Source organism: Aurantiacibacter odishensis (genome assembly GCF_003605195.1).
In the GTDB taxonomy this organism is placed as follows: Bacteria; Pseudomonadota; Alphaproteobacteria; order Sphingomonadales; family Sphingomonadaceae; genus Alteraurantiacibacter; species Alteraurantiacibacter odishensis.
The window spans coordinates 1-55,509 of sequence record NZ_QYOS01000024.1; the positions used below are offsets into that span (position 1 = coordinate 1).

General features: G+C 64.9%; 55 protein-coding genes and 2 tRNA genes (1 of these 57 only partly in view). 33 read left to right on the forward strand and 24 right to left on the reverse strand.

Annotated elements, in window-relative coordinates; all coding sequences use genetic code 11:
* The 3 genes from D4Q51_RS09280 to D4Q51_RS09290 all read right to left on the reverse strand — a co-directional run.
* Window positions 1-815 (reverse strand): alcohol dehydrogenase catalytic domain-containing protein (locus D4Q51_RS09280; protein ID WP_120076090.1); only part of this gene is annotated, 815 nt, incomplete at its 3' end.
* Window positions 815-2,200 (reverse strand): MFS transporter, encoded by a 1,386-nt coding sequence (locus D4Q51_RS09285; RefSeq protein ID WP_205689480.1) that lies wholly within the window; start codon window positions 2,198-2,200, stop codon window positions 815-817. The genes D4Q51_RS09280 and D4Q51_RS09285, both read right to left, overlap by 1 nt.
* Before the next feature lie 31 nt (window positions 2,201-2,231).
* Window positions 2,232-2,681 carry a Saro_0803 family transcriptional regulator gene (locus D4Q51_RS09290; RefSeq protein ID WP_240624658.1) on the reverse strand — a complete coding sequence of 150 codons (450 nt, stop codon included), beginning with the start codon at window positions 2,679-2,681 and terminating at the stop codon, window positions 2,232-2,234.
* Between the two features lie 85 nt (window positions 2,682-2,766).
* Here D4Q51_RS09290 and D4Q51_RS09295 point away from each other — a divergent pair, with 85 nt between their 5' ends.
* On the forward strand, window positions 2,767-4,248 hold the full coding sequence (locus D4Q51_RS09295) for a lignostilbene-alpha,beta-dioxygenase (protein ID WP_120077500.1): 1,482 nt from the start codon (window positions 2,767-2,769) through the stop codon (window positions 4,246-4,248).
* Window positions 4,249-4,644: 396 nt separating this feature from the next.
* A complete protein-coding gene (locus tag D4Q51_RS09300; protein ID WP_420807540.1) occupies window positions 4,645-5,532 on the forward strand; it encodes a serine hydrolase domain-containing protein in 888 nt (295 codons plus the stop codon).
* A gap of 25 nt (window positions 5,533-5,557) precedes the next feature.
* On the opposite strand, the gene D4Q51_RS09305 is transcribed toward D4Q51_RS09300, so the two are convergent.
* Complete coding sequence (locus tag D4Q51_RS09305; protein ID WP_162925276.1) at window positions 5,558-6,214, reverse strand: immunity protein Imm33 domain-containing protein; 657 nt, start codon at window positions 6,212-6,214, stop codon at window positions 5,558-5,560.
* Between the two features lie 75 nt (window positions 6,215-6,289).
* Here D4Q51_RS09305 and D4Q51_RS09310 point away from each other — a divergent pair, with 75 nt between their 5' ends.
* A complete protein-coding gene (locus D4Q51_RS09310) occupies window positions 6,290-6,751 on the forward strand; it encodes a DUF3237 domain-containing protein (protein WP_120077503.1) in 462 nt (153 codons plus the stop codon).
* A gap of 143 nt (window positions 6,752-6,894) precedes the next feature.
* Here the strand turns inward: D4Q51_RS09310 and D4Q51_RS09315 are convergent, their stop codons facing one another.
* The 5 genes from D4Q51_RS09315 to D4Q51_RS09335 all read right to left on the reverse strand — a co-directional run bounded on the left by D4Q51_RS09315 (window position 6,895) and on the right by D4Q51_RS09335 (window position 15,248).
* Window positions 6,895-9,204, reverse strand: coding sequence for a YadA-like family protein (locus D4Q51_RS09315; RefSeq protein WP_120077504.1), 2,310 nt, complete (start codon window positions 9,202-9,204; stop codon window positions 6,895-6,897).
* Between the two features lie 281 nt (window positions 9,205-9,485).
* Window positions 9,486-11,024 (reverse strand): benzoylformate decarboxylase, encoded by a 1,539-nt coding sequence (gene mdlC / locus D4Q51_RS09320; RefSeq protein WP_120077505.1) that lies wholly within the window; start codon window positions 11,022-11,024, stop codon window positions 9,486-9,488.
* A gap of 7 nt (window positions 11,025-11,031) precedes the next feature.
* Window positions 11,032-12,717, reverse strand: coding sequence for an MFS transporter (locus D4Q51_RS09325; protein WP_240624659.1), 1,686 nt, complete (start codon window positions 12,715-12,717; stop codon window positions 11,032-11,034).
* Window positions 12,714-13,769 carry an amidohydrolase family protein gene (locus D4Q51_RS09330; protein ID WP_120077506.1) on the reverse strand — a complete coding sequence of 352 codons (1,056 nt, stop codon included), beginning with the start codon at window positions 13,767-13,769 and terminating at the stop codon, window positions 12,714-12,716. Before D4Q51_RS09330 ends, D4Q51_RS09325 begins: the two co-directional genes overlap by 4 nt.
* Window positions 13,770-13,817: 48 nt before the next feature.
* A complete protein-coding gene (locus tag D4Q51_RS09335; RefSeq protein ID WP_120077507.1) occupies window positions 13,818-15,248 on the reverse strand; it encodes an NAD-dependent succinate-semialdehyde dehydrogenase in 1,431 nt (476 codons plus the stop codon).
* 354 nt (window positions 15,249-15,602) lie between these two features.
* Between D4Q51_RS09335 and D4Q51_RS09340 the strand changes: the two genes are divergently transcribed.
* The 4 genes from D4Q51_RS09340 (at window position 15,603) to D4Q51_RS09355 (ending at window position 19,724) form a co-directional block, all read left to right on the forward strand.
* Window positions 15,603-15,950: a hypothetical protein gene (locus D4Q51_RS09340; RefSeq protein ID WP_240624660.1), complete on the forward strand. Its 348-nt coding sequence runs from the start codon at window positions 15,603-15,605 to the stop codon at window positions 15,948-15,950.
* 65 nt (window positions 15,951-16,015) lie between these two features.
* Complete coding sequence (locus D4Q51_RS09345) at window positions 16,016-16,687, forward strand: glutathione S-transferase family protein (RefSeq protein WP_120077508.1); 672 nt, start codon at window positions 16,016-16,018, stop codon at window positions 16,685-16,687.
* A gap of 263 nt (window positions 16,688-16,950) precedes the next feature.
* Window positions 16,951-17,364, forward strand: coding sequence for a peptide-methionine (R)-S-oxide reductase MsrB (gene msrB / locus D4Q51_RS09350; protein WP_120077509.1), 414 nt, complete (start codon window positions 16,951-16,953; stop codon window positions 17,362-17,364).
* A gap of 104 nt (window positions 17,365-17,468) precedes the next feature.
* Entirely contained in the window at window positions 17,469-19,724 is a 2,256-nt protein-coding gene (locus tag D4Q51_RS09355; protein ID WP_120077510.1) for a transglycosylase domain-containing protein, read from the forward strand.
* Window positions 19,725-19,834: 110 nt separating this feature from the next.
* On the opposite strand, the gene D4Q51_RS09360 is transcribed toward D4Q51_RS09355, so the two are convergent.
* The 3 genes from D4Q51_RS09360 to hflK form a co-directional block, all read right to left on the reverse strand.
* Window positions 19,835-21,373, reverse strand: a complete 1,539-nt coding sequence (locus D4Q51_RS09360; protein ID WP_420807535.1) for a Do family serine endopeptidase — start codon at window positions 21,371-21,373, stop codon at window positions 19,835-19,837.
* Window positions 21,374-21,530: 157 nt separating this feature from the next.
* Window positions 21,531-22,370, reverse strand: a complete 840-nt coding sequence (hflC, locus tag D4Q51_RS09365) for a protease modulator HflC (RefSeq protein ID WP_120077512.1) — start codon at window positions 22,368-22,370, stop codon at window positions 21,531-21,533.
* A 1-nt stretch (window position 22,371) separates the two neighbouring features.
* Complete coding sequence (hflK, locus tag D4Q51_RS09370) at window positions 22,372-23,532, reverse strand: protease modulator HflK (RefSeq protein WP_120077513.1); 1,161 nt, start codon at window positions 23,530-23,532, stop codon at window positions 22,372-22,374.
* A 136-nt stretch (window positions 23,533-23,668) separates the two neighbouring features.
* Between hflK and D4Q51_RS09375 the strand changes: the two genes are divergently transcribed.
* From D4Q51_RS09375 to D4Q51_RS09390, 4 genes are read left to right on the forward strand one after another with little or no spacing between them, the layout of a single operon-like run.
* Window positions 23,669-24,637: an Mrp/NBP35 family ATP-binding protein gene (locus D4Q51_RS09375; RefSeq protein WP_120077945.1), complete on the forward strand. Its 969-nt coding sequence runs from the start codon at window positions 23,669-23,671 to the stop codon at window positions 24,635-24,637.
* Window positions 24,638-24,643: 6 nt separating this feature from the next.
* A complete protein-coding gene (locus tag D4Q51_RS09380) occupies window positions 24,644-26,917 on the forward strand; it encodes a xanthine dehydrogenase family protein molybdopterin-binding subunit (RefSeq protein ID WP_120077514.1) in 2,274 nt (757 codons plus the stop codon).
* Window positions 26,914-27,936, forward strand: a complete 1,023-nt coding sequence (gene hemH / locus D4Q51_RS09385; RefSeq protein ID WP_120077515.1) for a ferrochelatase — start codon at window positions 26,914-26,916, stop codon at window positions 27,934-27,936. Before D4Q51_RS09380 ends, hemH begins: the two co-directional genes overlap by 4 nt.
* Entirely contained in the window at window positions 27,927-28,544 is a 618-nt protein-coding gene (locus tag D4Q51_RS09390) for a hypothetical protein (protein WP_240624661.1), read from the forward strand. The genes hemH and D4Q51_RS09390 overlap by 10 nt, the downstream gene beginning before the upstream one ends.
* Here the strand turns inward: D4Q51_RS09390 and D4Q51_RS09395 are convergent.
* The gene (locus D4Q51_RS09395; RefSeq protein ID WP_120077516.1) at window positions 28,541-28,696 is read right to left on the reverse strand and encodes a DUF1674 domain-containing protein; all 156 of its coding nucleotides are present in this window, start codon (window positions 28,694-28,696) and stop codon (window positions 28,541-28,543) included. The two genes, D4Q51_RS09390 and D4Q51_RS09395, sit on opposite strands and share 4 nt — an antisense overlap.
* 57 nt (window positions 28,697-28,753) lie before the next feature.
* Here D4Q51_RS09395 and D4Q51_RS09400 point away from each other — a divergent pair, with 57 nt between their 5' ends.
* The 4 genes from D4Q51_RS09400 (at window position 28,754) to D4Q51_RS09410 (ending at window position 30,898) form a co-directional block, all read left to right on the forward strand.
* The gene (locus tag D4Q51_RS09400; RefSeq protein WP_120077517.1) at window positions 28,754-29,983 is read left to right on the forward strand and encodes an RsmB/NOP family class I SAM-dependent RNA methyltransferase; all 1,230 of its coding nucleotides are present in this window, start codon (window positions 28,754-28,756) and stop codon (window positions 29,981-29,983) included.
* Between the two features lie 197 nt (window positions 29,984-30,180).
* Window positions 30,181-30,447 (forward strand): translation initiation factor IF-1, encoded by a 267-nt coding sequence (gene infA / locus D4Q51_RS09405; RefSeq protein WP_120077518.1) that lies wholly within the window; start codon window positions 30,181-30,183, stop codon window positions 30,445-30,447.
* Window positions 30,448-30,495: 48 nt separating this feature from the next.
* Complete coding sequence (locus D4Q51_RS15720; RefSeq protein WP_162925277.1) at window positions 30,496-30,648, forward strand: hypothetical protein; 153 nt, start codon at window positions 30,496-30,498, stop codon at window positions 30,646-30,648.
* Between the two features lie 58 nt (window positions 30,649-30,706).
* Window positions 30,707-30,898 (forward strand): hypothetical protein, encoded by a 192-nt coding sequence (locus D4Q51_RS09410; protein WP_120077519.1) that lies wholly within the window; start codon window positions 30,707-30,709, stop codon window positions 30,896-30,898.
* A 205-nt stretch (window positions 30,899-31,103) separates the two neighbouring features.
* On the opposite strand, the gene msrA is transcribed toward D4Q51_RS09410, so the two are convergent.
* Window positions 31,104-31,634, reverse strand: a complete 531-nt coding sequence (gene msrA / locus D4Q51_RS09415) for a peptide-methionine (S)-S-oxide reductase MsrA (RefSeq protein ID WP_420807536.1) — start codon at window positions 31,632-31,634, stop codon at window positions 31,104-31,106.
* 100 nt (window positions 31,635-31,734) lie between these two features.
* Here msrA and D4Q51_RS09420 point away from each other — a divergent pair, with 100 nt between their 5' ends.
* From D4Q51_RS09420 to D4Q51_RS09450, 7 genes are all read left to right on the forward strand, one after another.
* On the forward strand, window positions 31,735-32,544 hold the full coding sequence (locus D4Q51_RS09420) for a class I SAM-dependent methyltransferase (protein ID WP_120077520.1): 810 nt from the start codon (window positions 31,735-31,737) through the stop codon (window positions 32,542-32,544).
* Entirely contained in the window at window positions 32,544-33,398 is an 855-nt protein-coding gene (locus D4Q51_RS09425) for a class I SAM-dependent methyltransferase (RefSeq protein WP_240624662.1), read from the forward strand. The genes D4Q51_RS09420 and D4Q51_RS09425 overlap by 1 nt, the downstream gene beginning before the upstream one ends.
* Window positions 33,398-33,877: a YybH family protein gene (locus D4Q51_RS09430; RefSeq protein WP_120077521.1), complete on the forward strand. Its 480-nt coding sequence runs from the start codon at window positions 33,398-33,400 to the stop codon at window positions 33,875-33,877. The genes D4Q51_RS09425 and D4Q51_RS09430 overlap by 1 nt, the downstream gene beginning before the upstream one ends.
* 61 nt (window positions 33,878-33,938) lie before the next feature.
* Complete coding sequence (locus tag D4Q51_RS09435; RefSeq protein WP_120077522.1) at window positions 33,939-34,721, forward strand: SIMPL domain-containing protein; 783 nt, start codon at window positions 33,939-33,941, stop codon at window positions 34,719-34,721.
* An 11-nt stretch (window positions 34,722-34,732) separates the two neighbouring features.
* Window positions 34,733-35,596 carry an N-carbamoylputrescine amidase gene (gene aguB, locus D4Q51_RS09440; RefSeq protein ID WP_120077523.1) on the forward strand — a complete coding sequence of 288 codons (864 nt, stop codon included), beginning with the start codon at window positions 34,733-34,735 and terminating at the stop codon, window positions 35,594-35,596.
* Window positions 35,593-36,090, forward strand: a complete 498-nt coding sequence (gene folK, locus D4Q51_RS09445) for a 2-amino-4-hydroxy-6-hydroxymethyldihydropteridine diphosphokinase (RefSeq protein ID WP_120077524.1) — start codon at window positions 35,593-35,595, stop codon at window positions 36,088-36,090. The genes aguB and folK overlap by 4 nt, the downstream gene beginning before the upstream one ends.
* Window positions 36,091-36,123: 33 nt before the next feature.
* A tRNA-Lys gene (locus D4Q51_RS09450) sits at window positions 36,124-36,199 on the forward strand.
* A gap of 3 nt (window positions 36,200-36,202) precedes the next feature.
* Here D4Q51_RS09450 and D4Q51_RS09455 read toward each other — a convergent pair.
* Window positions 36,203-37,189, reverse strand: a complete 987-nt coding sequence (locus D4Q51_RS09455) for a DUF2891 domain-containing protein (protein ID WP_120077525.1) — start codon at window positions 37,187-37,189, stop codon at window positions 36,203-36,205.
* Window positions 37,186-40,689 carry a hydantoinase B/oxoprolinase family protein gene (locus D4Q51_RS09460; protein WP_120077526.1) on the reverse strand — a complete coding sequence of 1,168 codons (3,504 nt, stop codon included), beginning with the start codon at window positions 40,687-40,689 and terminating at the stop codon, window positions 37,186-37,188. The genes D4Q51_RS09455 and D4Q51_RS09460 overlap by 4 nt, the downstream gene beginning before the upstream one ends.
* A gap of 102 nt (window positions 40,690-40,791) precedes the next feature.
* Between D4Q51_RS09460 and D4Q51_RS09465 the strand changes: the two genes are divergently transcribed.
* Window positions 40,792-42,210, forward strand: coding sequence for a sulfatase family protein (locus tag D4Q51_RS09465; RefSeq protein WP_120077527.1), 1,419 nt, complete (start codon window positions 40,792-40,794; stop codon window positions 42,208-42,210).
* A 91-nt stretch (window positions 42,211-42,301) separates the two neighbouring features.
* Here D4Q51_RS09465 and D4Q51_RS09470 read toward each other — a convergent pair whose 3' ends face one another.
* Window positions 42,302-42,526, reverse strand: a complete 225-nt coding sequence (locus D4Q51_RS09470; RefSeq protein WP_120077528.1) for a DUF2171 domain-containing protein — start codon at window positions 42,524-42,526, stop codon at window positions 42,302-42,304.
* A 183-nt stretch (window positions 42,527-42,709) separates the two neighbouring features.
* Between D4Q51_RS09470 and D4Q51_RS09475 the strand changes: the two genes are divergently transcribed.
* From D4Q51_RS09475 to D4Q51_RS09485, 3 genes are read left to right on the forward strand one after another with little or no spacing between them, the layout of a single operon-like run.
* The gene (locus tag D4Q51_RS09475; RefSeq protein WP_120077529.1) at window positions 42,710-43,444 is read left to right on the forward strand and encodes an energy transducer TonB; all 735 of its coding nucleotides are present in this window, start codon (window positions 42,710-42,712) and stop codon (window positions 43,442-43,444) included.
* A 46-nt stretch (window positions 43,445-43,490) separates the two neighbouring features.
* Window positions 43,491-44,519 carry a mannose-1-phosphate guanylyltransferase gene (locus tag D4Q51_RS09480; RefSeq protein ID WP_120077530.1) on the forward strand — a complete coding sequence of 343 codons (1,029 nt, stop codon included), beginning with the start codon at window positions 43,491-43,493 and terminating at the stop codon, window positions 44,517-44,519.
* On the forward strand, window positions 44,516-44,986 hold the full coding sequence (locus D4Q51_RS09485; protein ID WP_240624663.1) for a DUF2721 domain-containing protein: 471 nt from the start codon (window positions 44,516-44,518) through the stop codon (window positions 44,984-44,986). The genes D4Q51_RS09480 and D4Q51_RS09485 overlap by 4 nt, the downstream gene beginning before the upstream one ends.
* Here the strand turns inward: D4Q51_RS09485 and D4Q51_RS09490 are convergent.
* From D4Q51_RS09490 to D4Q51_RS09500, 3 genes are read right to left on the reverse strand one after another with little or no spacing between them, the layout of a single operon-like run.
* Complete coding sequence (locus D4Q51_RS09490) at window positions 44,983-45,291, reverse strand: polyhydroxyalkanoic acid system family protein (protein WP_120077531.1); 309 nt, start codon at window positions 45,289-45,291, stop codon at window positions 44,983-44,985. The genes D4Q51_RS09485 and D4Q51_RS09490 overlap by 4 nt on opposite strands.
* Entirely contained in the window at window positions 45,291-46,058 is a 768-nt protein-coding gene (locus D4Q51_RS09495) for an O-antigen ligase family protein (RefSeq protein WP_120077532.1), read from the reverse strand. Before D4Q51_RS09495 ends, D4Q51_RS09490 begins: the two co-directional genes overlap by 1 nt.
* 12 nt (window positions 46,059-46,070) lie before the next feature.
* Window positions 46,071-47,279: a toxic anion resistance protein gene (locus D4Q51_RS09500; protein WP_120077533.1), complete on the reverse strand. Its 1,209-nt coding sequence runs from the start codon at window positions 47,277-47,279 to the stop codon at window positions 46,071-46,073.
* A 111-nt stretch (window positions 47,280-47,390) separates the two neighbouring features.
* On the opposite strand from D4Q51_RS09500, the gene D4Q51_RS09505 reads away from it, so the two are divergent.
* Together D4Q51_RS09505 and D4Q51_RS09510 are read left to right on the forward strand one after the other, a co-directional pair.
* Window positions 47,391-48,983, forward strand: a complete 1,593-nt coding sequence (locus tag D4Q51_RS09505) for a TIGR00341 family protein (RefSeq protein WP_120077534.1) — start codon at window positions 47,391-47,393, stop codon at window positions 48,981-48,983.
* Window positions 48,980-49,375 carry an MAPEG family protein gene (locus D4Q51_RS09510; protein ID WP_120077535.1) on the forward strand — a complete coding sequence of 132 codons (396 nt, stop codon included), beginning with the start codon at window positions 48,980-48,982 and terminating at the stop codon, window positions 49,373-49,375. The genes D4Q51_RS09505 and D4Q51_RS09510 overlap by 4 nt, the downstream gene beginning before the upstream one ends.
* Before the next feature lie 24 nt (window positions 49,376-49,399).
* On the opposite strand, the gene D4Q51_RS09515 is transcribed toward D4Q51_RS09510, so the two are convergent.
* Window positions 49,400-51,145 carry a fatty acyl-AMP ligase gene (locus D4Q51_RS09515; RefSeq protein WP_120077536.1) on the reverse strand — a complete coding sequence of 582 codons (1,746 nt, stop codon included), beginning with the start codon at window positions 51,143-51,145 and terminating at the stop codon, window positions 49,400-49,402.
* Between the two features lie 130 nt (window positions 51,146-51,275).
* Between D4Q51_RS09515 and D4Q51_RS09520 the strand changes: the two genes are divergently transcribed.
* The 4 genes from D4Q51_RS09520 to D4Q51_RS09535 are packed head-to-tail and all read left to right on the forward strand — an operon-like array spanning window position 51,276 to window position 53,319.
* On the forward strand, window positions 51,276-51,866 hold the full coding sequence (locus D4Q51_RS09520; protein WP_120077537.1) for a regulatory protein RecX: 591 nt from the start codon (window positions 51,276-51,278) through the stop codon (window positions 51,864-51,866).
* Window positions 51,863-52,360 (forward strand): DUF192 domain-containing protein, encoded by a 498-nt coding sequence (locus tag D4Q51_RS09525; RefSeq protein WP_120077538.1) that lies wholly within the window; start codon window positions 51,863-51,865, stop codon window positions 52,358-52,360. Before D4Q51_RS09520 ends, D4Q51_RS09525 begins: the two co-directional genes overlap by 4 nt.
* Before the next feature lie 57 nt (window positions 52,361-52,417).
* A complete protein-coding gene (locus D4Q51_RS09530) occupies window positions 52,418-52,816 on the forward strand; it encodes an NADH:ubiquinone oxidoreductase subunit NDUFA12 (protein ID WP_120077539.1) in 399 nt (132 codons plus the stop codon).
* Complete coding sequence (locus D4Q51_RS09535; protein WP_240624664.1) at window positions 52,798-53,319, forward strand: DUF2155 domain-containing protein; 522 nt, start codon at window positions 52,798-52,800, stop codon at window positions 53,317-53,319. The genes D4Q51_RS09530 and D4Q51_RS09535 overlap by 19 nt, the downstream gene beginning before the upstream one ends.
* On the opposite strand, the gene aat is transcribed toward D4Q51_RS09535, so the two are convergent.
* On the reverse strand, window positions 53,250-53,966 hold the full coding sequence (gene aat / locus D4Q51_RS09540; protein WP_205689481.1) for a leucyl/phenylalanyl-tRNA--protein transferase: 717 nt from the start codon (window positions 53,964-53,966) through the stop codon (window positions 53,250-53,252). The two genes, D4Q51_RS09535 and aat, sit on opposite strands and share 70 nt — an antisense overlap.
* Window positions 53,967-54,047: 81 nt before the next feature.
* On the opposite strand from aat, the gene D4Q51_RS09545 reads away from it, so the two are divergent.
* A tRNA-Trp gene (locus tag D4Q51_RS09545) sits at window positions 54,048-54,123 on the forward strand.
* A 25-nt stretch (window positions 54,124-54,148) separates the two neighbouring features.
* On the opposite strand, the gene D4Q51_RS09550 is transcribed toward D4Q51_RS09545, so the two are convergent.
* Both D4Q51_RS09550 and D4Q51_RS09555 read right to left on the reverse strand, forming a co-directional pair.
* A complete protein-coding gene (locus tag D4Q51_RS09550; RefSeq protein WP_120077540.1) occupies window positions 54,149-54,784 on the reverse strand; it encodes an SDR family oxidoreductase in 636 nt (211 codons plus the stop codon).
* A gap of 106 nt (window positions 54,785-54,890) precedes the next feature.
* A protein-coding gene (locus D4Q51_RS09555; protein WP_120077541.1) for an efflux transporter outer membrane subunit crosses the window boundary here: on the reverse strand, window positions 54,891-55,509 show its 3' portion. It continues 758 nt past the right edge of the window; 619 of the gene's 1,377 nt are visible here — the last part of the coding sequence; its start codon lies beyond the right edge, outside the window; the stop codon is at window positions 54,891-54,893.

A 55,509-nucleotide genomic window follows, 5' to 3' on the forward strand; every position in this document is an offset into this window, starting at 1 on the left:
CGCATCACTTCGGTGTTGCCGGTGGCATCGAAGGTGTAGTCCGCGCCGCCGTCGGTCATCTCGACGATCTTGGCGACGATGTCCTCGCGGCTCATGCCCTTCGTATTGAGGAAGTCGGTCATGCCGAACTTGCGGCCCCATTCCTCGCGGTCGGGGTTGATGTCGACGCCGATGATCTGGTTCGCCCCGGCAAGGCGCGCGCCCTGGATCACGTTGAGGCCGATCCCGCCGAGGCCGAAGACCACCACGTTATCGCCCACCTGCACCTTGGCGGTGTTGGTGACAGCGCCAACGCCCGTGGTCACGCCGCAGCCGATGTAGCAGCTGGTCTGGAACGGTGCGTCCTCGCGGATCTTCGCAACCGCGATTTCCGGCAGCACGGTGAAGTTCGAAAAGGTGGAGCAGCCCATGTAGTGGTAGATCGGCTTGCCTTGGTAGGAGAAGCGCGTGGTGCCATCGGGCATCAGGCCCTTGCCCTGGGTTGCGCGGATCGCGGTGCACAGGTTGGTCTTGCCCGAAAGGCATGACTTACACTGGCGGCATTCCGGCGTGTAGAGCGGGATCACGTGATCGTCCGGCTTCACGCTGGTAACGCCGGGGCCGACCTCGCGCACGATACCTGCGCCTTCATGGCCCAGCACCGAGGGGAAGATGCCCTCGCTGTCATGCCCGTCCAGCGTGTAGGCATCGGTGTGGCAGATGCCGGTCGCCATGATCTCGACCAGCACTTCGCCCTCTTTCGGGCCTTCGAGGTCAAGCTCGACGATCTCGAGAGGCTTCTTGGCTTCGAAAGCTACGGCGGCACGGGTTTTCATTATGCAGTATCCTTTGTCGGAATCTTGTCGGTTGTCACCGGCGTTGCGGCGACGAGGTCGTCGCCTTCGCGCTCGGGCAACATGAGGAACAGGATCAGCGAGAGGATCGAACCCATCGCCATGATGATCGAGACTACCAGCAGTTCATCGTCGCCCAGCCAGGCAAACAACGCGCCTGCCAGCAGCGGACTGCCCGCTGCACCCAAACGCCCGACCCCCAGCACGAAGCCGGTGCCGGTGGCGCGGGCGTAGGCGGGGAAGCCGCGCGCGAAGGCGGCGTAGTACCCGCTGATCGCTGCGTTGGTGAAGAAGCCGGTCAGGATCGTTGCCCACTGCCAGCCGTCCAGCGTCTCGCGGCCCATGCCGAACGAGACGACCATGACGCTGCCGATCAGCAACATCAGCGCAGTCGGCCATTTCATGCCGAAGCGCGCCATCACGAAACCGAACAGCGCGGAGCCGAGGAAACCGCCTACGTTCGCCCACGTCAGCACGGTCGCCGCATCGCTGGGGTCGTAGCCCGGCGGATAGTCGGCCACGATCTGCACGGCGAACTTCAGGATGTAGTAGAAGGTGACGGTGTGGAACATGTAGCCGAAGGCCAGCAGCAGCGTGACCGGGCGAAGCTGTGGGTTCGACAGGATATCGGTGACCTTGGGCTTTTCCTTGTCGGCGGCCGATGCGGGCAGCGAACCGATCGCCGGCTTGCCGAACGCGCCCAGTGTCTTGTTCACGCCATCCAGGTTGTCCTTGCTGGCATGGTAGGCGGCGGTTTCGGGCACGACCAGCAGCACCACGGGGATAAGGGCCGCCGTGACGATGGCACCGAAATCGAAGACCCCGCGCCAGCCGTAGGTGTCCAGCAGCCATTCCGAAGCCGCAATGCCGCCCAGGATCGCACCCAGCGGATAACCGGCAACGTAGACGGCGATACAGGCCTTGCGCCACTTGTTGTTGGTGCTCTCCGCCGTCACCGCATTGGTGGCGGCCAGCATGCCGCCGATGCCGATGCCGGTGATGAAGCGGTAGACGAACATGTCGCCAACGCCATTGGCATGGCCTGCCATCCACATGCCCCCCGCCATCGCGACAAGGCAGGCGATCATGGTGTTCTTGCGCCCGAACTTGTCGGCCGCGCCGCCCAGCAGGACGGAGCCGAATCCCATGCCCACCAGCTCTGCCGAAAGCACGATGCCGAGCTCGCTGCGGGGAATGCCCCAGTCAGCGGTAATGCCCGGCGCGGCAAATGCGCTGGAAAGCACATCGAACCCGTCGAGCGCGTTGAGCAGCACCATCAGCACCACGACCGCCCATTGGCGCCAGTGCATTTCGGTGTCGTTAATTACGGTAATGGGGTTTGCAGCCCCGCCTGACGGTCCGGCCATAATTGACTTTGTCCTCTCCCTGGGAAAGCCCCTATTCGTGGATTCTGCTGAGCATTTCCACCAATTTCTCGACTTCGTCCGACGTGAAGCGGCTTTTCAGCCATGCTTCATGCTCTTCGATGCATCGTTTCGCCTGCTCCAGCGCCTCCTCGCCGTCGTCCGTGAGGTGGAGCGACTGCTTGCGTCCGTCGCTGCTGCTTTTCTCCCGCCGCAGGTATCCGCGCTCCTGCAGGCGGTTGACGATGGTCATGGTGGTGGCCCGGTCCATGCGCAGGCGACTGCCCAGCTCGATCTGGGACACAGCCGGATTCGAACCGATCAGCCACAGCACGCTGACCTGTTTCTGGGTCAGCCCCAGTGCGGCAAACGTCTCGGTAAAATGGCGATAGACTGCGCCGTGCGCCAGCCGGATGTGAAAGCCCACGATGCCGTCCAGCTCGCCGAATTCGGGCGCGTCGGTATCGGAATTGTCTTCGGTCAATGCGGATTGGGCCAAGGTCCTGCTCTCGTCTTGCTTGCGGTTTTGTTAGTAAAGCATACAATCTTCCGCAAGGAGAGGACTGAAAATGGCGCAATTCCCCGATACCCCGAACTACACTGGCTTCAATACCCCCAGCCGGATCGAGGCCGATATCGCGAACCTGCAGCATACGGGCGAAATCCCGCCCGAACTCGACGGCGCGTTCTTCCGCGTGCAGCCAGACCCGCAATTCCCCCCGCGACTGGGGGACGACATCTCCTTCAACGGCGATGGCATGATCACTCGCTTTCACTTCCACGACGGACAGTGCGATTTCCGCCAGCGCTGGGCGCAGACCGACAAGTGGAAGCTGGAGAACGAGGCGGGCAAGGCGCTGTTCGGCGCCTACCGCAACCCGCTTACCGACGATGAAAGCGTGAAGGGCAAAATTCGCGGCACGGCCAACACCAATGCCTGGCTCTACGGCGGCAAGCTGTGGGCGCTGAAGGAAGATTCGCCCGCGCTGGTGATGGACCCTGCGACGATGGAAACGGTCGGTTACGAAAAGTTCGGCGGCAAGATGACCGGCGAGACTTTTACCGCGCACCCCAAGCTCGACCCCGACAGCGGCAACATGGTCGCCATCGGCTACGCCGCCAGCGGCATGCACACCGACGACGTGACCTATTACGAGATCAGCCCGGAGGGTGAACTCGTGCGCGAGGAATGGTTCAAGGTGCCCTATTACTGCATGATGCACGACTTCGCGATCACGCCGGATTATCTGGTGCTGCATATCGTGCCCAGCATCGGCAGCTGGGAGCAGCTCGAGGAAGGCAAGCCCGCCTTCATGTTCGACACGACCAAGCCGGTCTACCTCGGCATCATCCCGCGCCGCGAAGGGCTGAAGAACGACGACATCCGCTGGTTCAAGCGCGACAACTGCTTCGCCAGCCACACCATGAACGCCTGGCAGGACGGGACGAAGATCCATTTCGTGACGCCGGAATCGAAGAACAACTTCTTCCCCTTCTTCCCCGACATCCACGGCGCGCCGTTCAACCCGCAGGAATCGGTGACGCACCTCACCGAATGGGTGGTGGACCTGTCCAGCAACGGCGACGAATTCGCCGAAATCAACAGGCTGAGCGATACCTTCAGCGAATTCCCGCGGATCGATGATCGCTTCACCGGGCGCAAGAACCGCTACACCTGGGGCCTGGAAATCGACATGGCTCGCCCGCTGAACCTGCCGGGCGGCAGCGCCAGCGGCGCGCCGATGAACTGCCTGTTCTTGAAGGACATGGAAACCGGAAAGGAACAGCATTGGTGGGCAGGGGAGACCAGCACCTTGCAGGAACCCTGCTTCATCCCGCGCAGCAAGGACGCGCCCGAAGGCGACGGCTGGATCGTCATGGTCTGCAACCGCCTGGCCGAACACCGCAGCGACCTGCTGGTGTTCGACGCGCTCGATATCGAGAAAGGCCCCGTCGCCACGATCAACGTGCCGATCCGCCTGCGCTTCGGCCTGCACGGCAATTTTGCCCGCAGCCAGGATATCGGACTGAAAGTGCCCGAAGCGGCCTGACCCGGGGGGAGGAAAGTGATGATAGATTGCAAGGTGTTGTCCTGCCTGGCGGGACTGACTTTGGTGGCGACCTCGGCGCCCGCCTTCGCGCAGGACGAGGACTGGCGGGCGTGGGACGTAGCGGAGGGGTGCCGGGGCCTCGCGCCGCTCGATGATATCGAGACCGGGCCCTCGCTGGCCTTTCGCGACCCTTCACCGGCCACCATCGCCATGCGCCGCGAACTGCTCAATCCCGCAGTCAATTCCTTCACCTTTCGAGAGGTGGACGAGGTCTTCGCCCACCGCTTGGTGAACGCCGCCGCAGAGTCGACCGACTTGCCGGAGGCAGAGGGTTTCGTGATGCCCGGCGACTACGCTGCCTTCGCCCATGCGACCCACACCGACGCCATGCTAGTGATGCGCGACGGGGCGATCGTTTTCGAGGACTACCGCAACCGCTTCTCTCCGGATGAACGCCATAGCGGATTCTCCATGTCGAAGACGATCGTCGCCCTGCTGGTAGGGCAGGCCCTTGGGCGCGGCGAGATAGCCTCGCTGGATGATCCGGCGACACGTTACTGGCCTGCGCTGGAAGGCGGCGGATATGACGGCGTGACGATCCGCAATCTGCTGGAGATGCGCAGCGGCGTCGATATCGAGGAGCGCTACGACTTCGGCGAAAACCCCAGCCTCGCCGCCTGCATCCACGATACTGCCATCGTCCTGAACCGCGCCCGCTTCGCAGATTTCGGCATCGCGGTCGGGCGGCGGGAGGAGCCGGGCAGCGGCTTCAACTACGCAACGCTCGACACCGCCGTGCTTGGCCGCATTCTGGAAGAGGCGACAGGCACGCCGCTGGAGCAACTGACTGCCGAGCGTTTGTGGGAGCCGCTTGGCGCGGCGCACGAGGCTTTCTGGCTGGCCGACGGGCCGCAGGGCACCGGACGCGCTCTCGCCGGAATGGGCTTCAACGCCACGCTGCGCGATTTCGCCCGTCTCGGGCAACTGATGCTGGACGATGGCCTCTCGAACGGAGAGCGCCTCCTTCCCGAAGGCTGGGTCGCTCAGATGACGGCGATGCGCCCGCTCGATCCCGACAGCCCGCTTCCCGGCTACGGCTTCCAGACCTGGCAGCTGGGAAAGGAGCCGGGCGCGTACTCGGCCGTCGGTCTTGCGGGGCAATACATTTATGTCCACCCGCAAAGCCGCACGGTTATCGTGAAGCTGAGCCACTATCCGCCCGGTGCCGAACTGGACGACGTGGTGGGGCATTACTTCGCGCAGGTGGCGAATACTTCGATGTAAGTAAGCCGCGTGGATGACGGCGGAGCTAATCCAGGACGATGTAATTCTGCGTATCCGCGTCCCACTGGAAGGCCGTGCCGATGGGCGAATCCAGCAGGTGGAGCCAGCGGTCGTCGGCATTGAGCACCGAACCAAGGGCAATGTAATGTGGCTTGGCGCCGTCCCGTTCGTCCTGCGCGATGCCTTCGTCCGTTCCGCGGATTCGCCATCCGCTGTCGGGATAGCGATCGCCCTCCTGCGTCATGTCCGGATCTTCCCGGTAAAGATAGTCGGCATGGCTGCGCCCGCGCAGCACGCAATCGTCGACGAAGCACCGGTCCCAGTACTCTCGCGGCTCGGGCACCGTGGGTCTGGGGTTGTCCTTGTGGAACGCCGTGCCGATAGCATGGGTGAGCGGCACGCGGACACGGTCGCCTTCGCGGATCAGGCTCATGCCGGCGGGCTGGCTGTCGAGCGTGCCGGTGACCATTCCATCGTCGACACTCCCGATCAGCACCCACATGCGTTCCGCGGAATATTCAGGCTCGCCTTCCGTCTGGCGGAAGATGATCTGGACGCCATCCAGCGGTTTCAGCGCCGCCAGCTCGTCGGAATGGGGAAGGAAAAAGGTATAGGGGTTCGCCGCCGCAACCGGGCGCGGGTCGTCTATTGCAATGCCCCTTGGCAAAATCGTAGCGGTCATCGCCATGTATTAGCGCACACTGGTTGACGTTTTGCACCGCTGGACGGAACAGGGGCGAAGGAAGAGGAGACGCCGATGATCGAACCCGGACTGGAATTTGTCTACGAGGCCAGTGGAGAGCTGGAGGAGCCGCGCCAGATCGGCGAAACTTACGACGGTACACGTCGCATCATTCCGATACTGTCGGGCGGATATGTGAAGGGCCCGAAGATATCGGGTAAGCTGATGGGCAATTCCGCCGACTGGCAGCTCACCCGCTCCGACGGGGTGACGGTGGCGGATGCGCTCTATGCCATCGAGACCGACGACGGCGCACTGATCCAGATTCGCAATCGCGGGCTGCGCCACGGGCCGGTGGAGGTGATGCGTCGCCTCGTTGCGGGAGAAGATGTCGATCCCAGCGAATACTATTTCCGCACCGTGCCAGAATTCATCGCGCCCGAGGGGAAATACGACTGGCTCAACCGCTCCATCTTCGTGTGCAGCGGGGCCCGTTATGCAAACTCGATCAAGCTCTGGGTGTGGCGGGTGACCTGACTTCGCTTGGAAGTGGCAGGAAGGTTAGCCTGCGTGGGAGCAATTCCCGCGCCGTTCTCTTCCTCCCCCATGGAAAAGGGGCGGCCCTCGCGAGCCGCCCCCCTTTTTGCGTTTCGAGAACTCCGGCGCGTGGCCGGATTTCCTTACCAGGTAACCTGGAAACCGGCGCGCGCGCCGACTTCGCCTTCGTCGAAGCCGATGCCGAGTCCGCCGGTGAAGGCTGCATTGTCGTTGATGCGGGCAGCAAAGCTGGCCGAACCGGCAACGCGGTTGTTGTAGTAGCCGAAGCCGCCGGCGACGCCGAAGCTATCGGTCGGCATGAGAACCGGCGATTCCATCGACAGCGCCATGGCAACGCCTTCGTTCGCTTCCCGAACGCCCTTGGCGTTCTGGGACGTGAGGTCGAACAGCGTAGCCGTCTGGCCCTGCAGATCGGCGATGGCTGCCGCGTTGGAGGCGATATTGGCCGTGTTGGCGGCAATCAAGTCCGAGTTCACGGACAGGTTCTGGATCGCAACAGTATTTGCAGCGATGCTCTGGCGGATGGTCGTATCGACACCCACGACGCCGTTGGCATCGACCGTCATCACTTCCCCCGCGTCGGCCTGTGCAGCCGTGCTGGCAGCGATGTCACCGATACGCACCGCGCTGCCCGTGCCGCCGAGGGCGACCTGGTTTGCGGCCGTGGCGGTTGCGCCAACGCCGAGAGCGGTGGAACCGGCGAATGCTGCCGTTGCGCCGTTGCCGATGGCAACTGCATCGACGCCGGAAGCGACCGCGAGGTTACCGATCGACACGGCACCGTCCGCTGAAGCCAGCGCGGCTTCACCAACCGATACCGAACGGACGCCGGAAGCGGTAGCGAGGTGGCCGAGAGCGGTCGCGCGTTCGGCACTTGCGGACGAACGCCAGCCGAATGCCGTGGCACCCGGTCCCTGAGCCAGTGCTTCGCCGCCGATCGCGGTGGTCGAATTGCCCAGTGCCTGCGCACCGGTACCGGCATCGTCACCGCCGATGGCGATGGCGTCCACGCCGTCTGCAACGCTGTTGTTACCGATGGCGATGCTGGCGTCTCCGGCAGCTTCGGCAGCATAGCCGGTTGCTACCGAAGCGAAGCCATTGGCGTTGGCTGCGAAACCGGTTGCGACTGCACCCTGCTGGAAGGCGAAGCTGTCGTTGCCGATAGCGATCGATTCGACACCGTCGGCCGTGGCATCGCGGCCGATGGCCAGCGAATCTTCCTCGCGGGCCTGGGCGCGGAAGCCCAGAGCCGTTGCACCGAAGCCTTCAGCAGACGAACGGTTGCCGAGGGCAGTGGTGCGATCGCCCAGCGCGCTGGCCTGCTGGCCATATGCAGAGGAATAATCGCCGACTGCTTCTGCTTCGGCACCGGTTGCGGTTGCGCCGATACCACTTGCGGCTGCCAGCGAACCGATGGCGGTGGACTGCACGCCGAAGGCAGCGCTGTCGTTGCCGATGGAGACGGATTGGACATCGTTGGCCGTGGCATCGCGGCCCACGGCCAGTGCATCTTCGTCACGGGCCTGGGCGCGGAAGCCAACAGCCGTTGCGCCAAAGCCTTCGGCGGACGAACGGTTGCCAAGGGCAGTGGTGCGTTCGCCCAGCGCGCTGGCCTGCTGACCATAGGCGGACGAGTAATCGCCGACTGCTTCTGCTTCGGCACCGGTGGCGGTTGCGCCGATGCCGCTGGCGGAGGCCTGCGAACCGATGGCTGTGGACTGCACGCCGAAAGCTTCGCTGGTGCTGCCGATCGCGGTCGATTCAAGATCGTTGGCGGTGGCATCGCGGCCGATAGCGGTTGTTTCTTCGGTGCGGGCCTGGGCGCGGAAGCCCACGGCGGTCGCGCCGAAATCGACGGCTGAGGAACGGTTGCCGATCGCGGTGGCGCGCTCGCCGTCCGCGCTGGCCTGCTCGCCGTAAGCCGTCGAGTAGTCGCCGGTTGCGGACGACAGTGAGCCCGTGGTGGTGGCACCGATGCCGTTGGCGATCGATTCATTGCCGATGGCGGTCGAGAAATCGGTCTGCGCGTCGGCATTCTCGCCGATGGCCAGCGAACGAACGCCCTGTGCGGTGGCCAGGTGGCCCAGCGCGGTTGCGCGTTCTGCCGTAGCTTCAGCCTGCCAGCCGTAGGCGGTGGCACCCGGACCGGTGGCTTCACTTTCGCCGCCCACTGCGGTGGTGGAAGGACCGTTGGCTTCTGCATCCTCCCCGCAGGCCAGCGCATCTTCGCCGGTGGCCGTCGCATTGGCGAGGGTAATACCTGCGATATCGTTATTCAGGATGCACTCGTAGCCATCGTCGCCAGGAATTTCCTGTGCGCTGGCAAGAGTGGCGGAAGCGCCGACAGTTGCGATGGTTGCAATTGCGAGGCTTGACGCACCAAGCGCCATGGTTGTCAACTTGCCGAATGGTTTCGAATGGGAATTCTGCATTTATACCTCCTGTATGGTCGAACCGGGCCGCATAAGGCGATGCGACGGCAGGAGGGACGGTCCCTGGCTATCCATGTAATTAATCCCCCCTAATAGTGCGTCGCAGCCCCCCCGACTGCGGCGGTTACCCGATTCTGGGTGAGCAACAAGCTAAGACATTTCCTACGAAATGCAGCACCTAAATGCACAAACACGCCGAAAAGTTTCGGGTGAGAGGGTCTTAGGCAAGTAAAATTTCGCGGTTAACGGCGGGGCAACTTCCTAAACGTCGCGCTAACGCGTCAGGCAATCCGCAGATCGAGCAGCGTCGGTTCCTTTGCCCCGAAGCTCCATTCCAGCGCCGCGTCGAGATCTGCAACCGTTTCGACCCGGCGACCGGCGACGCCGTGCCCCTCGGCAATCTTCACGAAATCGAGGCCGGTAAGGTCGCAGCCGGGCACGTGGTTCATCCCGAACTCGCCGGAAAAGCCTGTAAGCGCGGCGTAGGCCGAGTTGTTCATGATGACGAAGCTGATCGGCAGCCTCTCCTGGAACGCGGTGAACATGCCCTGGATCGTATACATGGCCGCACCATCGCCCAGCACGGCGATCACCTTGTCATCCTGCGCCATCGCCACGCCGAGCGCGCCGGGCAGTGAATAGCCGAGGCCACCGCTGGCGCACGAATAGAAGCCGCCCTCTCGCGTGATCGGCAGGGTAACGTGTTCGGGGCCACGCGCGGTGGGCGACTCTTCCACGATGATTGCATCTGCCGGACGCAATGCGGCAATGCGTTTCAGCACGTAGGCCGCGGTCATTTCCGCAGGCGGGTCGATCAGCTGGTGGGTGGGGCCGGTGTAGTCCCGCTTGTTGGTTCGCTCCGTCAGCAGGGCCAGCCCGTCGTCCACGTCGCCCAGAACGCCGCCGCCGCCGGGCAGGTTGGCAAGGTGTTGCGGATCGTCGGACAGTGCCATCAGCTTCGCATGGGGCGGCCAGTGCGGCCCGCTGCCCTCGACGTGATAGGTGAAGACCGGGGCGCCTGCCACGAGGACGGCATCGAAGGGATCGAGCGCGTCGCGGATCTGGTCTCGCCAGGCGTTGAGGAAGCCGGCGAACTGCGGGTGATCCTCGGGAAAGGTCTCGCGCGCGGCGTAGGGCGCGGCAAAGACGGCGCACCCGGCCTTCTCCGCCAGCGCGATGGCGCTTTTCCAGCCACCCGCATTGGCGACGCCGGTGCCCAGCACCAGTGCGGGGCGTTCCGCTGCGTCCAGCATCGCGGAGAGCCGATCGATGCCGGTGGCGGATGGCACTGTGACGGCATCGACATCCGGCAGGCCGGGCATTTCGCATTCCCGCTCCCAGTCGTCCACGGGGATGGACACGAAGACCGGACCCATCGGCGGGGTGAGCGCGGTGATGAAGGCGCGGATCAGGGCCAGCGGCACGTCCTCGGCGCGGGCGGGTTCGATCGCGAACTTGACGTAGGGACGCGGGAATTCGCTCGGCCGCTCGGCATAGAGGAACGGGTCGAAAGGGAGGATGGAGCGCGCCTGCTGACCCGCCGTCACCACGATGGGCGCATTGTTCTTCCACGCGGTGAACAGGTTACCCAGCGAATGCCCGGTGCCCGCCGCGCTGTGAAGGTTGACGAGAGCGGGCTTGCGCGATGCGCGGGCGTAGCCATCGGCCATGCCCATCACCACCGCTTCGTTGAGGCCCATGACGTAAGGGAACGGCATCCCCTTCAGCATGGGCAATTCGGTAGACCCCGGGTTGCCGAACAGGCGATCCACGCCGAAATGCTCGAACACCGCGAACGAAGCTTCACGCACCGTTGTCATCTTGTTGTCAAACCTCCTCGCCGCCGCGCCGTGCGCGGTCGAGCATGCCTGCTTCGTCTTTCTTGTACCGCGACAGCACGATCAGCAGCAGCACCACGATGAACGGACAGACGAGGTTGAGCGTGATAAGCGCCTGCGCCAGGTCGCCGCCGTTCTGATCCGAAATGATTCCCACGAAATAGGGGCCGAGGCCCTGGCCCAGCAATGTCATGATGACGAGGTAGGTGGAGAAGATGATCCCGCGCATCCGCGGCAGGGCGAGGCCCAGCAGCAAGGTGTAGGTGGGCGGCAGCCACAGCGTGAGGATCAGCGAGTAGATCGTGTAGCGCACGTAAAACTCGGTCAGCGTTTCGGCGCTGTACGTCCAGATGCCGAAGAATGGCGAGATGCCCAGCGACAGGATGACCAGGATGATCATTCCCTTGGCTCCCATTCTTGCATGCAGCCAGTCCGCCAGCGGGCCTGCAACCAGCGCGCCGATTGTTGCGAGCAGGGCAGAAAGCAGACCGAACTGGAGGCCGACGTCGGCCATCGACAGGCCGAACTGGCGGATGAGGATCTGCGGGCTGGCAAACATTACACCGTAGTTGATGGCGGTCTGCAGGCCGCCCAGCACCATGATCATCAGCAGCGAGGGATTGAGCACCACGTTGAATGTCGGCTTGTCGGTAAGACGGAAATTCTGGAACAGGTTGAGCACCACGAATGCGCCGAAGCCGAATACGCCCCACTGGAGCACGTGCGGGCTGAGCGAGACGGCACCGAAATCCAGAGCCGGGCGCGGCGAATAGGTGGAGGTGAGGTTCACCATGAGCGCGCAGAAGCCGAGAATTACGGCCAGCCCAATCAGGTTTATTGCCCACTGCCGCGCCCCCGCATCGCGGCGCCACAGGTTCATCCAGTTGGTGCCCGGCGTGACGGCACCCAGCACCCCTGCACTGGCGCGGAAGGGAGCGGGATCCTTCTTCGTGGCGATGCCGTCCATCGCCCCGCGTTCGGGCTCGCGAAGCTTGTAGATCAGCCATGCCAGCGGGAAGCCGGGCAGGGCGGCGACGATGAAAGCGAACTGCCAGCCGCGAAAGCCCAGCGGCGCGCCGCCATCGGCATAGCGCAGATCCCACCACTCGGCGGCAATCCCGCCCAGCGCCATGGAAAGGCCGAGTCCCAAGGCAAGGCCCACCCCGAGACCGCCCATGGCAAGGCCGCGCCGGCTCTTGGGCAGCGAATCGAACAGGATGGAATTGGCCGCAGGCTGCGTCGCTGCCTCGCCCACGCCCACGCCGAGGCGGGAAATGGCGAGCAGGGTGAACCCCTGGGCAAAGGCGGCGAGCCCTGCGAAGAAACTCCACCCGGCAAGGCAGATTGCCAGCAGCTTCGTGCGTGTCCAGCCGTCCACCAGACGCCCCAGCGGGAGCGAGAACAGGGCATAGAACAGCGCAAAGACAGTGCCGTAGAGCAGCCCCATCTCGGCATCGCCGATGCCCAGGTCGTTGCGGATATCGTTTGCCAGGATGGAGAGGATCTGCCGGTCGAGCAGGCTCATCATCTGGGCGGACGACATCAGGATGATCGCATGCCAGCCATAGCGGCTGATGCGGTTGTCGGCCTTGGCTTCTCCTGGCGCGGCAGGCGAAAGCGGAACGCCGGGGGCCGAACCTGCCGCAGGCGGCGTCGTCGAAGGGCTATCGCTCACAGGCCGAACAGCTTCTCTGCATTGGTCTGGAAGAACTTGACCTTCTGTTCCTGCGAAATGTCCATCGCGTCCAGCAGCCGCACTTCATCGGGCACGTACTGGTAGGGATAGTCCATCGCGTAGAGCACGCGGTCCTCGCCCATCACTTCCATCATCAACTTGATGCTGGCCGGGCTGGGCAGGCCGGAGTTCGTGCCCCAGACGTTGTTCCGCAGGTAGTGGTGCAGGCTGTGCTGCAGCGGCTTCAGCCTGTCGTACCGCTGCGAGCGGACGCCGGCGTTGAACATGTAATTGAAGCGGTCGATCCAGAACGGCAGGCCCTCGCAGCCGTGGCCCAGCACCAGCTTCAGAGAAGGATAGCGGTCGAACACGCCCGTCGTCAGGATGCGCAGCGCGTGGTAGCTGGTTTCCATCGCGAAGCCGAAGATCGCGCCTTCCAGCCCTGCGTCCACCATGCCGCCGATCATCTCGTCGGGCGGGCCCTGCGGGTGGATGTAGAGCGGGATGTCCATGTCGGCGCAGGCGCGCAGGATGGGGTCGAACTGCTCTTCGTCGAGGTAATGGCCATGTGTGTGACTGTTCACCTGCACGCCGACGAAGCCCAGCTCTTCCTTGCCGCGCTTCAGTTCCTGTGCGGACCATTCGGCGTCCTGCGGGCAGATCGCGGTCATGCCGATGAAACGGTCCGGATGCTTCTCGCAGGCGGCGGCGAGGCGATCGTTGGCGCGCGATGCGATACCCCTGCCTTCCTCGGCGTCGTGCAGGGATTGCGTGCCGGGGCTGGTAAGCGCCAGCACGGCCTTGTCGATCCCGGCCTCGTCCATCGCGGCGAGGCGCAGGTCGCCAAGATCAAGCAGCCGCTCACGGATGAAGGTGGTCCGCTCGCTTGGGCTGGTGCCGTAGAAACCCCACAGCGAAACCGTGCCCTTGTCGGCGCGGCCTTCCTTCACCAGCCGCAGGATTGCTTCCATCTGCTCCTCGGTGGCGAATGCCTCCTCGGTCGCAATCCGCAGGTAGCCGTGCTGGCCGCCGGTTTTCAGTTCACTCGTCATGCGCCATCCTCTCCCATCAAGCGCGTTTCAGCATTCGGCCCCGCGCGATCAACCTTCGTGGACCGCTTTCACGACCATGCAGGCCTTCACGCCCTCGGGACCGTCCTCGCTGCCGTGGCCGGACCACTGGACACCCTGGAACGGCGCGTCAGGCCCAGCGATCATGTGCGTGTTGATCCCCATCATGCCGACTTCCACTTCGTCGGCCAGGCGGCGCTGGCGCTTCACGTCGTTTGTCCAGGCATAGCCCGCCAGGCCATAGGGCAGGCGGTTCGCCTCTGCGATCATGTCGTCCTCGGACTTGTAGGGATTGATGAGGGCGAGCGGGCCGAACGGCTCCTCGTTCATCACTTCGGCATCCAGCGGGATTTCGCTCAGCACGGTCGGCTGGAAGAAATAGCCCTGGTTGCCGATGCGTTCGCCGCCGGTGTTGACGCGCGCGCCCTTGTCTTTCGCGTTGGCGACGAATTTTTCCATCGCATCGGGGCGGCGCGGATTGGCCATCGGGCCCATCTGCGTGCCGTCCTTCAGGCCATCGCCGACGACGGTGGCGGCCAGACGCTCCGCCATGCCGTCACGGAACTTTTCGAACACGTTTTCCTGCACGATGAAGCGCGTGGGGGACACGCACACCTGCCCGGCGTTGCGGGTCTTGCCCGGAGCGGCGGTGGCGAGCACCGTGTCCACGTCGGCATCGTCGAACACCAGCACCGGGCCGTGACCGCCAAGCTCCATGGTGGTGCGGATCATGTTATCCGCCGCCAGCTTGGCGAGATGCTTGCCGACGACCGTAGAGCCGGTGAAGCTGAGCTTCTTGATGATGGGGCTGGCGAGCAGGTGGCTGCTTACCTCGTCGGGCACGCCGAACACGGCCTGCGCCACTTCCTTGGGCAGGCCCGCATCGTAAAGACATTGCAGGATGCCCAGCGCCGAGGCCGGGGTTTCTTCCGCACTTTTCAGGATGATCGAACAACCCGCCGCCACGGCTGCGCCCAGCTTGCGGCTGGGATTGCCGAGGGGGAAGTTCCACGGCGCGAAAGCGGCAATGGGGCCGACCGGCTCCCACCGCACGACGCTGCGCTGCCCCACCGGGCGCACCAGTTCGCGGCCGTAGAGGCGCTGGCATTCACCGGCGGCGAAATCGAACCATCCGGCAGAGGCCATGCATTCGATCTTCGTCTCGCCCACCGGCTTGCCCTCTTCCATCGTGGCAATGCGCGCAAGGTCGTCGGCGCGCTGGCGGATCAAGGCCGCCGCACCGTGCAGCACTTTCGCTCGCTCCGCGGCCGGCGTGTAGCGCCAGATCCTGTAGCCGCGCTGCGCGGTTTCCAGCGCACGGTCGAGATCGGCCTTGTCGGCCAGCGGCAGTTCGGCCAGCGTTTCGCCGGTAACGGGGTTCACGACATCGAATGTGCGCCGCCCCCCGCCGGAAACCTTCTCGCCGTCGATAACCATGTGGAGGGCTGGGTACTGTGTCATGGAACTCCTCTCGAGACATCGCCGCGACCCGCTTCCACGGAGGCTGTCGCAAGTCAGTCCTTTTATTATCCGGTCAATTCCGGCTGCTTATTATCCGGTCAATTCCGGCTGCCTAGATGCAAAGGCAGCCCTTCGACAAGTGCATAGCAGGCGACAAGGACCGTTGCTCCTCCTGCCTTTCCGCGCTCGTGCCAGTCGGAGTGGCCTCGCGGCTCTCGGACATTCTCGACTCTCCCAAATCGTAAGTTGTGCTTACAATTGTGGGAGCGGGCGGATAGAGTCAACGAGATTGGGGACGCGGCGGCAAATTGGCTGAAGGCGCAGGTTAAGCTTGGACGCGCTAGGAGAGTAACCATGATCCGAACTGTCATCGCCGTCGCGCTTGCAATCACCCCGTCGCTTGCCCTTGCGCAGACGCCGCAGCTCAGCCTCGATCACCGGATGCTGGTGCGCTGCTCCGCCGCCTTCGCCATCGTCGCCAACGGCCAGGCCAACGGCAATGCGGACGCCTTGCGCTATCCCGACCTCTCGCAGCGCGGGCGCGAATTCTTCGTCCGGGCATCGGCGCAGGTGATGGACGAGGCCGGCCTCAGCCGCGAGGAAATCTCCGCAGCGCTTTCCGCCGAGGCGCAGGACCTGTGGGACGAAGGCACGATCGACGAGGTCATGCCCGTGTGCCTCACCCTTTTGCCCGCAGAATAATCGTCGACCATTCGCTCTGGGCGCTGGACCCGAAACGCCTGTTGCGGCATTAGCAACAGGCAAGCATGTGGCAACTCTACTACTTCCCGCTCTGTCCATTCAGCCGCAAGGTGCAGCTGGTGCTTTCCGAAAAGAAGGTGCCCTATACTTTGCAGAAGGCCTATCCGTGGGAAGATGACGATGCCTTTCACGCGCTGAACCCGGCGGGCAAGACCCCGGTGCTGCACCATGCCGAACGGCGACTGGTGCTGATCGACAGCCAGGCGATCTGCGAATATTTCGAGGAAACCGAGAGCAAGAGCCCGCTGATTCCCGGTTCCGCCGCCGCTCGCGCCGAAGTGCGCCGTCTGACGGCGCTGTTCGACGATGGCCTTTATGGCGACGTGACCGAACCGCTGATCTACGAGAAGATGAAGAAGCGCCTGATCCTGCGCCAGTCGCCCGATAGCGGCACCCTGCGCGCGGCCATGCGGCTGACGCACGAGCATCTCGACTACATCGACTGGCTGATCGACAACCGCCGCTGGCTGGCTGGCGCGCAGCTCAGCCTCGCCGATTTTGCCGCCGCGGCGCAGCTTTCGGTGATAGACTATCTCGGCGGGATCGACTGGAGCGGGCACGACCAGTCCCATGCCTGGTACAGGGTGATGAAGAGCCGCCCCAGCTTCGCCCCGCTGCTGAGCCAGAAGATGGAAGGCCTCCCCGCACCGCGGCACTACGCCGACGTGAATGCCTAGTTTGTTGCTCCCTCAAGCGCCGGGCGCAGCGCGTCCGCGCTGCTTGGCTTTCCTCGCATAAGCTCGGGCGGCCGTTCGGCCTTGCGGTTCATCTTCGGCGAACCGATATCCAGTTCAAACGTTTATCTGCTCGCGGCTCGGCCCGCGTCCAGCGGGTCGCAAGGGCGAATGCCCGCCCGCAGCGGGCGCGTAGCGAAGCGGAGCGCATCAAGCGAGGACGCTCCCACGGAGGTGGGAGCGAAAAACAGACAAGGAGTCACGAAATGACGTCGGACAAGATCTCACTCACTGAAGCCGAATGGCGCGAGAAGCTGACGCCGGAACAGTACCGCGTCCTGCGCGAGGCGGGAACCGAGCGGGCCTTCACCGGCAAGTACGAGAAGAACAAGGCCGAGGGCGAATACAAGTGCGCCGGGTGCGGTCAGCCTTTGTTCGAAAGCGATGCCAAGTACGACAGCGGCTCCGGCTGGCCCAGCTTCACTGCACCTGCCGACCAGTCGGCGGTGGAAATGAACCAGGATATCTCCCACGGGATGGTCCGCACCGAAGTGGTGTGCAGCAAATGCGCCGGACACCTGGGCCACGTTTTCCCGGACGGGCCGGGGCCGGAAGGCCTGCGCTACTGCATCAATTCCGCCGCGCTGCAATTCGAACCGGAGGAAAAACCGGGCGAATGATCACGCCGGGCGTTCACCCTGCATTACGTTTGCCCTATGCAAGGCGTAGCCGAAGCTGAATGATGGCGCTTGCCAAGCGCGCGATTGCAGGAATTTGACGACTGATGTCGAAGCGTCGGGGCAGCAGCTCCAACACCAGAGGAACCCGTTCGCGCCGCGCCGCATCGAAGGCGCGTGAGCGCGAAGCTGCCGAACGCGGTTTCAAGGCGACCCTCTGGCGCTGGACGAAACGTGCCGCGATCGGCGGCGTGCTGGTTGCTGTTCTCGCCGCCATCGGCCTTGCCACGGCGGTGTTCTTCGCGTCACGCAGCCTGCCCTCCTATGCTTCCCTGCGCGAAAGCCAGAACGGGCAGACCATTCTCGTGCGCGCCCGCGACGGTTCTCAGATCGTGGAGCTCGGGCCGAGCTATGGCCAGTGGTTGGATGCGAACGAGATTCCCGACGTGATGAAGCAGGCGATGATCTCGGTAGAGGATCACCGCTTCTATTCGCACTTCGGCGTCGACCCGATGGGCCTCGCCCGCGCGGTCTATAACGCCACGATCGAGGACCGGCAGGTTTCCGCCACCTCCACTATTACACAGCAGCTTGCGCGTAACGTCTTCCTCAATTCCAACCGCACGCTGGACAGGAAGCTGCGCGAGGCCGTGCTGGCGATGGCGCTGGAGTGGCGTTTCTCGAAGGAACAGATCCTCGAGCTGTACCTGAACAAGGTCTATTTCGGCGGCGGCGCCTACGGTATCGATTCCGCCAGCCGCAAGTTCTTCAGCCACTCCGCCCGGGACCTGAGCCTGGAAGAGGCCGCGATCATCGCCGGGCTGGTGAAGGCGCCCAGCCGCTATTCCCCGACTGCCGATGTGGAAGCCGCCGTGAGCCGTGCCAACGTGGTGGTAGGGCAGATGGTGCGTTACGGCGACCTGGACCCGGCCGTGGCGCGACAGGTGAACGTGGACGCGGTGAAGCTGTCCACCACTGAGGGGCAGAACTCGATCCGCTATTTCACCGACTGGGCCCTGCCGCAACTCGACCTGCTGCTGCCCAACGGCACGTTCGAGCCGATCGAGGTATGGACCACGCTGGACGTCGGCATGCAGCGCGCGGCCACCACGGCCATTCAGTCCAACGTGCCGGGGCAGGCACAGGGCGCGCTCGTCAGTCTGGACCGCGATGGGGCGATCCTCGCGCTGGTGGGTGGCACGGACTACGTTACGTCCAATTACAACCGCGCAACCGACGCGATGCGTCAGCCGGGTTCCGCCTGGAAGCTGTTCGTCTATCTCGCCGCGCTGGAGGCGGGCTACACCCCTGACGACCGGGTGCAGGACGTGCCGGTAACGATCAACGACTGGAGCCCGCGCAATTCCGGCGGCACCTATGCCGGCGAGATCGACGTACGCAGTGCCTTTGCCTACTCGAAGAACACCGTCGCCGCGCAACTGGGCAACGAAGTGGGCTTTTCCAACGTGGCCAGCATGGCGCGGCGGTTTGGCATCACCACGCCGATCAGCACCTATCCCTCAATGGTGCTGGGTACGTCAGAGGTCCGCCTGATCGACATGGTGCGCGCCTTCGCCGCAGTCTCCGCGGGCGGCCGTTCCATCGAACCCTACGGCATCATGCGTGTCACTACCGCCGACGGCGAAGAACTCTACACCCACAAGGAATCGCGCGCCTACACGCTGGTGCCCGATTATGTCGCCGCCGGGATTACCGACCTCTTGCAGACGGCCGTTGCCACCGGCACCGGGCGCGCGGCGCAGATCGGGCGGCCGGTCGCGGGCAAGACGGGTACCACCAGTTCGAACCGCGATGGCTACTTCGTCGGCTTCTCCAGCGGCATCACGACCGGCGTGTGGATGGGCATGGACAACAACGACCGCGTGCCTGCCTTGCAGGGTGGACGCGCCCCTGCTCAGGCCTTTGCCGCCTTCATGCGCTATGCCGTGCGCGATCGCCCGGTGGAGGAATTCGACACCGATCTCCAATTGCCCGAATGGCAGCTGGAGCCGGACGATGAATTCTACTTCGGCGAGGACGAGGACTATTACTTCTATATCGACGAGCAGGGCAACCTGGTCGACCCCAGTGGCCAGCAGGGCCGCTATGGTGAAGGCTTCGACGTGGAAGGCGAGGGCGAGAACGTGGTGCGTGATCCGCTGGATCCGCGCGGCATGGACGTGCGGCCCGGTCAGTCACCCGAACCCGCACCCACGCGCGCGCAGCCCCCGCGCCGCGCCGCCCCGCCCCCTGCGGCGAGCGACGATTTCCTCGAACGGGCGACGGGGCAGGATATGCCGCGCGACGATCGGCAGCAGAACTATCGCCCGGCGCCCAGCGGGATCATCGAACAGCGGTTCTAGGCTGGCGCGCTTCGCGGCTTAATGCTGGCCAGAAACGACTAAGGGGCGGTAGCCTTGCGGCTCCGCCCCTTCGTGTTCCTTCCCGATGCGATGATCGGCTAATTATCGGATCAGTCCTCCATGAAGCGAACCGGCACCGACTGCGTGGTGCCCTGGCGGCTGCGAACGCGCAGCAGCACGGCTTCGCGGCCATCGTTCTGCACAGCGCGCAGCACCGCTTCGAGATCCTCGACACTGGCGATTTCGCGTCCGTTTGCGGACAGGATCATCACCCCGCGCGCCAGACCACGGCGGGCGGCATCCGATGCCGGATCGACCGCGAGGATGGCGAGGCCCGTGGTATCGGCGGGCTGGCCGAGCTGGCGGGCGATCTGCGGCGTGATTTCCACCGCCTGGATGCCCAGCACCTCTTCCATCAGGCCGGCTTCTTCCGGCACCTCCGGAGCGGGCATGCTCTCGTCCTCGCCCTGGAACATGTTCTGCCGCATCAGCTCTTCCTCGCTGGGGCGGCGGCCCACGGTCAGGTTGACGCGGCGACGTTCACCACTGCGGATGAACGTGAGCGGCACGGTGGTGCCCGGCGCGATATTGGCGACGATGCGCGACAAGGTGTTGTCGGGCGTGACTTCCTGCCCGTTAACGGAAATCACGACGTCGCCCGGCTGCAGGCCAGCGCTTTCGGCGGCTTCACCCGGCTGCACGCCCTGCACCAGCTCGCCCACGCCCTCGTCGATGCCGAGGGCTTCGGCAATGTCTTCGTCCACCGGCTGAATCTGCACGCCGAGATAGCCGCGCTCGATCGCTTCACCAGCGATCAGCGAGCGCACGATGGGCGCTGCGTCTTCTGCCGGGATGGCAAGGCCAATCCCGACGCTGCCGCCCGAAGGTGAGAGGATGGCGTTGTTGATGCCGATGACGTTGCCCTGCATGTCGAACAGCGGACCGCCCGAATTGCCGCGGTTGATGGCGGCATCGGTCTGGATATAGCGGTCGAACGCGCCGCCCGATCCAGTGGAGCGCTGCACGGCCGATACTATACCGCTCGTTACCGTGCCGCCAAGGCCGAAAGGATTGCCGATGGCGATCACCCAGTCGCCCACGCGCGCCTGCGCACTGTCGCCGAAATTGACGAAGGGGAATGGTTGCGCGCGGCTGATCTTCAGCACGGCAAGGTCGGACGAGGGATCGGTGCCGACCAGCTCGGCCTCGTATTCGGTGCCGTTGGGCAGCGTAACCGTTACTTCTTCCAGCGTCGCGCGCGCATCGGGCGAAACGACGTGGTTGTTGGTAACGACGTAGCCGTCGGCCGAAACGATGAAGCCGGAGCCGAGCGAGGTCGCCTCACGCCGCTGCGGTCCGCCGCGGCGCTGGTTGAAGAACTGGCCGAAGGGCGTGCCTTCGAACGGGTTCTGCGCCTGCGGGATGGTGATGGACTGGCGGGTGGAGATGTTCACCACCGCCGGTTGCAGCGCCTCCGTCAGGTCCGCGAAGCTGGCAGGTGCACCTGCCACCGGCACGGTGTTCTGCATCTGGATACGGTCGTTCTGTGCAACCTGGGCACCTGCGGGATAACCCGTCAGCAGCGAAATGGCCGCCCCGCCTGCCAGCAGGGCCGATGTGAAAGCGTATGAATAGCGCACTGGCTTCACGTCCTTTGTATCCTCTTGATCTTCACGCGTCCTCCTGATGCAGTCGCACAGGGGCGCAATTGGTTCCGTCCCGAGACGCGCTTTCCACCCGAAACCGGCTGAACACGCGTTTAACGACAAGTGTAGTCGTCAACCTCGGCCGCGAGTTCCGTCCCGGTCAATTGCCGGGGTTGCGGAACTGGCGGAGGTATTCGTTATCCGGGCTCAGGATGATCGAGCTTTCGCCCGATCCGCCCTCGAAAGTGGAGCGGTAGGACTGCATGGCCCGGAAGAAGTCGTAGAAATCGGGATCCTGGTTGTAGGCCTCGGCATAGATCTGCGCGGCGTTGGCTTCCGCCTCTGCCCGGATGATCTGCGCATCGCGGCGGCCACCGGCGCGGATCGTCTCGGCCTCTTCCTGCCGGTCCGATTCCATGCGGTTGAAAGCGGCCTGCAGCGGCGTGCCCTGCGGCAGGTCCGCGCGCTTGATCCGCACGTCCAGCACCTGCGCACCGTACTGCCGGGCCTGCCGGTCCAGAGCTGCGCGGATGTTGCTCATGGCCGTGCCGCGTTCCGGCGTCAGCAGGCTGGCGAAAGTCCGCCGGCCAAGCTCCTGTCGCAGCACCGAAGTGAGGATGGGTTCGAGCTGGTTGACCAGCTGCTCCTCGCTCGATGCGCTCTGCACGAACAGCACGGGATCGAAGATGCGATACCGGGCATAGGCGTTCACTTCCAGACGCTGCTGGTCGTTCGACAGTACGGTTTCGCCTTCCATGTCGAGATCGAGCACGCGCCGGTCCACCATCTGCACGCGTTCCAGGATCGGAATGCGCCAGGAGAGGCCCGCCCCGGTCTGGCCATAGGGCTCGTCCGGATCGAAGCGATTGATGACGCGGTTGGGCTCACCGGTGCGGATCACCACGCCCTGATGCGTCTCGGGGACGATCACCATCATGGACATGGCCAGCACCGCCAGCACGGCAACGGCGACGATTGCGGTCTTGTAGCGTTCCCACATCTTACTGCCCTCCCTGCTGGCCGGAGACGGTGAGCGACGGACCCTGCGCTTCCTGCGAACGGCGGCGCACTTCGGGCAGCGGCAGGTAGGGGGTCACGCCATCGGCTTCGACAATGGTCTTGTCGGTATCGCGCAAGACACGCTCCATGGTTTCGTAATACAGGCGCCGCCGCGTCACTTCAGGGGCGAGGCGGTACTGCGAGTAGATTTCGTTGAACTCGGCCGCGCTACCCTGGGCAGAAGCGAGCAACTGCTGTTCGTAACGGCGCGCCTCATTCAGGTTGCGCTCGGCATCCTGGCGCGCGGCGAGCACGTCGTTGAAGGCCTCGATCACCTGCTGCGGCGCTTCGGTACGGGCGATTTCCACGCCCTGCACGGCAATGCCCGCGCCGTAGGAGTCGAGCAGCGTCTGCATCCGCTCACGCACGCGCGTTTCCACCTGTTCGCGGCCTGCACCCGACAGCACGGTGTCGAGATCGGTTTCCGCGATGGCAGCGCGCATGGCGCTTTCGGCGGATTCGCGCAGGGTTTCCTGCGGATCGGCCAGCTGGAATTCGTAGAGCACCAGGTCCTTGATGTTCCAGCGAACGAGGTAGGAAAGGTCGACCAGGTTCTGGTCCCCTGTAAGAATCAGGTTCTCGGCCCCGTCGCCGATCGTCTCGCGGCGGATCTCGCTGACGTTTTCCACGCTGACCGACTGGATCGGCCAGGGGAAGGTCCATTCCGTGCCGGGGTTGAGCGTGCGCGAATACTTGCCGCCCAGCCAGGTGACGGTGGCCTGCTCGCGCGGCTGGATGAAGTGGATGGACGTGGCCAGCACCCACACGCCGATGATCGCGGCAATCGCCAGCGGGAACCAGCTGCCGCCGCCGGGGCGTTGAGGAATGCGGAAGTTCGGCCCACCGCCACCGCCGCCACTGCGGCGTGGGCCTTCGGGGCCGCGGTTCTTGAAAATATCCTCGATGTTGGCGCTGCGCCGCCCGCGATCCGAACCACCGGAGCCGCCGCCGGGCAGCCACGGGTTGCGTGGTCCGCGCGGAGGCGGCGCATCGTTCTCGCCGGTCGGCGCGTCATCCCCGCCGCTATCGCCGGAGCCGCCATCGTCATTGCCACCACCAGAGCCACCGGGGGGCTTCCCCCAGGGATTGCGCTTTCCAGCCATTGCCAGGCCGAACCTTTCGAAAAACCCACCCAAAGATGTCATGCACCTATCTATAGGTAGGGTTTCTACAAAAAACAGGGGGTCGAAGGTCCAATATTGCTGACCTTGGCCCATGAAGGCGCTAGCAGTGCCCGCCATGAGTAGCGATACAGCCGTCACCGCCGCCATTCCGCCCGAACTCTCCGGCATGGTGAAATCCGCAAAGTTCAGGAACGGGGTGGCCACGATCATCGCCGACGCGGGTGGCCTTGGCCGCAGCGCCGCGGCGCAATTGCAGCGCGAGCTGGAAGAAGCCGTGGGTGCCGTGGAGGGCGTGGACGAGGTTCGCGTGGCGCTGATGGCGGACAAGGTGCAGCGCCAGATCATCGCCGTGGGATCGGGCAAGGGCGGCGTGGGCAAGTCCACGCTCACCACCAACCTCGCCGTGGCGCTCGCCAATCAAGGTGTGAAGGTCGGCGTGGTGGATGCCGATATCTACGGCCCCTCGCAGCCGCTGCTGCTGGGCACCGCCAACGAGAAGGTGCGTGCCGAGGGGCAGACGCTGATCCCGACAGAAAGCGAATTCGGCGTGAAGGTCCTGTCGATGGGCCAGCTAATCGAACCGGGCAAGGCCATCGCCTGGCGCGGCCCGATGGTAGGGCAGGCGCTGGCGCAGCTGATGGACGCTGACTGGGGCGATACCGAGCTGCTGATCGTGGACCTGCCGCCCGGCACCGGCGACGTGCAGCTTACCATGCTGCAGAAGTTCAAGCCCGCCGGCGCCGTGGTTGTCTCCACCCCGCAGGACCTTGCCCTGATCGACGCGACGCGCGCGATCGACCTGTTCAAGCAGGCGCAGGTGCCGATCGTCGGGCTGGTGGAGAACATGGCCGGTTACCTGTGCCCGGAATGCGGCGCGATCAGCAACCCGTTCGGGCAGGGCGGCACGGAAGCCGCAGCGCAGGCGCTGGGCGTGCCGTTCCTAGGCCGTATCCCGCTCGCCATGGAAATCCGCGTGGCCAGCGATACCGGCCAGCCGCCCGCCGCCAACGATACCGAGCACGGCCCCCATTTCGCGGGAATCGCGGCCGGACTAGCCGACTATCTCGGCAAGGCCAAAGGCTGACGACGGGTGAAGGTCTCGCGGCGCGGATTGCTGGCAGGTGCGGCGGTCGGCGGCGGCCTGCTGGTGGCGTGGAGCCTGCTCCCGCGCGAGTTCGAGAACCCGCTCGCGCCCGGTGAGAACGAGATTGCCGTCGATGCCTGGCTGAAGATCGGCGCCGATGGCGTGGTGACGGTGGCCGTGCCGCAGCTGGAAATGGGGCAGGGCGTCACCACCCTGCTGCCGCAGATCGTGGCGATGGAACTGGGCGCTGACTGGCGGCAGGTCGCCGCCGAGCCTGCACCCGTCAGCGGAGCCTATGCCAACGTGCCGCTGGCCGCCGAGTGGGCACCGCTGTGGAAGCCGGTGATCCCGGCGTTGGCGGACGATCCGGACGATGTCCTGTTGCGTAACTGGGCACAGGACGAACGCTTTACCGTCACCGCCCGCGGCACGACCCTGGCCGCATACGAGGCCGCCTGCCGCGATGCGGCCGCCGCCGCGCGCGCCATGTTGCAGCAGGCAGCGGCGGAGCGGTGGGACGTGCCGTGGGAACAGTGCAGGGCGGAGAACGGCGTTATCTACCACGACGACAAGGCAGCCAGCTTTGCCGAACTGGCGCTGGAAGCCGCGCGTTTCGATCCGCCCGACCCGCCGCCGCTCAAGACCGAGGCCCCGGTCGACCCGGCAGTCCTGGCGGGCATTCAGGATACCGACCTCGCTCCCGCCTTTCCCCGAGTGGACCTGCCTTCCAAAGTGGACGGCAGCCACGTCTTCGCAGGCGACGTGCGCTTGCCGGGCATGGTCTTTGCCGCCATCCGCCACGGGCCGCACGACAAGGCGGAACTGCTCGATTTCGACCCATCGCTCGCCAGCGGGCAGCGCGGCCTGATCCAGCTGGTGCGCGGCAAGCGGTGGCTGGCAGCCGTGGCGGACAACTGGTGGGCAGCGGAGCAGGCGCTGCAGTCCATCGCGCCGCGCTTCGGCATAGATCGCCCGGCGCGCAGCTCCTCCATCAACGAGGCGCTTGACCGCCACCTGGCCGGGGGGCCGGGAACGGTGTTCGAAAAGCGCGGCGAGGGCATAGAAGGCTACACCCCCACCATGTCGCGCCGGTACGACATTGCTCCCGGCGTCCACGCCACCATCGAGACCACCAGCGCGACCGCGCGGCTGATGGACGGGATACTGGAACTCTGGCTGCCCGCCCAGGCGCCGGAGCAGGCGCGCAAGGCTGCGGCGAAGGCGCTGGGCATGAGCGTTGGCAAGGTGGTGCTCTACCCGGTGTCGGCGGGCGGCAGTTTCGACAGGCGGCTGGAGAACGAGGTGGCCATCGAGGTTGCCCTGCTGGCGCGCGAGGTGGGCAGGCCGGTGCAGCTGACATGGTCCCGCTGGCAGGAAATGGTCGCCAGCAAGCCGCGCGCGCCGGCCGCCGGGCTGATCGCCGCGCAGACCGATGACGAGGGCAATATCGCCGCCCTCCGCCTGCGCGTCGCCAGCCCGCCGACCATGCACGAATTCGGCCGCCGCCTGTTCGAGAACGAGGTGAGCTGGGCCGCGATCGATGCGCTGGAGGGCGAGGCCGATCCCTTCGCCGTGTCGGGACTGGCGGGGCCATACGGCGTGACCAACTTATCGGTGGAGCACGTGCCCGTCGTCACCATGCTGCCCACGGCCCCGATGCGCGGGCAGTCCGATGGCTACAACTGCTTCATGCGCGAATGCTTCATCGACGAGGTGGCGCAGGATCACGAGCGAGAGCCGATGAGCTACCGCATCGCCATGCTGGGCGGCGACCCCGGAATGGCGGACGTGCTGCAACGCGCCGCGCGCCTTGCCAGCTGGGACGGCGGACGGCCCGGCAGCGGGCAGGGCATCGCCTGCCACCGGATGCAACTGGGTGACGCGGTAGGTCGCATCGCCGTGGTGGCAGAGGCTGGCGCTGGCGAGGGTGGCCTGCGCGCGCGGCGGCTGTTCGCCTGCGTGGACATCGGCCGCGTGGTGAACCGCGACATCGCCCTGCAGCAGATCGAGGGCGGTATGGTGTTCGGTCTCGCCATGGCGCTGGGCTGTTCCACCGATTATTCCGAAGGCCTGCCCACGCACCAGCGGCTTTCCGCGCTCGCCATGCCCACGCTGGAGGATTGCCCCGAGATCGTGATCGAACTGGTCGCCAGCGATGCGGAGCCTTTCGATCCCGGCGAAATCGGGGTGCCGCCGGTCGCGCCCGCCGTCGCCAATGCCTTTGCCAGCGCAACAGGTGTTCGCCTGCGCCGCCTTCCGCTGCTATCGGCGCTTCCATGACCTGGACACAGCAGCAGCTTCCCCAAGACCATCCGCCTGTAAAGTCAGGGCGAATCGGTGTTCTGGTGGTGAACCTGGGCACGCCCGAAGCGCCCGAAACCGGGCCGGTGCGCCGCTATCTGGCCGAGTTTCTGTCCGATCCCCGCGTGATCGAGATACCTGCTTTGGTCTGGCAGCCGATCCTGCGCGGCATCATCCTCAACACCCGCCCGCAGAAAAGCGCCGCCGCTTATCGCGAAGTGTGGACCGACAAGGGCTCACCGCTTGCCGCCATTACCTCCAATCAGGCGGAGGGCCTGCAGGAGCGGCTGGGTGAGGGCGTGATGGTGGAATGGGCCATGCGCTACGGCGAGCCTGCCATTCCGGGTCAGCTGGAAAAGCTGATGGATGCAGGGTGCGACCGCATCCTGCTCGCCCCGCTCTACCCGCAATACTGCGCCGCGACGACGGCCACGGTGGTGGACAAGGCGGCGGACTGGCTGCGCGAGAAACGCTGGCAGGCGAGCCTTCGCACCCTGCCGCCCTATCACGATGATCCTGCCTATATCGATGCGCTGGCCGCAGACCTTGGCCGCCAGCTAGACGCGCTGGATTTTACCCCCGAAGTGCTCCTCCTGAGCTTCCACGGGATGCCGCAGCGCACGCTGGACCTTGGCGACCCATACCATTGCCATTGCCGCAAGACCGCGCGCCTGCTGGAAGCGAAGATGGCGCGTCCGGGCCTGCGCATGGTCACCACTTTCCAGAGCCGTTTCGGCCGCGCCAAGTGGCTGGAGCCCGCCACCGACGATACGCTGGAAGCGGAAGGCCGGAAGGGCACGAAGCGCCTTGCCGTCGCCGCTCCCGGTTTCTCGGCCGACTGCCTTGAGACGCTGGAAGAGCTGGCATTGCAGGGCAAGGAACAGTTCGAGGAAGCGGGCGGCGAGAAGTTTGCCGCGCTGTCCTGCCTCAATACCAGCGATCCCGGCATGGCCATGCTGGAGACGATCATCCGCCGCGATCTGGGCGGGTGGATCTGACCTTCGGCGCCGCTTCGGGCGGCGTCACGGAGTTCCTGGTCCTGTTCGGCGTGGTCTACGCCATCAACCTGCTTCCCGCCTTCGGTCCGCCGACGTGGTCGGTGATCGTGCTGTTCGGTCTCAACACCGAAATGCCGGTGCCGGGCATCGTCGCGGTGGGCGCGCTGGCGGCGGCATCGGGCCGGTTCACCCTGGCCCACGGCTTTCGGCTCCTGTCTCGATACGTGCCGGAAAAGACGAAGCGTAGCCTCGCCGCCGCGCGCGCCGCTTTCGAGCGCAAGAAGCGCAACGGTCTTGCGGCGCTGGCACTGTTCGCGGTGTCTCCCGTGCCCTCCGCGCAACTGTTCGCCGCGGTGGGGCTGGCGGGCATCCCCATCGCCGCCTTTACCGCCGCGTTCTTTGCCGGAAGGCTGGTGTCCTATTCGATCTATGCAGGCTCCGCGCAGCTGATCGCGCATTCGTCGCTTGGCGACGTATTTCGCGATTCGCTCTCCAGCCCATGGGGCATCGCCCTGCAGGTGGTGTTGCTGATCGGTCTGGTACTGCTGTTGCGGATCGATTGGGAGAAAGTCTTCGGACCTGCTCCAGAACATCAGGACGAGCCCTAGAAGTCGATCGCGATCCCGTCCTTCACCCAGTCGCCGTAGCGGGTGGGGCTGAGTTCCTCGTCCACCTTGCCCTTTTCCGGCGCGGGCGGCGGATCGTTGGTCCAGTGGGCGGGCTTCGTGAAGCCTTCGGGTCGTTTCGTCGCTCTTTTCATAGCGGCTCCTACATGGGCGCTCTGGCGCTGGGGCGCAACTGGCCCTAGGGGCATGTCATGGCCAAAACCCCCGGACTGCAACCGCGCCGCGCCGCGCTCAAGATGCTTGATGCCGTGCTGCGCCGGGGCGAGACGCTGGAGCAGGCGGGCGGCGCGGCGAACGGCCTGCCCGCTTTTTCGGACCGCGCGCTGGCCAAGGCGCTTGCGGGGGAAGTGCTGCGCTGGCTGGTCGACCTCGATGCGCTGATCGATTCCGCCACGAAGAACCCGCTGCCGGACGATGCCAAGGCGCGCATGGTACTGCGGATCATGCTGGCAGGCTGGCTGCGGCTGGAAACCCCGCCGCACGCCGTGGTCGCCACTGCGCTGCCGCTGCTGGATGGCGGACCCAAGCGGCTCGCGCACGGCGTGTTTGCGACCCTCACGCGAGGCGAGGCGAGCCTTCCCGCGGTGCCGACGTTGCCCGAAGCCGTCGCCGCGCGCTGGGGAGAGCGGGCGCCTACCATCGCGGCTGGCATTGCCGCGCCTCCGCCGCTGGACCTGCGGCTGAAAGCGCCGGACCTGACGGGCGAGATGAGCACACAAATGCAGGCTACCAGCCTCGCACCGGGACACCTTCGCCTGCCGCGCGGCACCTCCGTCACCGACCTGCCCGGATACGAGCAGGGTAGCTGGTGGGTGCAGGACCTGGCGGCGGGCATCCCCGCCATTTTGCTTGGCGCGGGCGAAGGAAAACGCGTGCTCGACATCGCCGCCGCGCCGGGCGGTAAGACGATGCAGCTTGCCGCAGCCGGATGGGACGTCACCGCGCTGGACGTTCACCCGAAACGCATGATGCGCCTGCGCGAAAATCTCGCGCGCACAGGGCTGGAGGCGCACACGGTCATTGCCGACGCGCTGGAATGGGAGCCGGATGCGCCGTTCGATGCCGTGCTGTTGGATGCACCGTGCACCGCCACGGGCACTTGCCGCCGCCATCCCGAAGTTATCCATCGCATCGGGCCGCGCCAGATCGCCGAGATGGCGGAATTGCAGGCGAGGTTGATCGCCCGCGCCAGCGGCTGGGTGAAACCGGGCGGAACGCTGGTCTACGCAACCTGCTCGCTGGAACGCGAGGAAGGCGAGGATATCGCCGCAGCCTGCACCCTGACGCCAGACCCTATCCGCGCCGACGATCTTCCGGCCGGATTGCAACCCACGGAGGCCGGGCACGTTCGCACCGATCCGGGAATGTTGCCGGACCACGGCGGGCTGGACGGATTTTTCATCGCCCGGTTCAGGGCGTGACCCCGGCGGCAAGCGAGTCCAACTTGCAATTTTTTTACATTGCGCTATATGAAGATTGCTAACGTCGCCTGCGACGGAATTTGACCGCCTTTTCAGGCGTCCCACTTTTCCCCTCACATGCTGCCTGGCTCCGCCTCGGGACAAGCCCGTGCGCGGACGGATTTTTTGCATGTGGTTTCGGGATTGGCGGATACGGTTTGGCAAAAGAAGAACTGAGGACATTGGAGGGCGAGATCAACGAGGTTTTGCCCGATGGACGCTTCGGCGTCACACTCGACAATGGCCACCAGATCATCGCCTATACCGCTGGCAAGATGCGGCGTTACCGCATCCGCTCCGTCGCCGGAGACCGCGTGCATGTCAAAATGACGCCTTACGATCTGACCAAGGGTCGGATCACTTTCCGCGAGCGGACACCCGGGCAAGGCCCGGGCGGTCCGCGCAAACGCGGATTCCGGCGCTGATACAGACTTAAAGAAGGGCAGCCACAGCGCGTTGCCGACAAGGATACAATGAACAACACGTTTTCGGGCGCCGACGCGCGCCAGCCAAATCGCTCGGGCACCAGCCGGAGCAACCATGGGTATGTCGATCACAACGCCAACATGCCCGGCATCCTTTCGACCCTCGAACTGCGACGACTGGTCGCAGCGATGGTCGATTGAGCAACACGACAACAGCGGCCATGCATCCGGCATTTCCGCAGCGAGCCGGAGATCACCCATGGACCTGAACAAGAAATATGCCGCGCATCAACACGCGCTCATCGCGTTGGACGAGACCGACAATGCAGCCGATCGCCAGAAGCATCGGGCCGAGGCGAAGGAGATTGCCGGACAGATCCGTTCTTTCCAGATGAGCCTGGGAGCCGCTGCGGCCTGCGCCTGGTGTGCGTTGAGCCTTACCGCAAGTTAGGTCAAATGTTTAAGCAAGCCCGGCCCTGACAAACCGACGCCTGAAAGGGCGATTGCGTTTGTTGCAAGCGCATCTGCATTTTTCGCACTTGCAACATGATGCTGCAGCGCACAAATAGGGCATGCCTTTTCAGGCATCCTCTCCCAAACTTCCAAGGCCCGGCTGGCAACAGCCGGGCTTTTTCTTTGCCTGGAAGAAGCGCCTTTCAGTTCTTCACCTTGTCGGCGAAGCTCTTCCTCAGCTTCATCAGCTTGGGCGGGATCACGGCCATACAGTAGGGGTTCCGCTGGCCTTCGCCTTCCCAGTATTCCTGGTGATAGTCTTCCGCCGGATACCATTCGCCGCTCTCGATGGTGGTCACGGCCTTGCCATCGTGGCTCTCGTTCCAGCGCGCGATGGCCGCTTCGGCTTCGGCCTTCTGCTCGTCCGAAAGTGGGAAGATCGCGCTGCGATACTGCGTGCCCACGTCGTTGCCCTGGCGATTGAGCTGGCTAGGGTCGTGCGTGCCCATGAACATGTCGTAGATTTCGGGCAGGGTGACTGTGTCGGGGTCGAAGGTCACTTTCACGCCCTCGGCATGGCCGGTGCTGCCGGTGCAGACTTCCTTGTAGGTCGGGTTCGCAGTGGTGCCGCCGATATAGCCGCTTTCCACGCTCTCCACGCCGATCACGTCCTTGAACACCGCTTCCGTGCACCAAAAGCATCCGCCTGCGACGATTACCGTTTCACTCATCATGTGTCTCCTTTGGCCTGCCACATGGGGGCCCTAAGTCCGCTTGTCATCCCGCCCATAGGTCCTAAACTGCGAACGGTTATCGTTTCAGGAGAGAATTCCCGTGCGTCTTGCCCCCCTTCTTGCAGCTTTCGCCATTTCCGTTTCCGCCCCCGCACTGGCTGACGACCATGCCGAGGCTCCTTCGCTGGAGGATGTGCTGGCGATGAACACCCGCGCCGAGGATGCACCGCGCGACCGGTATCGCAATCCGGCCGAAACGCTGGCCTTCTTCGGTGTCGAGCCGACCATGCGCGTGGTCGAATACGGGCCCGGCGGCGGCTGGTACACCCGCGTGCTTCTGCCGTGGATCGCTCCGCAGGGCACGTACATGGCGATGCAGCCCGACACCGGCACGCCGGAGGAGGGCACGCCGCCGTGGACGCAGCGCTTCACCACCGCTGCCAGCGGCTGGACGGGCATTCCCGCGAGCGAGATCGCGGCGTTCGAGACCGACGAGATCACCGAGGACATGCACGGCACCGTTGACCGGATCCTCGTGTTCCGCTCGCTGCACGGCCTGCTCAACAACGAAGCGGCAGACACCCAGCTTCGCGCCATGCGCCGCCTGCTGGCCAACGATGGCATGGTCGGCGTGGTGCAGCACCGCGCGCCGGCGGATGCCAGCTACGACGATGCCAATGGTTCGCGCGGATATCTGCGCCAGGCCGACGTGGTGAACCTGTTCGCCGCGCATGGCTTCGAACTCGCGGCCGAAAGCGAGATCAACGCCAACCCGAACGATCCCGCCGACTGGGAGCGCGGTGTGTGGACCCTTCCGCCCGTTCTGGCAGGCGGGGACGAGGACCGCGAACGCCTGATGGCAATCGGCGAGAGCGACCGCATGACCCTCCTTTTCCGAAAGGCCGACTGATGCGTATTCCTGCAATCCTTGCTGGGGCCGCGATGGCCCTCTCCACGCCCGCGCTGGCGGACCATCACCAGTCCGACGCGCCGACCGAGATGGAGAACGCGCTCAACCTGGAAAGCGTGCTGCTCCACCCGCGCCGCGCCGAAGACCGTGCGCGCGACGATGCCCGCAACCCGGCAGAGACGCTGGCCTTCTTCGGAGTCGAACCGGACATGACCGTGGTCGATTACATGCCCGCTGGCGGCTGGTATTCGCGCGTGCTGATCCCCTTTCTCGGCGACGAGGGCACCTACATCGGCCTCAATCCCGAACTGCACCCCTCGCTGACCGGCTACTGGGACATGTACCGCGATGCCGCCACGCGCATTCCCGCCGACGCTGCCGAATGGGTGGGGGATGACGGGGCAGAGGTGATCGGTCTCAACACCGATGACGATCTGGAAGCCCATGCTGGCACGGCGGACATGGTGCTGGTGTTCCGTGAAATGCACAACATGCGCCGCTTTGGCTGGACGCACGATTCGATGATGGCCTTTCGCACCCTGCTGAAGGACGGCGGGATGGTGGGTGTGGTGCAGCACCGCGCAAAAGACGATGCGCCGGTCGACTACACGATGGGCCAGAACGGCTACCAGCGGCAGGCGGACGTAATCCGCCTGTTCGCGATCTACGGGTTCGACCTTGTTTCCGCCAGCGAAGTTAACGCCAACCCTGCTGATCCCGCCGACTGGGAAGGCGGCGTGTGGAGCCTGCCGCCCAGCTATCGCGGCGCCCCTGAGGGAAGCGAAGAACGCGCCCGCCGCGCCGAAATCGGCGAGAGCGACCGGATGACGCTGCTGTTCCGCAAGGCAAGCTGATGCGCATCGCTTTCCTCATCGCAGGCGCGGCGGCGCTGGCCGCCTGCACGCCGGAGCCGGAACCTGTCGAGGCTGCGACCGCAGATAGCGTCGCCGCGCCGCAAGTCTCGGAAATCGAGGCGGTGATGGAGGATAGCGCCGCCGGGTGGAACGAGGGCGACATGGGTCGCTTCCTCGCCATCTATTCCGATGCGCCCGAAACCAGCTTCGTAGGTTCAGGCGGCTTGATGCGCGGAAAGGCCGCGATGGAGGAACGCTACCGCGAGGCCTACGACTGGTCGCAGCCCGACCCGGCAGAGCGCGGCGTGCTGACATTCGAGACCGAAGATGTGCGCGCACTGGGCGATGGCCACGCGCTCTACATCGGACGCTACATCCTCACCTATCCCGAAGGCCGCGAACCGGCGACGGGCTTCACCAGCCTCGTCTTCGCCCGCGAGGACGACGGTTGGAGGATCGTGGCCGACCACAGTTCGTAAACCCGGCGTTCATGGGAGCGGGCGCAGGCCTTGTGACATTGTATCATAGGGGTTCAATGTCATGAAAAGCCTGCCTGTTTTCGCTCTTGCGACGTGTGTCCTGCTGTCAGCCTGCGGCGGCACCGTTTACGATCCGCGCGGTGTGGAAAAGTCTGAGACCCTGCTTTCGGTCAGCGCCAGCGGGCAGGCCGACACCCGGCCTGACGAGGCGCAGTTCCAGGCGGGCGTGCAGAACTGGGCGGGCAATGCCGAGGCAGCATCGCGCGAAACGCAGGAGGATATCGCCGAGATCGTCGCTGCCCTGCGCGAATTGGGGATCGAGGAGGACGATATCCAGACCAGCGCGGTGAATGTGCAGCGCATCGACTGGGGCGACCGGCGCGGACAATATCAGGCCTACAACACCCTTACCGTGCGCGTGCGCGACATCGATCAGGCGGGTGCGGCGGTGACGGCGGCAACGGGCGTTGGCGCGAATATCGTCTCCGGCCCGAACCTGCGGATTTCCGACCCTGAAGCGGCCGCCAACACCGCTTACGCCAATGCCTATGCCGCCGCCCGTGCCCGCGCCGAAGCCTATGCCGAGGCAGCGGGGATGGAAGTCAGCCGCGTACTCTACATTCGCGATGCGGGCGGGCAGCAGGGCAACCGGTGGCTGGCAGGGGCGCAGGCGACGGCAATGGACGCAGCGAACGTCGCGCCTCCCCCGCCAGTCGCGCCTCCGGTCGTCCGCACGCAGCAGGCCATGCCGGAGGAGGAAAGCGCCGTTTCCTCCACCATCATGCCGGGACAGACGACCAGCGCGGTTACGGTGCAAGTGGACTTCGCCCTCGTGGAGAAGTAACGCCTTCGCGCATGACCAAACTGACTGTCGCCGCCCTGCAACTCGAACTCTCGCGTGAAGACGAAGGCGAGAACATCGCCGCCGTTTCAGACCTTGTGGCAGAGGCCGCAGGAAAGGGCGCGCAAGTCGTCCTGCCGCCGGAACTGTTCTCCGGCCCATACTTCTGCCGCGAGGAAAAGGACGAGTTCTTCGCGCTCGCCCGCCCGGTGGCGGAGCATCCCTCTGTTGTCGCCATGCGAAAACTGGCGAAGCAGCTGGGCGTGGCGATTCCCACCAGCTTCTTCGAGCGGGACGAGCACCACTATTACAACACCCTCGCCATGATCGATGCGGAGGGCGAGATCATGGGCACTTACCGCAAGAGCCACATTCCCGACGGGCCGGGCTACGAGGAGAAATTCTATTTCCGCCCCGGCAATGACGGGTTCAAGGTGTGGGACGTGTTCGGTGCGCGCATCGGCATCGGCGTATGCTGGGACCAGTGGTATCCCGAGACCGCCCGCTGCCTCGCGCTGAAAGGCGCACAGGTATTGTTCTATCCTACCGCCATCGGCAGCGAACCGAAGGATGCGGACATGGACACCAGCCGTATGTGGCGCCGGGCGATGATCGGCCACGCGGTCAGCAATTGCATGCCGGTGGTTGCCGCCAACCGCATCGGCCACGAGGGTAGCCAGGAAGCGGGCAACACCTTCTACGGCCACAGCTTCATCTGCGACGAATGGGGCGACTATATCGAGGAATTCGGGCGCGAGGAAACCGGTGCGCTCGTCGCCACGCTGGACCTGGAAGCGGGCCGCAAGCACCGCGCCAGCTGGGGCTTCTTCCGCGATCGTCGCCCTCAGCTTTACGGTCGTATCGCCGAGGACATTTGAACGAGCACCGTTACCTGATCGCGCTGGGCAGCAACCAGCGCCACCCGCACTTCGGCATGCCGCGTGAGGTGCTTGGCGTTGCGGCAGAGATATTGGACGAAACGCTCGGCACGGTCGCCGCGCTTTCACCTATCGTGGAGTCAGCACCCGTCGGCCCTTCGCTTCGCCGCTATGCCAATGCCGCGCTGGTGCTGGAATCGCATCTCGCGCCTGACGCGCTGCTCGCATGTTTGCAGGCTGCCGAAGCTGCCTTCGGGCGTAGGCGACTTGGTCAACGGTGGCGCTCGCGCGTGCTGGATCTCGATATCCTGCTTTGGAGCGGCGGGACCTTTCATCAGCCAAACCTCGCCATTCCGCACCCGCTTTTCCGGGAGCGTGACTTCGTGCTCGGCCCGGCGACCCGGATCGCCCCTGACTGGCGCGACCCCGCAACCGGCCTTTCGCTGCGCCAGCTTCATGCCCGCTTGACCCGCAACGGCCCCGCCCCTAGGTGAGCGCTCGCAGCGCGTCGCGCTGCCATCCCGTGGGGGCCCTTAGCTCAGTCGGTAGAGCAACTGACTTTTAATCAGTAGGTCGCTGGTTCGAACCCAGCAGGGCTCACCACCTTTACTCCGTCAGCAATGCCAGCAACGCGAAGCTCGCCAGCCAGTGCGAGCCCATGTAGTCGCCGTCGATCGCTTCCAGCGAAGCGGCGAAGTGCTCGTCCGCGAGGGCCCGCATCCTATTGGCGCGGGGACTGTCGAGGCCCGGCGCAATGCTGCGCAAGGCCCATGCCCGGCTGAGGTTGAGACCGTCGAGGTGCGCCATCTTGCCGTCCGTCGGGTCCGACACCGTCACAGGGGCGCAGGACGTTTGCAGCCAACCGCCTTCCGGCAGGACGCGGCCGAACCATTCGGCGAAATCGGCAGGCGGCATCACCCGCTGCATCAGCAGGGCGACCGAAAGCACCGGAGAGAGGAAGGAATCGCCGCCGATGTCCCAGCCGCGATACTCTTCCAAATCGCCGAAGTTCGCGTCCGCATAGTCCGCAATCAGGTTCTTCAATTTCGGATCGAAGGCGTCGGCCCACTCGTGCGCCAGCGTCAGCGCGAAGGCCGTATTGGCGTGGGTGCCGGTGGTAATCGGCCAGGTAAGCTTGGGGAGGTAATCCGCGAAACCGGCAGCGAAGTGGCGGGCGAGCGGCTCCAGCAGGCCCGCCCAGTCGCGGTCCGAATGGCGGCTCGCTTCGAGATGCAGGTAGAGGAACCACGCCCAGCCGTAGGGCCTCTCGAACCCCCGCGATTCCGGGCGCTGCGCATAGGCGAGTTCGGCGGCTAGCTTGTCCGGCGTGAATGTTCCGTCTGCGAGGGCGGAGATGTCTTTCGCTTCCGAAGCATCCGGGAACAGACGGCGCAGGGTCAGCAACGTCCACCAGCTGTGCACGCACGAATGCCAGTCGAAACTGCCGTAGAAAGCCGGGTGCAGTTCGCGCGGGGTCCTCGCATCGGTATTGCATCCAAGCACGTGCCCGAGCGAGTTGGGATATTCCTGCCCCACGTGGCCCAGCGCGGTGCGGGCGAAGCGGCGGGCGAGCGGTTCGTCCAGTGCCCTCATGCCTTGCCGTAGCCTCCGCCGCCCGGCGTGCGGATCACGATCATGTCGCCCGGTGCCATGTCCGCGCCGCCGGTCGCGCCAAGGTCGAGCACCGAACCATCGGCGCGTTCGACGAAGGTTTCTCCGGGCAGCGCATCTCCCCCGCCTGCAATGCCGCGCGGGGGCACCTTGCGGCGGTTGGCGAGGATCTGTGCGCGCATCGGCTCCGTGAAGCGGATCGCCCGCTCCACCCCTTCGCCGCCGTGCCACTTGCCTGTGCCGCCCGAGCCTGAGCGGATGGCAAACCTCTCGACGCGAACGGGCAGTCGGGTTTCCAGTACTTCGGGATCGGTGAGGCGCGAATTGGTCATGTTGGTCTGCACGGCGTCGGTGCCGTGATGGCCCCCACTCGTGCCGTAACTGCCCGCGCCGGATCCACCGGCGATGGTCTCGTAATACTGGCGGGTGTCGTCGCCGAACGTGAAGTTATTCATCGTACCTTGTGACGGGGCGAGAGCACCAAGTGCAGCGAAGACGGCGTCGGTCACGACCTGGCTGGTCTCCACGTTGCCCGCCACCACGGCAGCGGGCGGCCGGGGCGCGAGCATCGAGCCTTCGGGCACGACGATTTCCACCGGGCGCAGGCAGCCGTCGTTCAGCGGAATGTCGTCGTCTATCAGGCAGCGCAGGCAATAGAGCACGGCAGCGCGGGTGATGGCGGCTGGCGCATTGAAGTTGTTCGGCAACTGTTCGCTGGTGCCTGTGAAATCGAAACGTGCGGTCTGTGCCTCGCGGTCGATGCTCACCGCCACGCAAACCGAAGCGCCGTTGTCCATCTCGTAGGCGAAGCTGCCGGAGTTCAGCCGCTCCACCAGCGCGCGCACGGCGGCCTCGCCGTGGTCCAGCGCGTGTCCCATGTAGGCTCTCACCACGTCGCGGCCATGCTCGCTGGCGGCATCGGCCAGCAGGTCCGCCCCGCGCGCGCAGGCGGCCAGCTGGGCCTTGAGATCCGACAGGTTGCGTGCAGGGTTTCGCGCCGGGTATTCGCCGGAGGTGAGCAACTCGCGCAGGTCTTCGGCGCAGAAGCGCCCCTTGTCCACCAGCAACACGTCGTCCAGCCGCACGCCTTCCTCGGCGATGCTGGCGCTGTCGGGCGGCATGGAGCCGGGCGCGGTGCCGCCGATATCGGCATGGTGTCCGCGTGCAGCGACGAAGGCGTCGGGCTGCGTGCTGTCATCGGACAGGAACACCGGCACGATCACCGTCACGTCCGGCAAATGGGTGCCGCCCGCATAAGGATCGTTGAGGCAGTAGGCATCGCCGCGCCGGATGCCGCGCTCGCTGCCTGCACGGTTCTCCACGATCCGCCGAATGCTGGCCGACATCGAACCGAGGTGCACCGGAATGTGCGGCGCATTGGCGATAAGTTCGCCTTCGCCGGTGAACAGCGCGCAGGAGAAATCCAGCCGCTCCTTGATGTTCACCGAGCTGGCCGTGCTTTCCAGCACCACGCCCATTTCTTCGGCAATGGCCATGAACATGTTGTTGAACACGGCAAGGCGGATGGGATCCACCTTCGTTCCCGCGACACGCGTATGCTGGCGGGGCGCGGTGCGCTTCAGAATCAGAGATCCGTCCTCGGCCAGTGTCGCGCGCCAGCCTTGTTCGACGATAGTGGTGGAGCCTGTATCAGGGATCATCGCCGGGCCATCGAGAGACTGGCCGGGGGTGAGCGATCCGCGCTTTTCGACGACCGCCTGCTCTGCCAGCCCGCCGCTCATGCCGCGACCCTCCACGCTCAGCGCTTCGAGCACGATGGGCGCGTCCTCGTCCGACCAGCCGAAGCGGCGGCGGTGCTGTTCGCGAAAGCCCGCACCGGCCTCGTCCGACAGCGGCAGGTCGAGCGTGGTGTCGCTGCCCTCGAACCGCAGCCGCATCCGGGGGATGAGTTCGATGTTGTCCTTCGCGATTCCCTGCGCGGTCAGGTCGTGGGTAACGGTGCTTTCAAGCTCTGCCAGCGCCTCGGAAAAATCCTCTGTCAGCGGGCGGACCACGCCCGCCTCGCGCATGGAAACCACGGGGGCAAGGCCGATGCCGTAGGCGGACAGCATGCCCGCCAGCGGGTGTACCAGCACGGTCTCGATACCCAGCTCGTCCGCCACGCGGCAGGCGAACTGCCCACCCGCACCGCCGAAGCAGGCCAGGGCATGGGTTGTCACGTCGTGCCCGCGCGCAGTCGAGATGGTGCGGATAGCATTGGCCATCTCGTCCACTGCCAAGGTGAGGAAACCTTCGGCCAGGTCCTTTCGCGACATGGGTTCGGGCAGTTGCGCAATGATCCCGTCGATCCGGTTGGCCGAGGCTTCCGGATCGAGCGGCTGGTCGCCCTGGGGTCCGAACACCTTGGGAAATTCGGCAGGATCGATGCGGCCTAGCACGAGATTGCAATCGGTGACGGTCAGCGGGCCGCCCTTGCGATAGCAGGCAGGGCCGGGGTCCGCGCCCGCGCTTGCCGGGCCGACGCGCAGGGACTGGCCGTCGAACCGGCAGATCGAGCCCCCGCCCGCCGCCACGGTATGCACCTGCATCATCGGCGCGGCGATGCGAATGCCCGCTACAACGCTGTCGCCGGTGCGCTCGTATTCGCCGGAATAGTGGCACACGTCGGTGCTGGTGCCGCCCATGTCGAAACCGATCAGCTTGTCGTATCCCAGCGCCTCGGCTGTCTGCACCATGCCGACGACACCGCCTGCCGGGCCGGATAGGACGGCATCCTTCCCGCGAAAGGCGCGCGCATCGGCAAGTCCGCCGTTCGATTGCATGAAGCGCAAGCTGCCGTGTTCGGGCAGGCGCTCCGCCAGTTGTTCGACGTACTGCCGGATGACGGGCGAGAGGTAGGCATCGGCCACGCTGGTATCGCCGCGAGGCACCAGCTTGATGAGCGGCGAGACTTCGTGGCTGGAGCTGACCTGCGTGAATCCGAGTTCGCGGGCAATCCCTGCCAGATGCTTCTCGTGATCCTGATAATGCCAGCCGTGCATGAGCACTATGGCGAGCGCTTCGTAGCCTTCGTCGCGCAAGGCCTTCAGGTCGCTCTTGGCAGCGGCTTCGTCCAGCGGCACCAGCACCTCGCCATCCGCGCCCACGCGTTCGGCAATCTCGACAGTGCGACTTTCCAGCCGCTCCGGCTTCACGATGTGGCGCGCAAATATGTCGGGCCGCGCCTGGTTGCCGATCTTCAGCGCGTCGGCATGACCCTTCGTGATCGCCAGCGCTACTCTTTCGCCCTCACGCTCCAAAAGGGCGTTGGTGGCGATAGTCGTGCCGATGCGCAGCTCGGCAATCGCGCCTTCGCCGTGCTCGGCCATCAAACGCCGAACCGCCTCGCTTGCGGCATCGGGATATTGCTCCGGATTGCTGGAAAGAAGCTTGGTGGTGACGATCTCGCCCGCAGGCGTCTGGGCCACGACATCGGTGAACGTGCCGCCGCGATCTATGGCGAAGCGATAGGATCCGGTCATGCCTTGCAGCTAGGGAGGCAGGCCGCGCTTGTCGAGGCGTTGCCTCGAACGCGATTGGCAGGCAAGGTGCGCGGAAAGAACCTGGGAGTGCGGGGAGGCACGATGAGAGGCGACCAATTCACGCGGCGCGGAGCAATCGGCGCAGCGGGTGCAGCAACGCTGGCGGCAACCGTGCCGGGGGTGGCCCATACGCCAGGGCGCAAGCCCAACTTCCTTTTCATCATGGCCGACGATCTCGGCTATGCGGACCTCTCCTGCTACGGGCGGAGAGAATACGAAACGCCGGTGCTGGACGGACTGGCGGCGCAGGGGATGAAGTTCACCCACGGCTATGCCAACTCCGCGGTATGCTCCGCCACCCGCGTGGGCCTGATCACGGGCCGCTACCAGTATCGTCTGCGGGTGGGGCTGGAAGAACCATTGGGCAACCGCGACCTCGGCCTTGACCCCTTGCACCCCACAATGCCCAGCCTGCTGCGCGATGCGGGTTATCACACGGGTCTTGTCGGCAAGTGGCATCTGGGTTGGCTGCCAAATTACGGCCCCCAGCTTAGCGGGTACGATGATTTCTGGGGCATTCGCGGCGGCGGGGTGGACTATTTCACGCACAAGGTCGGCGGCCAGCACGACCTGTGGGATGGCGATACGCCAGTGGAGGAAGTCGGCTACATGACCGATCTGATGGCGGACCGCGCCATCGAATATCTCGACGAACGCGCTACGCAGGGCAAGCCCTGGCTGCTTTCCCTGCATTTCACCGCGGCCCACTGGCCGTGGCAGGCCAACAACGCCAAGGGTCGCGCCGAAAGCGAGCGGCTGGACAGCGGGGGCAACACTATTGAGGGCCACCTCGATATCTATCATTTCGACGGCGGGGACATGGAAACCTACGCCGGCATGGTCACCAGCCTGGATATGAACGTGGGCCGCGTGCTGGCGCGGCTTGCCGAGCTGGGCATGGAGCAGGACACCGTCGTTGTGTTCACCAGCGACAACGGCGGAGAGCGTTTCAGCGACAACTGGCCGTTCACCGGCATCAAGACGGAACTGCTGGAAGGCGGGATGCGCGTACCGTTTATCGTCAAGTGGCCGGGCCTGACCCTGCCGGGTACGGAGACCGACGTGCCTGCCCTTTCGATGGACTTCCTCCCCACGTTCCTTGCCGCAGCGAACACCGCCCCGCATCCGGACTATCCCAGCGACGGGGTGGACCTGCGCCCGGTTCTGGCAGGCGGCACACTGCCGGAGCGCGCGCTGTTCTGGCGGTTCTGGGCGAAAGACCAGAAGGCGGCGCGTCGCGGGCGTTACAAGTACCTGTCCATCGACGGGGAGGAATACCTGTTCGACGTGGTGGCTGACCCGCTGGAGCGCGGAAACCTGAAATACCGCGAGGCGGAGATATTCGCCGACCTGAAAGGCCAGTTCGACGCGTGGAATGCGGGGATGCTGTCCGATCCGGATGCTTCTTCATATCGCTTCACGCCGAAGGAGCTGGCGGATCACTTCGGCTGGGACAGCTGATCGGCAGCTCTGAAGCACGAAAAAGCCCCGCTTGCCTTGTGGCTCGCGGGGCTCTTTTTCCTGACCTTTAGGTCTGATCGTCGGTAATTCCTCAGGAGGCGAGGCCGACGGGGATGGTTGCATCCTGCTTCAGGTAGACGCGATTGTCATCGATGCGTTCAACGGCGTCGAGCGGCATATAGTGATGCATGTCGTCCTTGCTGTCCGAACGGGTCAGCTTGATCTTGTCATCCTGAACGTCGTCCACGGTTCCGAGGTGCTGACCTTCGAAATTGGTGACTTCCATATGTTCCTTGATGCGGAGCTTCTCAAACATGATATTTCCTTTCGTTTTTATCAGCTTACACCCATACAACGGGTGGTCTGGGGTCCCCGTTCCTCGCCTCGTCGCCGCTCGGCAACGGCCTGTGGAGGGAGCTTTGGCTCGATGCGGAAACGGGCGCGGAAACTCTGGCCAAGGCGGCGCGTATCGCTAGTCTGAGGCTCGAACGGAGGGACCATGGCCACCGGCGGATACGGCGCGCGCACAAAACGGCTGAACTGGAAGCTGATCGTCCTGATCGTGATGCTGCACGTGGCGGCGCTCTACGGCCTCGCCCGTGCGCTGGCGCCCGAATTCACCGCCAGCGTGATCGAGCAGGCGACGTCGATGGTGACAGTGACGGTTTCCACCTATGAGGAGGAGCCGCCCGAGACCGAGCCGAGCATCTCACCCCCGCAGCCCGACGAGGGCGCGGCAGCGGAAGCCGGCAAGGAGGCCGTCGCTCGCGAGGTGGTAGCCCCGCCGCAGCCCCTGCCACGACCAAGCCCAGCGCCGCGCGCAAGTTCGACCGGCGCTGCCAACACTTCCGGCGCGGCGGACAGCGGCGATGGCACCGGCGCGGGCGGCAGCGGCGATAGCACCGGCAGCGGGCGCAGCGGATCGGGGCAGGGCGGCGCGGTAGCAGTCGGCCCCTCGGTGCGTTCGGGGGAATTGAATGAGGCGCGCGATTTTCCCGTGCCCGAAGGCGGGCGCGCGGCGCGGTTCGGCAAATCCGTGACGGTGCATTTCACCGTCACCACCGACGGCAGGGCGCGCAATTGCTCGGTCGCCAGCACGCAGGTCGATGCCGCCACCACCGCGCGGGTCTGCCCGCTGGTGACAGAGCGTATCCGTTTCAACCCGGCGACCGCGCGCGATGGCACGCCGGTGGAAGCGCGGTACGGTTACCGTGTGGATTTTCGGGCCCGATAGGAGGTTTGTCCTTGCGCCGCGCGCATGAATTCGGGAGGGCTAGGGCATGACCCTTATCCATCCGGTAATCCTGTGCGGAGGCAGCGGAACGCGCCTGTGGCCACGTAGCCGCAAGAGCAAGCCCAAGCCCTTCATCCCTCTGGTGGGCGAACAGACCCTGTTCGAGGCAACGCTGTCGCGTGTCGCCGATCCGGCGCTGTTCGCGAAGCCGGCCATCGTGACGGGCGAAGCGCACCTGCCGCATGTGGAAGCGCAACTGGCGGGCGGTGCATCGATCATCGTGGAGCCGGAAGCGAAGAACACCGCGGCCGCGATTGCGCTGGCCGCTGCCCGGTTACCAGAAGATGCTGTGATGCTTGTGTGCCCCAGCGACCATTACATCGGCAAGGTGCCCGCCTTTCACGAGGCGGTGCAGGCCGCAGCCGCGCTGGCGCGGCAGGATTACATGGTCGCTTTCGGCATCACGCCCACCGCGCCCGAAACCGGCTTCGGCTATATCCGCAGGGGGGCGGCTCTCGACGGCGGATTTGCCGTCGCCCAGTTCGTCGAGAAGCCGGACCTGGAGCGCGCCATGCAATTCCTCGCGTCCGGAGAGTATAGCTGGAACGGCGGTATCTTCATGTTTCGCGCAGGCGCTTTCATGGCGGAACTCGCCCGGCATCGCCCGGCACTGGCGGAAGCGGTGCGGCGCGCGGTCGACGGTGGCAAAACCGATGGTGCCCGCTTCCATCCCGATACACAGGCCTTTGCCGCAATCGAGTCCGAATCCGTCGATTACGCCGTGATGGAAGAGACGGACCGCGCGGCAATGGTGCCCGTCGCGATGGGTTGGTCCGACATCGGCAACTGGCACGCCCTACGCGATGCGCGCGACGGAGATGGTGATGGCAACCGCACCCGCGGTCCGGTGGAGCTGGTCAATTGCCGCGGCGTGCTGGCCGATAGCGACACCCTGCGCATCTCCGCCATCGGGCTGGAGAACGTGGCGATCGTGGTGGACGGCGACGAGGTGCTGGTGACGACGATGGAAGGCGCGCAGGCGGTCGGCAAACTGCCTGGAGCGGCGAACCAGTGATAGGTACCATGCCGATGATGGACACCATGATCGCACAGACCATCCAGCTGGCGCTGGCGCCGGTGTTCGTGCTGGTGGCCATCGGCAACATCATCGGCACGCTGACGCAGCGGCTGGGGCGCGTGGTGGATCGCAGCCGTCAACTACAGCGCGAACACGGCGAGACAGAGGGCATGGCGCATGACGTGCTGGTGCGGGAAATCCGCTCTCTGGACCTGCGCATCGCGTTGATCGGCAGCGCGTTGTTGCGGTTGGTCATGGCCGGCCTTGCCATCGGCATCACGGTGGTGCTGCTGTTCGTTGCCGAATTCGCGCACGTGGGCCTGAACTCTGTGGCAGCGGCCACCTTCATCATCGCCATCGGCCTGTTGATGTGGGCGCTGCTGATCTTCCTGAAGGAAACCCGTGAGGCTGCGCGCGCATTGCGTATCCCCGAGGAATTCCTCGAGAAGGACCGCAAGCTCTAGCCTTTCGGCGCTTCCAGCATCTTGTGGCCCTGATCGCGGATCGCGGCATCGATCATCGGCTGCAGGAAGCCCAGCGCAGGCGGCAGGATCATGTGGAAGATCACTTTGTCGTCTTCCACGTCCACGTGGCCCGACAGCATCTGCCCCATGGCATTGATCGACATGGTCATCCGGTCCTCGCTCGGCCAGTTGGTCTGCACGTCGGCCATGCCGCCGGGAATGTTGTCGCCGATGCGGTGACTGTTCTCGCGCAGGCGGCGGCGCACTTCCTCGCGGCCGAGGCTGTGGGGGATCTCAACGTCCATCAAATGTCCTTGTTCGGGGGTGGAAGCGATGCGTCCTCACCGCCGTACTTGTAATCGAGATAGCGGTTCTTGATCGCCAGGTCGTCCAGCGATCCTTCGGCCAGTTGCCGGGTCACGTGGTCGATTTCCTTGCTGATCTTGCCGAGACTGTCGATCAGTTGCCTGTCCGGCGTGGACCCGGCGCGCTCCTCGCGCCGCAGGTGGTCGGGAATCTTGCGATAGCTGTCGATCGTCTCGGGCAGGTACTCGCCCACCAGCTTGCGCGTTTCCTGCGCCGCCGGGTGGGCCGGATCGACGTGGGCAAGCTGCTTGCCCAGCGCATCGAGCTGCACGCCCAGATCGTCGACCAAGGTGACGGCGGGGGCGGGCAGGGCGGGGCGCTGGCTCTCCAGCCAGATCTCGGTGCGCTCCACCAGCCGCTTCGCATCCTGCGTGCGGGAAAGGTCCACGCGGTTGGGCACTTTCACCTTGGGATAGTTGGCGAAAATGAACCCGGCGGCCACGATAGCGAAAAAGGCCACCATCACGCCCGCAAAGCCGATGCCTTGCAGGATCATGCCCGCAACGCTGGCGGCGATGAAAATTGCGAGGACGGCCGCGCCGAAATAGCCCGCCCGCTTGAGCGCGTTCTTCATCTTCACCTGCCGGGAAGCGCGCCCAATGGAACGGCCCTTGGCGCGGTGGAAGCCGCCTTCGTAGCGGTTCACCTGCAGGCTTTTCTTCGCCGAGGAGATGATCGCATCGGAATCGCGCGTGGAATCGGCCATCAGCCCTCTCAATTACCCTTCTAGGCTCAGCAGGCCACTGTCATTGACCTGCTTGGCCGCTTGCGCCTGTCCCTCGGCGCGGGCGATGTAGCCCTTGGATTTCTCCACCTCGGTCGAAAGCGTCTGCACCGTCTGCTTCATGGAATCGAGCGCGCGGAGCTTGAAGGAATCCACCTCGTCCATGGTGTCGTAGATGTTCTGGAAGGCGCGTTGCAGCGTTTCCATGGGGATGGTGCTGCTGGCGGCCTGCTCGTGAATCTTGGCGGTGTTGTCGCGCAGCATCTGGCCGGTGGAATCGATGATCCCCGCCGTCGTCTCGTTCAGCGCGGTGATCTGACCCAGAACCAGTTTCTGGTTGGTCATCGCCTGCGCCACGGTAACGGCGGTGCGCAGCGCGCCCACGGTGGTGGTGCTGGCGCGGTCCACGCCCTTCACCAGTTCCACGTTGTTCTTCTTGACGAGATCGAGCGCGAGGTAGCCCTGCACCGATACCGCCATCTGCGTCAGCAGATCCTGTGTGCGCTGGCGGACATAGAACAGCGCGGTTTCGCGGATGGCCTTGGCCTTTTCGGGATCGCTCGAATCGAGTTCGGCAGCCTTCTCCTCAAGCTCTGTATCCAGCGTTTTGGCGATGTGGATCATCTGTTCGAGGTTGCCCATGGCTTCCCACAGCTTCTGCCGCTCCACGTCGATGGCGGCATTGTCCATCAGCAGCTCGTCCTTGCCGCTGGAAAGGCGCGCGAGGATCGCCTGGATGTGCCCTTGCGCGCTGGTGTAGCTGTCGAAATAGTTCTTCAGCTTGTTGCCGAAGGGGATGATGCCAAACAGCTTGCGCCCGGTCATCTTACCCTTGCGGCCGGGATCGAGATCTTCCACCGTGCGCCGCAGTTCCGCAAGGTCGGTGCCGACGCCGCTGTCCGCGTCCATCGCGCGCACCGGGCGATCGAGGAAGCGGTTGGACATGGAGCTGGCCGCCATGATTTCCTTGCGGCCCATGTTGGTGATCTGATCCACCTTCTTGCCGAAATCCGGCGAGTTGGCATCCAGCGCCACCAGCTCGTTCACGAAGCCGTCGACCTTCTGCTGCAACGCGGACTTCTTTTCCTCGCTCACCGGCACCAGCCCTGCGGCTTTCTCCGGCTTCACGTCCGGCACGGGGTCGGGCGGCGTCAGCTCGAAATCGGTTGCCGTTGCTGTGGTCGTTCTGTTCTCGGTGGCCATTCGCCTTCAATTCCCTCTTTGCCCGTGTCGGCGGCTACGTAACTGTATTAGGCACACAAGACACGCGTTTCAAGTTTTGCCGAAGGCGAGTTTCCGCGATAATGGTGCGCAATGCAATCAGAACCCAACACCGGCAACAGGGCCTCGCGCCCGCAGAGTGCCGGGACCGCTTCCGCCAACCCCGCCTCCGGATTTCGCGAAGTTCTCAGCAGCTTCCGTGACTGGTGGGGTCACGAGGTAACCGGCACTGTCGACCAGGTGGCGGTGATCGAGAAGCGCCGCGCCGAGTGCCAGCTTTCCGCCCGCTACCTGCTGATGGTGTCGATGTCGGCAGGCATTGCCATCCTCGGCCTGCTGCAGGGCAGCGCCGCCGTCGTCATCGGGGCGATGCTGCTTTCGCCGCTGATGGATCCGATCATGGGTGTGGGCTTCGCGCTGGCGGTGGGGGACTACAAGTGGCTGCGGCAGTCCGGCAAGTCGCTGGCGGTGGGCACGATATTCGCGATCCTGTTCACCGCGCTGGTGGTGTTCTTTTCGCCGCTTCAGACGATCACTTCGGAAATCGCTGCACGCACCAGGCCCAGCCTGCTGGACCTTGGCGTGGCGATCTTCTCGTCCATCGCGGGCGCCTATGCGATGATCCGCGGACGGGAAGGCACCATCGTCGGCGTGGCCATCGCTACCGCCTTGATGCCGCCTCTCGCGGTGGTTGGCTTCGGTCTCGCGACGCTGAATGGCACGGTGTTCTGGGGCGCGCTGTTCCTGTTCATCACCAACCTCACCGCCATTGCACTGACGGCGACGGCGATGGCCCGCGGGTACGGGTTCAGCACCAGCCTTTCGGAAAAGCAGACGCGGATGCAGGCGCTGCTGATCTTCGGTGCCTTCGTGGTGCTGGCGATCCCGCTGTTTCTCTCGCTGCGCCAGATCGTGTGGGAAAGCACGGCGACACGGCAAGCGCGCAACGCGGTGGAGGAAGTCTTCGTCGGGCGCGCCACGGTCTCGCAGATGGAGCCCAGTTTCGATGCCGAGCCCCTGCAGATTTCCGCGACCGTCTTCACGCCGGAGATCATCGGCGATGCGGAGGGGCGCGCCGAGCAACTGCTCTCGCGCCGTCTTGGTCGGCCCGTCGATGTCACGCTGACACAGCTCCGCGTCGGCACCGGGGCGCAGGCTGCGGAGGAGGCCCAGTTGACGCAGGCCCGCGCGCAGGAGCGCGCCGCACGCGAGCAGGCGGAGGATATTGCCGATCGCCTTGCGCTGCTGGCAGGTGTGCCAGTGGACGAGGTGACCGTGGACCGCGACCGTCGCCGCGCGCTCGTCACCGCGCGCCCGCTGGAAGGCGCGACGCTGGCCGCCTATGCGGAACTGGAGCGGCGCATCGACGCGTTGGAGCCTGAGTGGGACATCCGCCTCACCCCGCCGCTTCGTCCGCTGTCGCAGGCTACTTTCGATCTTGTCGAGGGCGAGGAGGACGAGCCCGATACCTATGCGCTCAGCACGCAGGGCACGCAGGCCGTGCAACTGGCGGCGTGGGCGCAAAGCCGCGTCGGCGTACCCATCGCCATAAGCGGCCCTACCGATGCCGTGGCCGCCGTGCGCAATGCCTTCTCCCACCACAATATCGCCGTGCAGGCGGAAACCACCGGGAACGGATATGGCCCGGTAACGCTTGAATGGGCAGCCGGAGGAACCAACCGATGACTGCAGAACTGACCGTACTCGCGCTTTCGGGCGTCCTGCTGCTGGTGCACGTTTTCGCCGCCACCCATTACAAGACGAAGCAATACGGCGTCGAATGGAACATGGGCGCGCGCGACGAGGATACAGAGCCGCTGAACGACATTGCCGGGCGGCTGGACCGCGCGCGTGGCAATTTCCTCGAGACCCTGCCGCTGGCCATCATCGCCCTCCTCGGCGTGGTGGTGGCGGGCAAGGCGAGCGACCTTACCGCCATCGCCGCCTGGGTATGGCTGGCCGCGCGAGTGATCTACCTGCCGCTCTACTGGGCAGGCATCCCCAAGATCCGCACCTACGTGTGGGGCGTCGGCCTATTGGCGCTGCTGTTCGTGCTGGGCGTGCTGCTGATCGGCTAGCAAACTCGAGGCAGCCCAAAACTATTATGCAGCCAGGTCGATCGGTTCGATCTCGCCCGACAGGTAGAGCCTCTTCGCCTTGGCGCGGCTGAGCTTGCCCGAGCTGGTGCGCGGCAGGGTGCGCGGGGGCACCAGTTCCACCACGCAGTTCATGCCGGTGACGGAACGGACCTTGTCGGCGATCTGGTCGCGCAGTTTCACCCGCTCGTCCGGGTCGGACACGCGGCAGTGCACCAGCACGGCGGGCGCTTCCTCGCCGCTTTCGGTCTCGATGGAGAAGGCGGCGATGTCGCCGTGGTTGAAGCCTGCAAGCTGCTCCACCGCCCATTCGATATCCTGAGGCCAGTGGTTCTTGCCGTTGATGATGATCATATCCTTGGCGCGGCCGACGATGAACAGGTAGCCGTCGCCCATGTAGCCCATGTCGCCTGTATCCAGCCATGATCCCTTGCCGTCTTCGGCGGGAACGAGACATTCCTCGGTCGCTTCCTCGTTGCGGAAGTAGGAGTGCATGACGCTGGGGCCACGGCACCAGACCTTGCCGATCTGGTGGTCGCCCTTGATCTCTCCGTTCTCGCCACGAATCTCGACTTCCATGTCCTGCAGCGGCCTGCCGCAGTTGACGATGGCACGGTAGCGGGCGGGGCGGGACAGGTCGCGGCGGGTGCCGGACAGGCGCTCTTCCTCCACCAGTTCCACGCGGATACCCTCGCCCGGCGGCATCACGGTGACGGCCAGCGTCGCCTCCGCCAGGCCATAGCTGGGGGTGAAGGCGCTGGCCTTGAAACCCGCATCGGCAAAGGCGTTGACGAAGTTCTGCATCACGTCGGGCCGGATCATGTCCGCCCCGTTGCCCGCGGTGCGCCAGCGCGAAAGGTCGAACCGGTCGGCGACGTTGGTCTGGCTGGACACGCGGCGCGCGCAGATATCGTAGCCGAAAGTGGGCGAGTAGCTGAGCGTCGCGCCCTTATTGCGGCTGATGAGATCGAGCCAGGCCAGCGGGCGGCGGGCGAAATGCTCGGTCTTGAGGTAATCGACGGAAACCTGGTTGGCGATCAGCGACAAGAAGCAGCCGACAAGGCCCATGTCGTGATACCACGGCAGCCAGCTCACCACCCGGTCGTTGTAGCCGATATCCATCGAATCGGCGTGGCCGAACAGGTTGTGCAGCAGTGCCTCGTGCGTCACGGCAACGCCGGTGGGGAAGCGGGTGGAGCCGCTGGAATATTGCAGGTAGCAGATGTCTTCCGGCTTCGCCTCGGGCAGGTCGACGGCAGGTGCATCGGCCTCCTTGAACGTGGCCCAGTCCATTCCCTGGCATCCCTGCCGATCGGCGGCGGCCGCAGCCATCTCGGCAATTTCGGGCGGGTAGAGCAGGATTTTCGGGTCCGAGCTTTGCAGCTGGACCGCAAGCTGGTCGATATAGCTTTCCTTGCCACCGAAAGTGGTGGGCAGGGGCAGCGGCACGGGCCATGCCCCGGCGTAGACGCAGGCGCAGAACAGCGCGGCGAATTCGGGGCCGGTCTCGGCCACCAGCGCCACGCGGTCATCCTTGCCGATGCCCATGGCGACCAGCCGATAGGCATCGGCCAGCGCATCCTCGCGCATCTGCGAATAGGGATAGACACAAGCGAGCGTGCCGCGCATGTCATGGAAATTCATGCCCTTTTCGCTGCGCGCTGCGTAGTCGATGGCTTCGTTGAAGGTAGCGAAATCCGATCGACGGCGCGGCAGCGGGCAGTCGTTGGGCGTAGGTGTGAGGTCGGTCATAAGTGCTGTGGGTTACCCCTTATCGCGCGCGCTTGTGGCGCCTCCCGAATAGCATTCGCGGCGCCGACCATCCCATCGACACCGCGGTAAACTTTCCCATTTGACAGGAAGTGTGGCACGAATAAGGCCAATGGACGGCAATTCACAAGAGCGAAATAAACCGAAGAAGCGGAAAAAGCCCCTCGATCCGACCAGTTTCGAGGAAATGGCGCTCGCCTATGTCGCGCGTTTCGCCACCAGCGCGGCCAAGCTGGAACGCTACCTTTACCGCAAGCTGCGCGAGCGCGGCTGGGCCGAAGACGGCAACGAGGAGGGGCCAGACGTGCCCGCGATGGTCGCCCGCTATGTCGATAAAGGCTACGTCGACGACGCGGTCTATGCGCGGGCCAAGGCGAACGACCTTTTGCGGCGCGGTTATGGCGAGCGGCGCGTGAAGCAGGCGCTGGGGCAGGCGGGAATAGGCGAATCGGTGGCAGACGATGTCGCGCCTGCCGAGCACACGGCTCGCACTGCCGCAGTCCACCTTGCCAGGAAGCGCGGCTTCGGCCCCTTTGCGCTTGAAGCCCCCGACAGGGAAAGGCGCGAGAAACAGATTGCGGCGATGCTGCGGGCAGGCCACACGTTCGATCACGTGAGAGCCGTGCTGGATGCCGACAGCGCCGACGCGGCAGAACAATGGGCAGAGGATGCCCGCGAGGAGACCGGAAGTTGGGACGCATGATTATCAGGCACAAATGGCTGGCCGCCCTTGGCGCGATGGCGGCAGGCGCACTGGCGGCCTGTTCGCCGCAGGCGGCCGAGCAGGTTCCGGAGCCGACCAGTGCGGCGGTTGCAACGCACCCCGAATCCGGGCTGGAAGTGATTCCCGTCACCGTCACCACCGACAGCGGAACGCACACCTTCCAGGCCGAACTCGCCGCCAGCCGGCAGGAACAGGCGCGGGGCCTGATGTTCCGCACTGAAATGGGCGCGGACGAGGGAATGATTTTCCCCTACGACACGCCGCAGGAACTGGGCTTCTGGATGCGCAACACCGTGTTGCCGCTGGATATCATCTTCATCGACCCGGACGGCCGCATCCTCAACATCGAGGACGGCGAGCCCTATAACGAGGTCAGCGTCACCTCGGACGGCCTCGCCGTCGCCGTCCTGGAACTGAACCAGGGCCGCGCCGACGAACTCGGTATCGGGCCGGGCGATACGGTGGAGTGGTAGTGAGAGACTCGCGCAACCCTATTGGCGAAGGACGATCCAGCCGCTAATGGCCTGCCCATGAGCTTCCTTGGCAAGATCTTCACCTGGTGGGACGGTGCCACCATCGGCACCTCGCTGTGGTCCTCGCGCAATGGCGAGCACGTGGGCACCGATGTCCAGGGCAACAAGTACTACCGTTCCAAGAACGTGAAGGGAGGCCAGCGCGAACGCCGCTGGGTCATTTACGAAGGCAGCAACGATGCCAGCCGCGTGCCCAGCGAATGGCATGGCTGGCTGCACGGCTCCTATGACGAGTTGCCCGAAAGCCACCTGCCTGCGCCCAAGATCTGGGAAGTGGACTACACGCCCAACGCCACCGGCTCCGCCAACCGCTACCTGCCCGCAGGGGCGCTGGAACGCGGCGGCAAGCGTGCCCGCGCCACTGGCGACTACGAAGCGTGGACGCCCGACGCGTGAGGCTGACGGCGGTCGCCTTGGCGGCGCTGGTGCTGGCGGGCTGCGGCGATAGCGCGCCGGAACCGGAAGTCGAGGCAACCGAAGTGCCCGAGGAACTGGCGAGCGAACCGCTGCCCGATCTTGGCGACATCGAGGCGATCGGCACCCCGATGGAAGAGCGCGTCGCGACGCTCGGCATCATCAACAAGCGCAACAACCTGTCCCGCGATATCGAACTCAGCCCCGGCGAATCGCGCCGGGTGGACGACGTGGTCGTGCGCCTGTCCGCCTGCGAACGCACCGCGCCGTGGGAAAGCCCGGCGGAGACCGGCGCCTTCGTGCAGGTATTTGTAAACGACGTGCGCGATCCCGATGCGGAGCCGGAATTCGGCCGCATTTTCTCCGGCTGGCTGTTCAAGAACTCGCCCAGCCTGAACGTGGTGGAGCACCCGATCTACGATGTCTGGGTGAAGGACTGCGCGATGAGCTTCCCCGGAGAGGAAGAGGCGGCCTCGGACGCCTGAAGCAGCGCCGCGTGCGCTTGCGGTAGGCTGGAAAGCGCTTGCTTGTCGCAGGCCCGCGCCAGCATTTCCTGGTACTGGTCCCGGCTGATCTCCACCGCGCCCATGGAGGCGAGGTGCCCGGTCATGAACTGGCAATCGAGCAGCACGAAACCCGCCCGCTTTAACAAGGCCACCAGCCACGCCAGCGCGACCTTGCTGGCATTGTCCGCTCGGCTGAACATCGATTCGCCGCAGAACACCCGTTCGAACGCGACACCATAGAGCCCGCCCACCAGTTCGCCGTCATGCCAGCACTCCAGCGAATGCGCGTGCCCGTGGCGGTGCAGGTTCAGGTAGCTGGCGGTGATGGTGTGGCTGATCCAGGTACCGCTTTCTCCACCTGCCTCCGGGTCAGGCCGGGGCTGGGCGCAGGCATCCATCACCGCGCCGAAATCGGCATCCACGGTGACGCGGAAACGGTCCTGCTTCAGCACCTTGGCGAGACTGCGGGAGCAGTGGAAGCCATCCAGCGGCAGGATCGCGCGGCGGCGCGGCTCCACCCAGAACACCTCGTCGTCCTCGCGCGAATCGGCCATCGGGAAAACCCCGCTGCGGTAAGCCAGCAGCAGCACTTCGGCGGGAATCAGCTTGGGCACGGGAGAATGCATTCCCGCTCCTATATCAAAGTGAAGCCATCAGGTCGCTTGCGTTCATCATCGCTTGGCTATAGGGGCCTGCATCGCATCTGCAGGGGTGTAGCTCAGTTGGTAGAGCATCGGTCTCCAAAACCGAGGGCCACGGGTTCGAATCCTGTCACCCCTGCCATTTTTCCGGAATAGAGGACGTCCTTTCAGCCAGCCACTGAGGCGAGTGCCGCACCGATCGGCTGTTCGCCCGAGAGCAGTTCGAAGGTGATGTCTTGCGGAGCATTGTCTTCGACGCAGGCTGCGAGCACCTTGGCCACATCGGCGCGCGCGATCTCTCCGCTTGGCAGCTTTTCTGTCGCGATCCTGATGCGGCCGGATCCTGCGTCATCAGTCAGGCTTCCGGGTCGCACGATGACGTGACTAAGCGAGCTGTCGCGTAGATAGTGATCCGCTTCCCCCTTGGCGACGAGATAGTCGCGCAGTTCCTCCGGCCCTCGGTCCGGCTCGCCTGCGGCCATCGAACTCAGCATCACGAAGCGTGCGACACCGGCTTGCTGTGCGACATCGACCAGGTTGATCGCGCCATCGCGGTCGACCTGTTCGACAGCACTTCCGCCACTGCCTGCCGCGAAAACGACAACATCGGCGCCTGAAACCGGATCAATCAGCGTTGCCTTGTCTGTCACATCGGCGATTATCGGACTGCCGCCCGCGCCCTCGACCTTGGCCGTCTTATCGTCGGAATGCACGAGACCGACCACCTGATGGCCGCCTTCGTAAAGTTCCTTCACCAGCATGTTGCCTACGGCCCCGGCGGCCCCTGCGACGAGAATTTTCATGATAGTCTCCTGAAGTGGTTTCTCGTCAAACGCTCCGGGCAGCCGTTCTATCCTTTCATCGACGGCAGTGACGCAAACACGCTGCTGGAAGGGTCATCCAGGGTCTTTACCTCGAACCCGGACCCGGTGCCCCGCCCACGGCCTGGTAGAGCCCCACCAGCGTGGTCAGTTCGTCAGCCCGAACCTGCACAAGCGAGATTTCGACACCGAGCAGCGCACGCTGGGCATCCACCTGCTCGATGTAAGGCGTGTAGCCCGCACGGTAGCGATTGCGCGCGTGGCGCAGCGCGTCGGCAACGGCGGTCTGCTGCGCTTCCAGCGCGGTTCTCTGCTCCCCCAGATTGGCGAGGACGGCCATGCGGTCTTCCACTTCGCGAAAGGCAGTCAAGACAGCGGAGCGATAGGCCCACGCGGCCTGGTCCCGCTGCGCTGTCGCGCCGTCGAGCTGGGCCTGCAGGCGTCCGCCCTGGAAGATCGGTGCGAGGATGCTGCCGCCGATGGACCAGATGCTGATCGGATCGGCCAACAGGTCCGACAGGGCGAGTCCCGCCGTCGCACCGAGATCGAGCGACGGCATGAAGTCGGCGCGTGCGACCCGCATCGACGCGTCGGCGGCGGCGACCCGGAATTCGGCGGCGGCGACATCGGGCCTGCGCCGCAGGAGTTCTGAAGGCATGGTCGCCGGTGGGGTCGGAGCAACAAGATCGTCCAGCGACCCGCCCCGT

Coding starts and splice junctions, on each gene's coding strand:
- D4Q51_RS09355 (WP_120077510.1), top strand. CDS start 17,469: ATGTCGAAGCGTCGGGGCAGCAGCTCCAACACCAGAGGAACCCGTTCG.
- D4Q51_RS09340 (WP_240624660.1), top strand. CDS start 15,603: ATGATCCGAACTGTCATCGCCGTCGCGCTTGCAATCACCCCGTCGCTT.
- hemH (WP_120077515.1), top strand. CDS start 26,914: ATGACCTGGACACAGCAGCAGCTTCCCCAAGACCATCCGCCTGTAAAG.
- D4Q51_RS09470 (WP_120077528.1), bottom strand. CDS start 42,526: ATGTTTGAGAAGCTCCGCATCAAGGAACATATGGAAGTCACCAATTTC.
- hflK (WP_120077513.1), bottom strand. CDS start 23,532: ATGGCTGGAAAGCGCAATCCCTGGGGGAAGCCCCCCGGTGGCTCTGGT.
- D4Q51_RS09425 (WP_240624662.1), top strand. CDS start 32,544: ATGCGTATTCCTGCAATCCTTGCTGGGGCCGCGATGGCCCTCTCCACG.
- msrB (WP_120077509.1), top strand. CDS start 16,951: ATGACGTCGGACAAGATCTCACTCACTGAAGCCGAATGGCGCGAGAAG.
- D4Q51_RS15720 (WP_162925277.1), top strand. CDS start 30,496: ATGAACAACACGTTTTCGGGCGCCGACGCGCGCCAGCCAAATCGCTCG.
- D4Q51_RS09345 (WP_120077508.1), top strand. CDS start 16,016: ATGTGGCAACTCTACTACTTCCCGCTCTGTCCATTCAGCCGCAAGGTG.
- aguB (WP_120077523.1), top strand. CDS start 34,733: ATGACCAAACTGACTGTCGCCGCCCTGCAACTCGAACTCTCGCGTGAA.
- D4Q51_RS09305 (WP_162925276.1), bottom strand. CDS start 6,214: ATGACCGCTACGATTTTGCCAAGGGGCATTGCAATAGACGACCCGCGC.
- D4Q51_RS09515 (WP_120077536.1), bottom strand. CDS start 51,145: ATGACCGACCTCACACCTACGCCCAACGACTGCCCGCTGCCGCGCCGT.
- D4Q51_RS09490 (WP_120077531.1), bottom strand. CDS start 45,291: ATGGACGTTGAGATCCCCCACAGCCTCGGCCGCGAGGAAGTGCGCCGC.
- D4Q51_RS09375 (WP_120077945.1), top strand. CDS start 23,669: ATGAGTAGCGATACAGCCGTCACCGCCGCCATTCCGCCCGAACTCTCC.
- D4Q51_RS09295 (WP_120077500.1), top strand. CDS start 2,767: ATGGCGCAATTCCCCGATACCCCGAACTACACTGGCTTCAATACCCCC.
- D4Q51_RS09285 (WP_205689480.1), bottom strand. CDS start 2,200: ATGGCCGGACCGTCAGGCGGGGCTGCAAACCCCATTACCGTAATTAAC.
- D4Q51_RS09400 (WP_120077517.1), top strand. CDS start 28,754: ATGGCCAAAACCCCCGGACTGCAACCGCGCCGCGCCGCGCTCAAGATG.
- D4Q51_RS09430 (WP_120077521.1), top strand. CDS start 33,398: ATGCGCATCGCTTTCCTCATCGCAGGCGCGGCGGCGCTGGCCGCCTGC.
- D4Q51_RS09500 (WP_120077533.1), bottom strand. CDS start 47,279: ATGGCCACCGAGAACAGAACGACCACAGCAACGGCAACCGATTTCGAG.
- D4Q51_RS09395 (WP_120077516.1), bottom strand. CDS start 28,696: ATGAAAAGAGCGACGAAACGACCCGAAGGCTTCACGAAGCCCGCCCAC.
- D4Q51_RS09455 (WP_120077525.1), bottom strand. CDS start 37,189: ATGAGGGCACTGGACGAACCGCTCGCCCGCCGCTTCGCCCGCACCGCG.
- D4Q51_RS09530 (WP_120077539.1), top strand. CDS start 52,418: ATGAGCTTCCTTGGCAAGATCTTCACCTGGTGGGACGGTGCCACCATC.
- D4Q51_RS09495 (WP_120077532.1), bottom strand. CDS start 46,058: ATGGCCGATTCCACGCGCGATTCCGATGCGATCATCTCCTCGGCGAAG.
- D4Q51_RS09410 (WP_120077519.1), top strand. CDS start 30,707: ATGGACCTGAACAAGAAATATGCCGCGCATCAACACGCGCTCATCGCG.
- D4Q51_RS09480 (WP_120077530.1), top strand. CDS start 43,491: ATGACCCTTATCCATCCGGTAATCCTGTGCGGAGGCAGCGGAACGCGC.
- D4Q51_RS09505 (WP_120077534.1), top strand. CDS start 47,391: ATGCAATCAGAACCCAACACCGGCAACAGGGCCTCGCGCCCGCAGAGT.
- hflC (WP_120077512.1), bottom strand. CDS start 22,370: ATGTGGGAACGCTACAAGACCGCAATCGTCGCCGTTGCCGTGCTGGCG.
- msrA (WP_420807536.1), bottom strand. CDS start 31,634: ATGATGAGTGAAACGGTAATCGTCGCAGGCGGATGCTTTTGGTGCACG.
- D4Q51_RS09465 (WP_120077527.1), top strand. CDS start 40,792: ATGAGAGGCGACCAATTCACGCGGCGCGGAGCAATCGGCGCAGCGGGT.
- D4Q51_RS09525 (WP_120077538.1), top strand. CDS start 51,863: ATGATTATCAGGCACAAATGGCTGGCCGCCCTTGGCGCGATGGCGGCA.
- D4Q51_RS09310 (WP_120077503.1), top strand. CDS start 6,290: ATGATCGAACCCGGACTGGAATTTGTCTACGAGGCCAGTGGAGAGCTG.
- mdlC (WP_120077505.1), bottom strand. CDS start 11,024: ATGACAACGGTGCGTGAAGCTTCGTTCGCGGTGTTCGAGCATTTCGGC.
- D4Q51_RS09520 (WP_120077537.1), top strand. CDS start 51,276: ATGGACGGCAATTCACAAGAGCGAAATAAACCGAAGAAGCGGAAAAAG.
- D4Q51_RS09435 (WP_120077522.1), top strand. CDS start 33,939: ATGAAAAGCCTGCCTGTTTTCGCTCTTGCGACGTGTGTCCTGCTGTCA.
- D4Q51_RS09460 (WP_120077526.1), bottom strand. CDS start 40,689: ATGACCGGATCCTATCGCTTCGCCATAGATCGCGGCGGCACGTTCACC.
- D4Q51_RS09335 (WP_120077507.1), bottom strand. CDS start 15,248: ATGACACAGTACCCAGCCCTCCACATGGTTATCGACGGCGAGAAGGTT.
- D4Q51_RS09300 (WP_420807540.1), top strand. CDS start 4,645: ATGCGCGACGGGGCGATCGTTTTCGAGGACTACCGCAACCGCTTCTCT.
- D4Q51_RS09510 (WP_120077535.1), top strand. CDS start 48,980: ATGACTGCAGAACTGACCGTACTCGCGCTTTCGGGCGTCCTGCTGCTG.
- D4Q51_RS09550 (WP_120077540.1), bottom strand. CDS start 54,784: ATGAAAATTCTCGTCGCAGGGGCCGCCGGGGCCGTAGGCAACATGCTG.
- D4Q51_RS09475 (WP_120077529.1), top strand. CDS start 42,710: ATGGCCACCGGCGGATACGGCGCGCGCACAAAACGGCTGAACTGGAAG.
- aat (WP_205689481.1), bottom strand. CDS start 53,966: ATGCATTCTCCCGTGCCCAAGCTGATTCCCGCCGAAGTGCTGCTGCTG.
- D4Q51_RS09315 (WP_120077504.1), bottom strand. CDS start 9,204: ATGCAGAATTCCCATTCGAAACCATTCGGCAAGTTGACAACCATGGCG.
- D4Q51_RS09330 (WP_120077506.1), bottom strand. CDS start 13,769: ATGACGAGTGAACTGAAAACCGGCGGCCAGCACGGCTACCTGCGGATT.